This window comes from Acidobacteriota bacterium, from assembly GCA_035471785.1.
GTDB lineage: Bacteria > Acidobacteriota > UBA6911 > RPQK01 > DATIPO01 > JANQFM01.
In genome coordinates this window covers 1-41894 of the sequence record DATIPQ010000127.1, presented here as the reverse complement: position 1 = coordinate 41894, position 41894 = coordinate 1, and the positions used below count along the sequence as shown (strand labels likewise).

Below are 41894 nucleotides of genomic sequence, written 5' to 3'. Positions count from 1 at the left end.
GTAGAGGTGCTGCTCGAAGAGGCAGGTATCGCTGTCGGCGGGCATGAATCCGCGCGGCGTCCACTTCGAGGCGAACTCGCAGGCCTCGTCGATGCTCCAGTCGTTGCTGTGCAGGTGCAGGCCGGCGATGGCGCGGGCGGCCCGCTGGGCCATCATGATCCACACCATCTCGCGGCTGCGCGGGTCTCCTTCCAGCAGTCCGGCGTGCATGAACCACTCCTCCACTCCCGTGGCCAGACCTTCCGATCGCCCGTCGAAGATGTTGTAGAGCAGCGGCTGGCGGCGGACGGGATTGGGATGCGGGTCGTTGTCCATCTTGGCCAACTCGATCCAGTGGTGCATGTGAGGCCGGAAGGCCAGCGGCGAACGGTGGATGACGTGGCTGAAGAAGCCGCGCTCTTCTTCGGGCTGGAAGCTCCCCAGGCGGGCCCGCAGAGCAGGATCCATGTCGTCGCGGATGGTGATGATTTCCTGCTCCCTCAGAAAGGTCATGTACCGGTCGACCGACCGGTTGCTTCGGCGGTCATACTCCTGGGCGCTGGATATGACTTTGATGGGCGGCAGGTTGCGGTTGCGGTGCTCCTCCAGGCGCAAAGAGGCGTGGGAACGGGCCAGCGCCCGCCGCATCAGGGTGACTTCCTCTTGCCAGGTGTAGGGGACCAGATGGACCTTCTGCAGGTACCAGGTGTAGTTGTCCTTGCCTACGCCCGAAGGGCCTCGCTTGTGGGGCAACTGCTCCTGCAGCCAGGACGTAAAATCGTCCACCGCTTGGCTGGCGGCCTGCACCGCTTCCGCCAACTGGGGGTGATCGGCCACCCGCTGGGCGTAGGCCTGCATTCCCCGGCTCTGTCCGGCCATGGTGCGGATGCCGCCCATCCACAGGTCGCGGCCGTCTCCAGTAAGATTGCCCCGCGCCTGCTCCAGCAGCGCCGGAATCGAGCGGAAGCGGCCCTCCAGTTGGGCAGCCTCCTCATCGCTCAGAGGATAGTCGTACATCCAGACTTCGATGGGCGGATAAGCCACCGGTCCCTCATGGGCGGGAACGTCGCTTCGGGAGGCATGAAAGAGCGTGTAAAAGGCCGGATTGCGCTCCCAGGGACGGCGCACCCGGTGATCGAAGTCCATGCCGTTCATCTCGGCTTCCACCAGCTTGTAGTCGACCTGCTGAGGGACCGTCCAGGAGGCGGGATCGATGGCCTCCAGCCGGGCGCGGTAATCGGCAAGCTGCCGCTGCTGCTCGGCCATGGCTTGGGAGGTGTAGTCGGGGACTCCGCCCACCATCTCGGGTTTTTGAAACTCCCTCCAGTCCCGGAACAGGTCGACCAGATCCTGGTATTCGGTGCTGGAGGCCGCCGGTTGCTCTCCTGAAGCCGGCTGGCCGGGCGAGCAGGCGCCGGCCCACAGCAGGACGGCCAGACAAGCCAAGCAACCGAGAATTCTTGCTTGAGACATTCCCTCTCTCCTTAAACAGGTTTTGGAATCAATGACGTGTGGCGAAAGTATGAGGAGGCGGCGGCGGGGTGTCAAGGCAGGTGGGATTTGTCCGATACCGGGGGGCAGACGCAGTGTTTTCTCTCACGCTTTCAGAGGGTGTTGCAAAAGTCTTCAACATGACACTTCGAAGGCTCGTTATTCCACCCCTTCAGGGTTTCTTTAGAGGCGCTTCCACCACCCAGGGTGCCGCTCGCGCGCTTCGCGCCCTCGCTCTACCCTGGGCTGGCGAATCGCTCGCCTTCAGCGAGCCCGGACTTGACCTCTAACACAGTCGCTGGGCGGGCGAATCGCACCCCTTCGCGAACCGCGCGCCTTCAGCGAGCCCGGACTCGCCTTTCAGCAGGGTCGCTGCCTTGGTCGAACTTGGAAGTTGGTTCTAGTTGGTTCTTGGAAATTGGAAGTTGCGCCGACAGGCGCCGACGGTGCCCTCAAGCCAGGACTTGCAGGAGGCGCCGCAGGAGGGTGGTTTCTTGGCCGGGCTGAAGGAGGGAGGCGTCGATTCGCAGGGTCTGGTTGCGGCAGAAGGCCAGAACAGGCGAGTCTCCCTCCAACAGGCGGGAGCGGATCTGGCTGTCGGAAAGCCGCGGGGCGTGCAGCCGGACTTGCACCTCGTGACCCGTGCGGCGGACGGAGACATCGGCCAAGCCGGACAGGCCCTTGTGCAAGGTCCGGGCCCGGGCGGAGGCGGCCTCGGCTTCCTCCTTTTCGTTGGCCAGAAGATGCCTGACGGCGGCGTAGATGCCGGCCATGGCTTCTTTGCTGACCTTCATGGAGCGGCCGAAGCGGTCGTTGGGGTTGCCAAGGAAGGTACAGTCCCCGATGATCTTGCGGCTGCCCAGCACCAGTCCCGTGTTCTGGGGACCGCGCAAGCGTTTCCCGCCGCTGACGACCAGAGCGTCGGCTCCGCAATCGCGGGTATACCTCCAGAAATGAGAAGAGGGCGGGACGCAGTCGGCTCCGTCGACGATCACAGGCACCCGGCGAGGGCGCGCGGCTTCCACCACCTGAGCGACTTCGACCACATTGTCGCCTTCCCAATCGAGGGTCACCACGGCGGCGGTGTCGCTGTCGATGGCCGCCGACAGTTGATCGGCGGTGACGCCCGAGGGACTGCCGGCCAGACGGATCTCGGCCCCGGTGTTGCGGACGGCGGTATCGGCCTCGGTTCCCTGCTGCGAGGCCTGCATCACGACATTGAAGCGCCGGCCCCGGCAGGGCAGTCGGGAAGCCGCCTCCTCGTCGCTGCCCACCATACAGGCGGCCACCGCCAACTGCACTCCCGAGGTGGCTCCGCAGGAAATGTAGCAGGCCTCGTTGCGGGTCATGGAGGCGATGGCGCGTCCGGCCGCCTCCTGCAGCTCGTAGAGGTTGACCGAATGGCGGGCGGCCTCGGTCATGGCCTCCACCACGGGAGGCGCCATGATGGCCCCGCCGTAGCGGGTGTGAGTGGCGACGGCGTTGATGAACGGCTTGACCCCGATTTCCTGGAAGATTCCCACCCTTACTCCTCGACTTCCACCTCCACTCTGCAGCCGGCTCGGATCTCGTTGATCAGGCGGTCCAGGTCTTGGCGGCTGTCGGCCACGCACCCGAAATAGCCGTGCCGGGTATGAGAGCTTCGGACCAGACGCATATGATCGCCGGGCGAGTAGGGGAATTGAAAGACCTTGACCCCCTCTTTCTTGGACATTTCCTCGAAACCCTCGGCCCGCTTCAGCGTGCCCGAGGGAAACCCGAAGAACTGCGAGGTCACATGACATCGGGCGCGGCTCAAGGGCATCTTCATGGGCAGTCCGGTCAGCCCTTTAAGGGTCTCGGTCGTCATGACGAAATCATAGGCCTCATCGACGAGCTGTTCAATCCCGTCCCCTCCCGGCCGGATGTGGGACTCGATGATCCTGGGTCCAGTGGCGGTCAGCATGACTTCGGTGTGGGTAGGCCCCAGGTCGAGTTCCAGGGCTTCCAGAAGCTGCAGCACGACGCCCACGATCTGGTCCCTTTCCTGCTCGCTCAGGGCTGCCGGGACGATATGCCCCGTCTCCACGAAGTTGGGAGCGCCGGTGGTGAATTTCTCGGTGATGGCCACCACGTGGTGCCGCCCGTCCCGAGTGAAGCTTTCCACCGAGTACTCGCGCCCTTCCAGGAACTCCTCTACCAGCAGCGGCGCTTCGAAGGGATATTCATCGAGATAATCCTCCAGTTCCTCCCTTGTGTTGCACTTGCGGACCAGGATGCTGCCCGAACTGTTGTGAGGCTTGCAGATCAAAGGCAATCCGATGGCCTCCACCAGTGCTGACACGTCCTTGACCGGTTGGGGTACGACCTGGAAGCGGACGGACCCGATGCCGCGCGAGTTGAGCAGCTTCCTGAGGCGTGCCTTGGAATCGACGGTGGCCACGGCCTCGCCGCTGACGCCCGCGATTCCCAGTTCCCGGCAGATCTGGGCAGCGGGCAGCGCCGGTTCGTCGCGAAGAGCGAAAACGGCATCGAGAGGCGCTTCGGCGTGCAGTTGGCGGCCCAAGGCGACCAGACCTTCCGAGTCCATATGATCGACGATGTGTACGTTTCTGGTGTAGCTGGTGTCGACCCGGTCTTTGGCGGCCTCGCTCTTGACCACTAACGTGATGTCGAAGAGGTCCTCCTGCTGAAGCTTGGAGAAGGCGAAACGTTCACAATGGAACAACAAGACTCTGGGTTTCTTCTTCTGATTCATGTTGCGTCATCCTAGCGAGCGATAGAAGCAGGGAATCGGACGGGCCGCCGCCACGCTCACAGGCCACGGCCACCCTTGGGGCTTAGCCAGTCTCGATCAGCGCCCCCCTTCAGTTCTTTGGCGCCGTTGGGCTACGATCCGCAGCTCGCTGGTGTAGCTGGTATCGTGGCCGTCCCGCAGCCAGGTCTCGTCGACCTGAGGTTTCATTTCCACCACCTTGACGGTTTGGCCGTCTTCCATGAGTTTGACGAATCTGGCGAAGATCTCCACATAGGCGGGACTGTCGAAGTCGAGATAGCAAGGCTTGGGCTCGGCCGGCGTCTTGAAGAAGACCCAGCGCGGCATGCCGTGTCGCTGCGCCCAGGCGCGAACGGCGGCGAACTGCCGATCGCGTTCGTTTTCTTCCAGGAAAGGCATGTCCTCCGTGGTCAAGTCCCAGCGTTCGCGCACGATGGTCAGTCGTCCCAAAGTGGCGCGACGGGTATGGCGGCTATGGGGACGGATGTTGCTGAGAATCTCGTTGATGGGGGGCAGCAGCCAGTCGCTGAACACTTCCAGGGCGTCGCATTCGAAGGACCCGTCTCGGGCCTGAAAAAGGATATCCCCGCCCGGCCCTTGGGGAGTGGCCAGCAGCATTCCGGCGGGCAGGGGGCGGCATCCCGGCAGGCTGCCCATGTCCTCTCCGGTTTCGTATCGCCAATGGGATGGGTGCACCAGCATCAGGTTGGCCCGCGCCAGCCAGCCGCGCCGGGGCACCTGCCTGAGGACGCAGGTCTCGCCCGCGGTATCTTCGCCCAAGGCGTCCAGCAATTCGTCCAGGTTGGGATGTTGGGCGGCCAGGGCCGACCAGGTCAGGGTGTTTCCGCAGTGCAGTTCGCCCAGGAAGAACTCGAAATCGCCCTCTTGCAGCCCCCGGGGGCCGTCGGCGCTGACCATCACATCGGGACTCAGTTGGCGGGCCACCGTCCAAACGGGGTCGGGATCGCCGAAGACCCGCTGGGCCCGACGGGCCGTTTCTCGCAGGTCGTAAACCATGCGATGGCCGTTCTCCTGGCTGGGATCTCCCAGCACTTCTTCCCAGGCGCTTTGGAAGCGCTCTTGAAGCTCGTCCAGCAGAGGCTTGACCACGTCCTTGAGCCAGTAGTCGGATTTTGCGTGGTTGAGAAAACGCTCGGCATCGATTTCTTCTTCGCTCACCTGATCGCGCAGGTCGGCGTAGCAGCGGCGCAGGCATCCCCTCAGTTCGCGGGCCGCTTCGCCCAGCAGCCAATGGGCTCCGTCCAGCACGATGGAGAGAGGCGGCCCCAGTTCCCGCAGAAGTCCTTGTCCGAAGGTCACTTGACCGGCCCGGAGGCAGTCTTCGTACATCAGGTTGCGGCCTGCGTACATGATTCCGGGCCTTCGGGTGGGGGCCAGCCCGGTCAGGCGGCTGAAGGTCTCGTCGGCCTGACGCAGCGCTTCTCCCAACTTCTCGGGCTGGCCGGCGCAAGCGGCCACCTGGTCGCGGGCTTCCACAATCTGGCCTAGGGCGTCGTTGTAGCGCCGATGCAGGTCGCTGTCACCGATGCGGTCGACCACGACCTGAAACTCGCGGTCGGGGTGGAGTTGAGGAGCCACTTCGAAACGCCATACCACCAGTTTGCTTTCCTGCAGGCTCTCCAGGATCTGGAAGACCTCCTGCTCGTTCTCGATGCGTCCCTCTTCCAGCAGACGCCGGGCGATGGCATCGGCGCTGCGGGAGCCGTCGCAGAGTTCGGCAACGGTGCGTTCCTTCGAGGACATCTCCACACGCCCATGCACGGGGACGTAAAAGCCGTCCGGCCCGCGCCAGGCGCCGGTCGCCAGCCGGGGAGCCGCCCAACGCCGGGCGTCCTCTTGCTGGTTGAGGAGGTCGGCCAAGGCGTCGATGGTCCAGCCCTCGAAGTAGACGTTGCGTCGGGTAATCAGTTGAGGAGAGGTGTCCATGCGAAGGTAGGCCTCCTGGCGGTCATCCAAGCGGGCCCATCCGCAAGGGCCGAAGAAACCGCAGGTGTCGTTCTTGACGGCGTAGCGCTGAACAAGCAGGGCGATGAACTCGATAGCCTCCCGCTGCTTTTGGTTGGCGGCACGCCCCAACGACTTGCGGACGTACTCGAGGGCCCGTCCGGTCTGCCAAACGGCGGCCTCCTGAAAGCGCGGGTCGGCCGCGATGTCGGCGAGACGGCCGATCAGTTGCTGGGCGTCCTCCTCATGAGCCGACTGAAAGGCCCGCAGCGCATTCTCTTCTTCCTCGATGGCTGCGGCCAGGGCCCGCTGATCGGGTTGACGGCATTGCAGGTCGACCTTTCCGCGCCGCAGACGGCGGCGAAGCCGACGCAGGGCGCGGATGCGGGAGCGATCCTCACGCGCTTGGGCGCTCATTTCCCTCACCTCCTCCAGGACCTCTTCCAGACGCTTGGCCCTCTCCCTTCGGGCCTTTGAATAGCGGTCCGCCGCCGCTGCCGTTTCGGGGGCGGCCAATTGCAGGACCAAGGAGGCGGAAAAGCCGGCTCCCCGCAGGGCCAGCGTCCGCCACAGGCGCCAGCCCCCCGCGGGAAGATAGACGGCATGCTCGGCGGGGCAGGCGCCGGTCTCGGATTGAGGGTGGGTTGAAGTTCTTTCCAGGTTGGGAGAATAGGCCATAAAGCGGTTGGTCTCCTGATTGGGTCGGACGGCTCAGGAAGTGCTGAGCATGTAATCGCTGAGCCGATGGGCGGGCAGATCAGCCACCAACGAAGTCAATTCCTGAAACTGCTCCGCCAGGCGCTTGACCTGGCCGGAGGTAAAGAGGCCGGGTTTGGACCACAGGCGGCAAGAGAGGGTCTCCCCGGCGTCCTGCACGAAGAGGCTGAGATCGGCCAAGCCCGGCGGACGATTGCCGACGTCGAGGATCTCGGCCCGCAAGTCCGGTAGCTCGAGGGCAATGGCGGGGGCACGGTTCATGTAGTTGAAGACGAAACGGTAGGGCGACTCTGCCGCTTGCCCTTCCTGCCGCTGGCTGAGGAAGTGCCAGTAGGGCAGTTCCTGCTGGCCGTAGGCCTGCTGCAGGGACGTCCGCAGCCGCTTCAACAAGCTGAGGAAGTCGGGATCGCCGCTCATATCGGCCCGCACCACCATGACGTTGGTGAAGAGTCCGATCAGGTCCTCGAACTCGCGACGGCGCCGGTCTGAGAGAGGAAGCCCCACCAGGAGGTCGCGAGGGCCGCCGATCTTGTGGAGAAAGAGGCAGTAGAGGCTGAAGAGGCCGATGGCCGGCGTGACCGCCTGATGGCGGCTCAAATCCTTGAGGGCAGCGGTGCGCTGCTCGCTCAGGGCAAAGCGGCAAGAGGCAACCTCCTGAGCGGACGCCTCAAGGCGTTGATCGCCGAGGCCCGCCGCATCGGCCCCCGCCAGGCGCGATTTCCAGGCCCGGGTCAGACGGGCCAGAGCGGCCTGGTCCAGGCGCTGACGCTGCCAGCGGGCGTAGTCGGGATACTGGGCCGGAGGATCCTCCAGCGCCTGCTGCTCATCCCCTTTGAAGTGGGCGTAGAGAGCCGATAGCTCGCGGGCAAGGACCTGCCGCGACCTTCCATCGAAGACGATGTGATGGACGGTGACGGCCAAAATGTGAGCATCGGAATCGACGCGCAGCAGGAGCGCCCGCCAGAGGGGACCCTGCTGCAAATCGAAGGCGGCGCTCACGTGCTCGTCCAGCAGCCGCTCGGTGCGGCGCGACCGTTCGGCGCGGGCCGCCGAAGTCAAGTCATGGCGCGGGAGGCGGACGCCGGAGTGGGGCTCGATCACCCGGACCGGGCCTCCCTCGCCCTCGGGAAAGCGGCATCTGAGAACCGAGTGGCGGCGGACGATTTCGTCCAGACTCTTTCTCAGCGCCCGCTCATCGAGACGACCCCGCAGGCGGACCACCAGGGAAAGATGGAGCGGGCACTCGATGAAGACCGGCATCTTGATGCGGTTTTGCCCGCTCAGCCAGAGCAACTCTTCGCTGTAGGAGAGCCGGCCTGGCGGGAAGCCTTCTTCGTCTTTGGATGCGATTGCCAGGCGCGAAACGCCCTTCTCACACATGTCGGCGGCCTTTCTTCATGAGGACTCGAGAAGATGCTTCAGATCATCGATGAAGTGATGCAGGTTTTCCTCGTCGATGAAGCGGATGTGGGACCGCTTGGGAATGGCCACCCGCCGGACGTCCAGGGGACGGCTGGTGTAGCGCCGCCAGCGCAGGACATCCTGGTTGTCCTGGCTGGCATAGAGGACGATGGTGCCGGGATACCTGGTGTTGGGGCGATGCCGCAGAGAAAGCCAGTAGTTCTTGGCCCACACCTTCTGCGCCTTGACCATCACCAGCGCGTCGTCGGCAGGGCCGCGGCGGATCAGATGCTCCCACTGCGAGCTCGAGAGCAAGGGACCGAAGTGATCGAGGACCACGTCGCACAGCTCCCTCAGAGAGAGGGCCTGCAAATCATGCCTGCTGGCGAAATCGGGCAAGGTCACTTGAATCACCCAGCGCACTTCGTCTTCCCGCAAAGGTCCGGTGGTGAGGCAATCGAAAACCCGTCCCATAATGGAGTCATAGCCGAAGGCGTCCATGATGCGTGTGCCGGTCGCCCCCATGCGGCAGAGCAGGCGCCGGACGGGAGTCAGAAGGCGTTCCGGCCTGGTCAGCCGGGTCCAAAGGCTTTCCGGCCCGGCGGTATCGATCATGACCAGATGCTCCACCTGCTGCCCGTCCGCCACCAGTCGGTTGGCGATCTCGAAGGCCAGGTTCCCTCCGAATGAAAATCCGGCCAGGGAGTAGGGTCCGCGCCGCTGCAGGCGGCGGATCTCGGTCAAGTAGTGCTCGGTCATTCCCTCCATGGAGAGCACGTCCCGCTCCCAGTCCAGGTCGGGAGCGCGCAGGGCGTAGAGAGGACGTTTGAAGCGGGCCGCCTCGGCCAGATCCCGATAGGCCCAGGGATTCCCGCTGGTGGGATGAGGCCAGTAGATGGGCCTCTCCCCTTCCCGGCCGCGGTTGAGGGCCACCAGGCTGGAGCCGCCCAGCATTTCCCGCGACTCGCCGGAGGATTTGACGGCTTCGGCCAGAGCCCGCGGCGTCGGGTGGGTGAACATCGCGTCCGGCGAGAGCTCGGCTCCCACCTCCTCGCGCAACCGGGTGAGAAGGCGCGTGGCTTGCAGCGAGTCCCCTCCCAGCACGAAGAAATTATCGTCGACAGCGATGTCTTCGCGCGAAAAACAGCGTCGGAAGAGATCAACAATCTTGCGTTCCAGTCCGGCGCGAGCGGGTTCCGACATGCCTTCCAGGTTCATCTGCCTCATTCTTGGCCGGGCTCAGGAACGCTTGAAGGCGCTGGGTTGGCCCGTATCCGGGTCGGCCTCAAGAGAGCGGCCGACGTGGTCGTTTAAAAGAAGAGATCGGCTTCAGGCTGCGGCCGGCCGTGGGCGCCGGTTCGGGCCTCGATGGCCGACGCGCAGTCGGCCAGTACCGGTTGTTCAAAAATGGTCTGCAAGGGCAGGTCCACTTGCAGATCGCGGTAGACGCGCGAGATCACCTGCATGGCCGAGAAGGAATGTCCTCCCAGGCCGAAGAAGTTGTCGTGGATGCCGATCTGATCCTGTCCCAAAACTTCCGACCAGATGGCCGCCAGGGCCGACTCGGCCTGAGTGCGGGGAGCCGCGAAGGACTGCTGGCGGGCGGCCTCGGGAGCGGGCAGCGCGGCCCGGTTGACTTTTCCGTTGGGGGTCAGGGGCAGTTCCTCCAGCCACATCATGATGGCGGGGATCATGTAGTCGGGGAGTCGCTCTTTGAGAGCCTCGGCCACACTTGCGGCCACCAGTTCCTGTCGGCGCGGAGAGAGATCACGCCGTCCTACCAGGTAGGCCACCAGTCCGTCCTCGCCGGGACCCCGGGAAGGGGCCGTGACCACGGCGGCCGCCACTTCCTCGTGGTCGGTCAAGGCGCTTTCGATTTCGCCCAGTTCGATGCGGAAACCGCGCACCTTGACCTGGTGGTCCCTGCGTCCGATGAAGTCCAGGTTGCCGTCCAAGCGCAGCCGCACCAGGTCTCCTGTCCGGTACATGCGCCGTCCCGGCGAGGACGCGTAGGGGTCGGGCACAAAGGCCGCCGCCGTCAGGGCGGGCCGTTTCAAATAGCCCAGGGCCACGCCTTCTCCGCCGATCGCCAATTCTCCTGCCACACCCATGGGCGTCCGCCGCAGATTGGGGTCGAGGACGAAGATCTCGGTGTTGGCCAGAGGCCGTCCGATGGGCACCGAGGCCTGTGGGCCGTTCAGTTGGTGGGCCGTCGACCAGATGGTGGTTTCGGTGGGGCCGTAGAGGTTCCAGGACTCGGCGCTGCGCTCCAGCAACCGACGGGCCAGGGAGGGAGGCAGCGCCTCTCCACCCGAGAGGGCGGTGATGGACTCTCCGCCTTTCCAGCCCAACTCCAGCAGCGCCCGCCATCCTGACGGAGTGGCCTGCACCAGGTCGGGGTCGCATCGGCTCATCTCTTCCACCACGCTTTGCCCTGCGCTGAGCGGACGGGAAGCCAGGCAGCACTTGGCCCCCACGATCAGAGGCAGGAAAAGCTCCAGGGCGGCGATGTCGAAGGTCAGGTTGGTGAGGGCGAAGATCCGTTCCCCCTCGCGGGTGGCGAAGAGAGTCCGCAGGGAGGCCAGCAGGTTGATCAGGTTGCGATGGGTGACCATGACTCCCTTGGGACGTCCGGTGGAGCCGGAGGTGTAGATGAGGTAGGCGGGATCGTCGAGGCCGGCTTCCGCTCCTCGGCGGACCTGTCCATCTCGCGTCTCTTCCAGCAGTTCCTCCACCCTGACGACGGGCACGCCGCAATCTTCCACCGAGGGGGGCGAGGTCGAATCGGCCAGCAGCAACGAAGCGCCGGCGTCCCTGAGGATGGAACGCAGGCGGGCTTTGGGATGGTCGGCGTCGAGGGGCAGGTACGCGCCTCCCGCCTTCATCACGGCCAGCAGTCCCAGCGGCAGAAGAATCGAGCGTCCCAGGCACGCCGCCACCACCGAGCCTGGCCCGGCCCCGAGCCGGCTCAGGCCCCCGGCCAGGCGTCCGCTGCAGCGGTCGAGGGCGGCGTAGGTCAGCGACTGGCCCGCCGATTCGAGCGCCAGGCCGTCGGGAATTCGCCGGGCCGTCTGGGCCGCCAGGTGGTGGACGCAAGCCTGCGGATAGGGGCTGCGGGTCTGGTTCCAGCGCCTCATCTGGCGCCGCTCCTCCCGGCTCACCAGGTCAAGCTCGGAGAGGCGCTCGTCCGGCTGCTCCAGCAGGGCCTGGAGGAGGCGGCGATAGCGCTCGAAGAAGCGTTCGATGGTAGGGCGTTCGAAGAGGTCGGTGTTGTATTCCCAGACGACGGTCAGCCCTCCCTGCGACTCGTGGCGGCGTCCGCGGGGGATGACGATCAGATTCATGTCGAACTTGGAAGAGCCATTGTCGAGCACCTCTTCGACCTCTACCTCGAGGGGCGGCCAACCGAGGCCGGGAAGCGGCGAGTCATGAAAATTGAAGGCGGCCTGAAAGAGCGGGTTGAGGCTCAGATCGCGCCGGGGCTGAAGGGCTTCCACCAGCGAGTTGAAGGGGAAGTCCTGATGGGCATAAGCCTCCAGGGTGATGCGGCGCACCTGGCGCAGCAGTTGGCGCAGGGTGGGATCGCCCGGCAGCTCGAGGCGCAGCACCAGGGTGTTGATGATCATGCCGATGAGGGACTCCGCCTCGCGGCGGCGGCGATTGGCGATGCCGGTGCCCAGGCTGATGTCGTTCTGGCCCGTCAACCGCCTCAGCAGGGCGAAGAAGGCCGCCAGCATGAACATGAACAGGGTGGCGTTCTCGCGCCTCGCTGCCTGACGCAACCGCTCGGCCAGATCTGAGGGGATGCGGAAGCGCAGCATCGCGCCCCTGAAGCTCTGGGAACCGGGCCGGGGCCGGTCCAGGGGCAGGTCGAGAACCGGCTTGGCGCCGGCCACCCGCTCCTTCCAGTAATTCAGTTGCCTGCGGGCCTCTCCGCTCTTCAGCCAAGCCCGCTGCCATCGGCAGAAGTCGGCGAACTGGACGGGCAGCTTCTGCAGAGGCGAGGGCTGTCCGCGCTGGAAGGCAGTATAGAGGTCGCGCAGTTCGCGCACGAAGACGGTGAAGGACCAGCCGTCGGTGAGGAGGTGATGCTCGAGATGCACCAGGGCATGGCGTCGCGACCCCAGCTTGACCAGCGTCCAGCGCACCAGCGGCAGCTTGCCCACGTCGACAGCGCTGCGGCCCTGGCTCTTCAGGAAGTCCTCGAATCCGGCTTGGGCCTGTTCGCCGTCGCCGCTGAGATCGAGCAGAGGCAACTCGACTTGCCAGGGCGGATGCACGACCTGGCGGGGGCGCCCTTCGATGGAAGTGAAGGTGGTGCGGTAGATCTCATGGCGGCGAACGATTTCAGTCAGTGCCTTTTGCAGTGCGGCGGCCTGCAGCGGACCCCGAAAGCGGATCACCGACAGGGCCAGGTAGGCGACATTAGCCGGAGCCAGCCTCTGCAGGAAGAAGATCCCCTCCTGGGCCGCGGAAACGGGATCGTGAGGACGCCTCGGATGCGCCTCGACAGGGGGCCAAAGGGGTCCGGCGGCGGACTCGGGAGCTTGCTCCATCCAGCCCGCCAGTTGAGACACGGTTTCCCTCTCGAAGAGCACGTCCAGCGGCACTTCGCGGCCCATGACGTCACGTATGCGCGCCGCCGCCTGGCCGAGAAGCAGCGAATGTCCTCCCAGTTGAAAAAAGCTGTCATCGATCCCCACCTCAGACCGACCCAGCACCTCGCTCCAAACGGCGGCCAGGGTCTCTTCCAGGGGCGTCCGCGGCGGCCGGAAGGGCCGCTTTGAGGTTTCGGGGAAGGGCAGGGCCTCTCGGTCGAGCTTGCCGTTTGGGGTCAGCGGCAGTTCCTCGATCCACATCAGGGCCGAGGGCATCATGTAGTCGGGCAAGCGCTCGCGCAAGAGCCGGCGCAGGCGGTCGAGATCGGCTGGGGTCCCCTGCGGCACCAGATAGGCCACCAGGCACTTCTGCCTCTGCTGGCCGCTGCGCAGCAGCACCGCCGCCTGGCGCACTCCCGGCAGTTCCTGGGCAGCCGCCCTGATCTCTCCCAGCTCAATGCGTACTCCCCTCAGTTTGACCTGTTCGTCGCGCCTGCCCAGAAACTCCAGCTCGCCCTGGGGGCCCTGCCTGGCCCAGTCTCCGCTGGCATAGAGTCGCGAACCCGGCACCTCGGCCGAGGGATCGGGAAGGAAGCGCTGGGCGGTCAGTGCCGGCCGCCGCAGGTATCCGCGCGCCACTCCGGCGCCGGCGATGCAGATCTCGCCCTCGGCTCCGGGCGTGACCGGCCGTAGCGAGTCGTCCAGGAGGTCGATGCGGGTGGCGGCCACGGCCTTGCCGATGCTGGGGCGGGCGGGCCCGCCGTCGATTCGGCACACCGAAGCGTCCACGGTGCACTCGGTGGGGCCATAGAGGTTGTAGCTGGGGCATCCCCGGAGGCCGAGGAGGCGCGACCACAGGTCGGCCTGGATCGCTTCGCCGGCCACCAGCAGGGTTCCCCTCCAACCAGCGCCCGCCTCAAGGCAGCCCTGGGAAAGCCAGGCGGCCAGTTGTGTAGGCGTGCAGTCGAGGACGTCCGGCGCCGAATCGGCGAGGAAGTCGGCCAGCCGTCGGGGATCCTGGCGGGCCTCTTCGGGGAGGACGTGAAGCGTATGTCCCCGGCACAGTTGGATGAGTTGCTTGACCGAGGTGTCGAAGGCCAGCGGACCGTTGAGTCCGATGCGCAGTTGCCGGCGCGGGCCGTAGACGGCTTCCTGCAAGGCCCGCAGCAGGTTCATCACCGAACGGTGCTCGACCATGACCCCCTTGGGTGGGCCGGTGGAACCCGAGGTGCAGATGACGTAGGCCAGGTTGCGGTCGTCGGCAGGCGTTTGCGGGTTGCGAGCGGGCCAGCGTCCGGGGTCTTCTTCAAGGGTTTCCAGCCGGCAGCAAAGGTCGGACGGATAGCCGCACTTCAAAGCCCATGCTTCTCGGGTCACAAGCTTGGCCATCCCCGTTTCGCGGGCCACCGCCTGCAAGCGGGCCTTGGGCCAGGCCACGTCGAGAGGAAGATAGGCGGCTCCGGCTTTGAGAATGCCCAGTACGGCCCAGATCCAGTCGGCCGAGCGTTCCAGCAGGATGCCCACCCGGTCGTCGGGTCCTACGCCTTGAGAGCGCAAGTGATGGGCCAGGCGGTTGGCATGCCGGTTCAATTGCCGATAGCTGAGCGAGGCGCCGGCGAAAGACACAGCTATCCGGTCAGGAGTGCGGGCGGCCCGGATCTCGAAGGCCTGGTGAAGCAGAGATGGTCTTTCGTCGGACATGCTTAGCAAAAGGTGGCGCTCAGGTCGCCGGCGGCTCCGGTGGGGATCGCGGCAAGGATGTGCATCCCACCAGGCCTCCGCCATTCACGCCGTTTCCACCGCAGGTAGAGGCGGACTACCCGGCCTCAGGCCGTGCGGCGTTGGCGCTCGATCATTTCGAAATAGGCTCCACCTTTGGCCAGCAGCACCTCGGGCGAACCCATCTCGGTGATCTTGCCCTCATCCAGCACGATCACGGTGTCGGCGTAGGTGACCGTGCTGAGGCGATGGGCGATGATGAAGGTGGTGCGTTCCTTGAGCAGTTCTTTGAGAGCCGCCTGGATGGCCTGCTCGTTCTCGGTGTCGAGGTTGCTGGTGGCCTCGTCGAGGATGAGAATCTTGGGATCGGCCAAAAAGGCGCGGGCGATGCTGATGCGCTGGCGCTGTCCTCCCGACAGCTTCACGCCCCTCTCTCCGATGAGGGTGTCGTAGCCCTGGGGCAACTGATCCACGAATTCGTGCGCGTTGGCGTGGCGGGCTGCCGCGATGATGTCTTCCATGTCGGCGCTGGGGCGGGCGTAGGCGATATTGTCGCGTACGCTGCCGTCGAAGAGGAAGACGTCTTGTTGCACCATGCCCAGCAAGCCGCGGTAGCTCTTCAGCTTGATGTCCCGAAGCTCGATGCCGTTCAGGTAGATGGCGCCCTCCTGGGGATCGTAGAAGCGTGAAATCAGGTCGGTCAGGGTGCTCTTGCCGGCTCCGCTCTTGCCCACCAGGGCCACCGTCTGTCCGCGCTTGACCTCGAAGGAAACGCCGTCCACTGCCTTGCGGGTGGCCCCGGGGTAGCTGAAGCTGAGATTCTCGATCCTGAGGCTTCGCACCACCCTGGGCGCCTCCACGGCATCGGCGCGGTCAAGCTTGTCGCGCTTGATGTTGAGGATCTCGAAGATGCGGTCCATGGCGGCCAGGTAAGAGTGGAGCTGGTCATAAGATCCCACCACCTGGGAGATGGGCCCCATGATGCGGTTGGAATACATGATGATGGCCAGGATGTCGCCCACCGTGCCTTCATCGTGGATGATCAGGTAGACGCCCAGAATCACGATGATGATCTGAATGAGACCGAAGCCGATGTGCCAGAAGCTGTCGATGCCCACCTGCTTCTTGGCGGCGGCCAGCGACTGGCGGATCATGCGGTGGTAGATCTTGAGATAGGCATTGCGTTCGGCCATCTCGCGCCGGTAGATGCGCGAGACCCGTACGCCTCCGAACATCTCGGTGCTGCGGGCGCTCAGCTCGCTGCCCATCTTGCTGAGTTCCACGAAGAGAGGCCGCAGGCGCTTGGCGTAGAGGTGGGTGGCGATGCCCATGGGAACGATGATGGCCAAAGCCGCCAGAGACATCTTCCAGTTGAGGAAGAAGACCATGAACAGCGCCACCGCAGCCTGAATCAGCGAAATGCCGGGCAGCACCAGCGCCCGGTTGACGGTCTGGCTGACGGTCTGGGTGTCCTGGTTGAGCCGGGCCACGGCGCCGCCCGTCTTCATCTGGGTGAGGACGTTGAGCGGCAGATGAAGCATGTGGCGGAGCAGCCGGTAGCGGAGGCGGGCGGTGATCTTGTTGCCCAGGACGGCGGACCGGTACTGGTAGAGGTATTGGGCCAGGAAAGAGAGAAAAATCAGGACCAGCAAGAGGATTCCGGCGTAGCTGAGCCGGGTCATCTTGGCGGCCGCGTCCAGAGCCTGGTTGAGGGCGATCTCGTCGACGATGAAGTGAAAGATGTAGGGTTGGGCCAGGCTGACCCCCGCCGAGAAGGAGCAGAAAAGGAAGATCATCAGGATCGACCATTTAAAGGGCGCCAATACCTTCCAGTAGCGGTTAAACTCTTTTTTCTTCATGCGTCTCTCCTCCGGCATCGTTTCGTTTCATCATTTGGCCGATCAGCCGGCTCATTTTGTGCAGGGACGAATTCATCACCAGCTTGGGAATCGACATCTGCAAGGCGAAGCGGGACTGAATCTTCAATTGCAGCCGCAGCAGGGTGAGGGAGTCCCCTCCCAGCTCGAAAAAGTCGCTCTCGGGACCGATTTCCGCGACTCCCTCCAACACCTCGCTCCACAGGTCGAGGACCCTTTTCTCCACCTCGTCGCGGGGGCTGTAGGGACGGGCCGGGCTCTGCACGGAGGCCTCGGGAGGCGGCAGGGCGGCGTAGTGGATCTTGCCGTTGCGGGTCATGGGAATGGAGTCGACGGGCACGATGTGAGCGGGCACCATGTAAGGAGGCAGTTCGGAACCCGCGAACTGACGCAGGGCCTTGACGTCCACCTCCCCGCCCCCCAGGACGTGGACGCACAGGCGCTTCTCGCCGCTGGACCGGCGCAGCGAAACCACCGCGTCCTCTACCGAGGGATGGCGCATGAAGGCGTGGCGCACCTCCTCCAGTTCGATGCGGTAGCCCCTCACCTTGACCTGGCTGTCGGCGCGGCCCAGGAACCAGATATCGCCTTGCTGGTCGCGACAGGCCAGGTCCCCCGTCTTGAAGACCCTCACACCGCGCGCCCGGGGATGGGGACGGAAGCGCTCGGCCGTCAAGCGCGGCGAAGCGTGGTATCCGCGGGCTACGTTGACCGAGTCGATGTAGATCTCGCCGATGCCGCCCCTCAGACAGGGACGCAGCCAGGAATCGAGGATGAGAACGGCGGTGTCGTCGACTTCCCTTCCGATGGACGGGCTGGTGCCGTTGTCTCCCCGGCCCGGCTCCACCCGGCCCGCCGTCACCACGTGCGACTCGGTGGGGCCGTAGTGGTTGTAGAGCCGTCCGCCCCGCTGCATGAAGCGCCTCAGTCCCTCGTCCACCACCAGGGCTTCTCCGGCGTGAATGATGGTACGCAAAGCCGGCAGTTGCAGGCCGTTTGAATGGGCAGCCGCGAGCAGGGCTTTGAGGGCCGTGTCGGGAGCGAACAGGCATTCCACCTGCTCTCGGGCGAGCAGCCCGGAGAGGCGGATGAAGTCGCGCCGCGTCTGGCCGGGCGCCATGACCAGGGTGTTGGCTCCCATCACCGCCGTGAAGATCTCCTGAACCGAAACGTCGAATCCGGTGGAGGCGAACTGCACGATGCGCCGGCCCCGGATGGGCGTGTCGGCCTGCTGCCAGCTCATCAGGTTGGCGATTCCGCGGTGGTGCATGGCCACGCCCTTGGGCCGTCCCGTGCTTCCCGAGGTGTAGATGAGGTAGCTGAGATGGTCGGGGAGCAGCGGGCGAACCGGCCCGCGAGGCTGAGATCGCGGCCCGTCCCCATGCTGGACGGTGATGACCTTGAGTCCGGGCAGGGAGAGCAGCGCGGCGGACTCGGCATCGCTCACCACGACCTGGGCGGCGGCGTTCTCGATCATGTAGTTGATGCGCTCGGCGGGATCGGCCGGGTCCAGCGGGAGATAGGCGCCGCCCGCCTCCACGGCGGCCAGAGCCGCCATCGTCCACTCCAGCGACTTGCCCAGAAGAACCGCAACCGGGACGTCCGGCCCCACGCCCAATCGCCCCAGGCTGGCGGCCAGCCGGTCCACGCCTTGCCACAAGCGCCTGTAGGAAACGTGACGTTCTCCGTCGACCACCGCGACGCGGTCGGCGCAGGAGGACTCGCGGGCCCTTTGCATCAACTGGCGCAGGTCGCTCCAGGCGGGTTGGCAGGGCGTCCTGGCGGAGAGGCTCCGGGCAAGCGCCTCCGGCGACTGCAAGGGATAGAGGCAGATGGCCGCCGAGGGGTCCTCCACCATCCACTGAAAGCAGCGCAGATAGCAGTCGGCGATGGCCTCGATCTGCTGCGGCTGGAAACGACGGCGGCTGTAGGAGAGGGTCAGGTCCAACTGTTCGGTCCTGGCCAGCATGCTGAAGTCGGTGAAGAGCTCGAAGTCGGTCTCTTCGTGGACGCGAGTCTCCAGAATCTTGAGGGGGGCGTCTTCGACCAGCTTCTCGTAGACGTGAAAGTTGGTGTAGTTGAAGGCCGTCTGCAGGTCGGCCTTGCCCCCCTCGGGATCGCGCATGGCGGCCAGCGGGTAGCGGCGGAAGGGCAGGATGCGCCTTTCCTCCCGGTAAGTCTGCTGCAGCCATTCCTTCCAGGTGACGTTGCGGTGCTTCATGCGCAAGGGCAGGGTGTTGAGGAAGAGTCCCAGCCCGGCCTCGCCGCCTTCCATCTCGGGACGCCCGTGCGCGATCAGTCCCGTCATGGTGTCACGGCTGTTGGTGATGAATCCCAGCACCGCCGAATGGGCCGCCAGCAGGACGCTCTTGAGTGGGACCTTGACTTCGCGGGCCAGAGACCTGAGGGCCTGGGTCAGCTCGTCGTCCAGCGGGAACCGCTTCTTGCCCACCGCCGAACCCGTCGCCGTCTCTTGCTCATTGGCGCCCACGTTGAGGGGCAGGCGCAGACGGGCGTAGTCGCTCAGGTAATCGCTCCAGAACTGGGCTTGACGGGGACTTTCCAGAGCCTCCCGCTCCAGCAGGACGTAGCGGCGAAAGACATTGTCGGCCGGCGAGTAGGCGTCCTGCGGCGGACTTCCGCCGCCCTCCCGCAGATAGCGCTGAAAGAGCTCGGTGAGCAGGCTGGCCACGCTCCACCCGTCGAGGATGGAGTGGTGCTCGGTCAGCCCCAGGTAGAAGAGTTCATCCGAGCAAACCATGATCTTGAAGCGGATCAGCGGCGCCCGCGCGTAATCGAAGTGATTGCTCTTCTCGCGCTCCATCCAGTCCTCGACCGCCTTCTCCTGCTGGGAAGCCGGCATCTGGGGCAAGCGCTCCACGGTCACCGGCGGCTCCACCCGGTCGTAGACCAGTTGCATGGGAAGGCCGTAGGCTTCCATCTCGAAGCCGGTGCGCAGGACGGGATGAGCCGACAGGAGTCCCTCCACGGCCTGGCGAAAGCGTGCTTCCTGAAAACGCCCCTCGATCTTGAAGAGGCTGACGTTGTGGTAGGGCTTGACGTCGAGGCGGCTTTCGGCGGCGTGGAAGAGCATTCCGAGCTGCAGGTGGGTGAGGGGATAGGCGTCTACCGCCTGCTCGGGAAGCGTGGGCGGGGAGCCCTTCCAGAGAGCCTCCGCCGGCAGGGCGTCTTCGGCGTCCTGCTGCTTCTGGCTGCTGACCAGACGGCTCAAGGCGCTGATGGTCGGAAACTCGAAGAGGTCCTCGATGGCGATGTCCAGCCCCAGCGACTTGAGGCGTGCGCTGACCCGCAGCGCCTTGATGGAGTCGCCGCCCAGGTTGAAGAAGTTGTCGTTGATGCCCACCGACTTGAGCGCCAGCAAATCGCTCCACACATCGGCCATCACCTCCTGCTCCCAGGTTTGAGGAGGCACGAAGCCATCGCGCTTTTGCCGATCGCGGTCAGGAGCCGCGGGCAAAGCCTTGTAGTCGATTTTGCCGTTGGGCGTGAGCGGGAACTCGTCCATGACCTCGATGAAGGAGGGCAGCATGTGTTCGGGCAGTTCCTGACGCAGGGAGTCCCACAGTTCGTCGAGCGCCAGCTCCGGGCCGGAGGGGATGATGTAGGCGGCCAGAACCTTGTCCCCGGCCTGATCTTCGACGGCCCTGACCACCGCTTCCCGTACGCCCGGCTGGCCCAGCAGGCAAAAGCGGACTTCTCCCGGTTCGATGCGGAACCCCCTGATCTTGACCTGGGTGTCGCCTCGCCCCAGGTATTCCAGCTCGCCCCCGGGCAAGGCGCGCCCCAGGTCGCCGGAGCGGTAAAGCCGCTTGCCGAGATCGCCCCCAAACGGGCTGGGCAGGAAGCGCTGGGCGGTAAGAGAGGGAGACTGGAAGTAGCCCAGGGCCACCCCCTCTCCGGCCACGTAAATCTCGCCCGCCACTTGGGCGGGTACGGGATTCATGTGGGCGTCCAGAAGGTGGACGCGCAGGTGAGGCAGGGCGGGGCCGATCAGGCTGCGGTTCTCTTCGGCGTCCTTCTCGTCCATCAGCCGATGAGTTACGTGGACGGTGGTCTCGGTGATGCCGTACATGTTGAGCAGTCGGGTGCCGGCTTCCCGCAGGGCCGGGCAGAACTCGAGCAGCGGCTGCATGTAGAGGGCCTCGCCTCCGAAGACCACCCAACGCAACGCCAGGTCGGAGGGACGGTCCTGGGTGAGCCGTCCCAGAGTCACCAGCCGCCGGAAGGCCGAAGGCGTCTGGCTGAGTACGGTGACGCCTTCGCGCCTGATGAGGCGGGCCAGCTCATCGGGGGTCCGGGCGTCCCAATGGGACACCACCACCAACCGTCCGCCGGTAAGCAGCGGTCCGAAGATCTCCCATACCGAGAAATCGAAGGCGATGGAGTGAAAGAAGGTCCAAACGCCTTGGCGCTGAAAGTCGTAGAGGCTGAAGGCGGCCTGGAAGAGACGGGTCACGTTGCCGTGGCTGACAAGCGTTCCCTTGGGCTTGCCCGAAGAGCCCGAGGTGTACATGAGATAGGCAGGCTGGTTGAGCGGGACCTGCAACCGGGGATTGGCGGCCCGGCCTTTGAAGATACGCGGCTCTTCTTCGTCGAGATCGATCACTCGCGCCTCGAGTCCCGTCAGCCGATGGGCCGAGGACTGGTCGCTGAGAATGAAACGGGCCTTCTCGCCCGTCAGCGCCACCCGCTTGGCGGGAAAGTGGGAGTCGATGGGCAGGTAGGAGGCTCCCGCTTTGAGGACGGCCAGCAGCGAGACGATCAGTGCCGGAGTGCGCTCCAGGAAGAGGGCCACCAGGTCGCCCGGCTGCAATCCCCGGTCTTGCAGATGGCGCGCCAGTTGGTTGGCCCGCCGGTTGAGGACTCCATAGCTGACCGACCGATCCCCGCATACCACTGCCACCGCGTCGGGATGGCGGGCGGCCCGGCTCTCGAAGATGCGGTGAATGGGCCGTCCCCAGTCCGCGGCGGGACCGGCCTGCCCATTCTTGAGGGCGGTGGCGCCTTCACTTCGTTGCAGCGTTCTCTCCATCAGCCTTCCTGTCCTACAGAATCTTGGTTTTTCCGCAGATGCCTCCGCCGCATCCACCGCCTGGCCACGGTGAGGCCGTGGATGACGAAGGGAGGAGTGAATTTGACCGCCACCGCCGAGGGACTGAAAAGGAAGTCCTTGACCACGGGAGGAAGGATCATCTGCGAGAGCGGCTTGCTGGGCCGCATGGAAAGGTTGTCTTTGTCGTACCAGCCGTCGTTGGACGTCAGCTCGTACTTCATCAACTCCTCCTCCGGGATCAAGGCGGTGAAGTACCAGAGCGCGAAGGACAGCCTGGAACGGTCGGGCGGGCAGTTGAGCGGTTCGGGGTTGCCGTGCAGGGCGTCGGCCGTCACGGTCGAAACCACCATGCGGTTGATGAAGGGATAGTAATAGACGCTGTTCTCGAGGTTGGTGTCGCACAGCTCCAGATAACCGCCGTACTCCTCCTTCCAGTCCTCGTTGAGGTAGAGAATGATGTTGACCCTGCGGAACAGATCGAGGTCTATGTGGCGGAAAAAATCCCGGTGGATCTTGAGAAATCCGCCCCTCTCCATCTGGTGAAATCCGGAGTTGTAGTAATGGGGGTCGAGCAGCAGGCCCTTGATCCCGGTTAACGTCTCCAGCCCCCGTATGAAGCGCGAGGAGGTGCAGATGGACAGTAAGTCAGCAGTATTCTGAGCGCCGCGGCTGAGCTCTTCCACGGAGATAATGCGCTTTTTCTTGGCGCGGTCCTTGTGCTCGAAGTCGCTCCATCCGGCGTTAGACTGAGCCTGACGAACTTCTTCGATTACCCCTCTCAAGAGGTCGGGGGGGAAAAGGTCGTCGATGCAGCAATGGGGATAGGGCTCGGCCCTTGAGTACTGCTCGCGCATTTGCTCGGTCAGTTGCTCGAACTTGTCGAGAGTGCCGTCGATCAAGGTTGGACTGCGTCTTCCGCTAGCGGTCTGAGATGGGCCGGCTGGGGGCATGTCGGCGCTCCTTTTCTTTAGTGCGACCAGGACGCGGCGCAGCGTCCGATGGGATCCGTCTGCGAGCGCGTCATCCAAAGAAGGGTCTCTTCAAGGTGTTTGAGGATCTGTCCAACGGCGGTGGAATCGAAACGGGAGGGATGGTAGACAGCCTTGATGCTCAGTTGCCTGCCCTGGGCGCCCACTACGATGGTGAGAGGATAGTTGGTCTGCTCGACCGACCTGGGGGCGTCGATTCGCAGTTCGTCCTCCAGCGCCTCGACATCGAAGCTCATGGGATAGTTTTCAAACACAAGGATCGTTTCGAACAGCCTCTCCTTCTCGGGCAGATTGGCCAATTGCTGGATTTCCACAAGGGGCAGGAAGTCGTGCTCCAGCACGCCCTGCAGGAGGCTGCTGACCTGAGCCAGGTAGTCGGCCGACGGGGTGGCGGGATTGATCCGCACCCGCATGGGCAGCGTATTGATGAAGAGTCCCACCCGCTCTTCGACCTCGGCCAGTTCGGGGGGACGTCCCGAGACGGTGATTCCGAAGGTGACATCGTCAGAGCCCGCGTAGCGTCCCAGAACCAAAGCCCAGGCCGCCTGGACCACGGCGTTGGGCGTCACCCGCCGCTGCGATGCCATGTGCAGCAGATCTTCGACGTCTTCAGACTTCAGCTCCAGCATGGCTTCGCGGTGGGCCTGGAGTTCATCCCCGCCGGGCGGACTCGGCAAGGCCAGCTCGGTGGGACCGGAAAGGCCCTCCAGAGCCTCCTGCCAGAAACTCCGCCCTTCTTGAGGCGACTTGGACAGCAGCCATTCGATGTACTCGCGGTAAGGCCGGGCCGGCTGCCGGGCCAACGGCTCTCCCCGGGACAAGACCCGGTAGCCGGCCAGAACCTCCCTGAGCACATTGCTGGTCGACCATCCGTCGACCAGGATGTGGTGGTGGGTCCAGAGGAAGAAGAATGTATCTGGCGCGCTGCGGACCAGCGTCAAGCGGTGCAGCGGAGCCCGGCTCAAATCGAGTCCCTGAAGGCGCTGCTCCCGCAGCAGGTCCTGGAGCCGCTGCTGCACGTCTACCGAGCCGCGCCAGTCCAGCTCTTCCATTGGCAGGGGCGGATCGGCGTGGACGACCTGAAGGGGCCGGGAAAGGTCCTCCCACAGGAAGGAGGTGCGCAAGGCGCTATGACGCGCCATCACCCGCTTCCAGCTCTGGCCGAAGGCCTCCCGGTCGAGCTTGCCTCTCAGCCTGACGCAGAACTGCACCAGGTAGGGACTCGACTGCGACGCCGCAAGCGAGTGGAAGAGCATTCCCGTCTGGGTGTGGGAAAGCGGATAGATGTCCCGCACGCCGGGATGCTCGGCCAGGATGGCGTCGATCTGGTGCTGCTTCAGGCCGGCCAGCGGAAAGTCGGAGGGAGTGAAAGCCGGCGCTTCCAGGCCAGTGCAGTGCCCGGCGATTTTCTCAAGATGCTCGACGATCGACTCGGCCAGACTCTCCACCGAGGCGCGGCGGTGAGCCTTGCCGGCGTAGGTGATGTTGACATTCAGGCGTCCCTGGCTGTGAAAGATCCCGACTTCAAGCAGGTGCTGGCGCGGATTGCGGGGCGAACGGTTGGCGGCGGGCGAGGAGCGCAGCCATTGAAAAGGCGACTCGGGTCCCACCGCCCGGTCGACTTCTCCCAGGTAATTGAAGACGGAGTCGGGCGGCTCCATTCCGGCGCAGCGGCGGCGCACGTCCTCGTCGGGCGACAGGTAGCGCAGCAAACCGTAGCCCAGTCCGTTGCCGGGGACCTGTCTGAGCTGCTCTTTGACCTCCTTGATGGAGCGTTCCACGTCGGCCGGACGGGTGAGAGAAAGCAGGATCGGGTAGAGCGAGGTAAACCACCCCACGGTGCGCGAAACATCGGGCCCTGCCGGGAGAGGATGGCGGCCGTGACTCTCCAGCTCCAGCGCCAGCGTTTGAGATCCGCTCCAGCGGGCGTAGGCCATGGCATAGGCGGTCAAAAGCAGGTCCAGAGTGCGGGTGCCGTAAGCCGCATTGGCGCCGCGCAGCAGTTCGCTGCGGCGGCGGTTTAAGGTGAGCGAGATGTGCTCTTCGTTCTCGACGGTGTTCAATTCCCTGCCCTGGGGATGGTCGAGGATCAGCGGAACCGCCCGGCGCCAGCGCTCCGACAGCCAATATTCCTTCTCCTGGGCCAGGTCGCCTTGGGCGCGCTTCTCCAGGTACTCCGTCATCGAGCGGTAGGACCCGGTCTTGGCGGGCAGTTGGACTGATTCCCCTGAACGGGCCTGTTGCAAAGCCGCCTGCAGATCGTCCAGCAGGATGCTCCAGGAGAGGTGATCGATGACCAGGTGATGGGCCACGAGATAGACGAGCAGCGGATCTTGCCGTCCCTGCTCGAAGACGATCACTCTCAGCAGGGGAGGCCGGCTCAGATCGAAGGAGCGCTGGGCCTCTTCGGCTTTGCTGGCCACCAGGTGCTGACGCTGCGGATCGGGCGTGGAGCTGGCGTCCACCCAGGTCAGCACCTGGGCCTGAGCCGCGGCGGCGCAGTGTTGCCGGTAGCCGTCCTCCCCCTTTTGGAAGTAGAGCCGCAGGGCGTCATGATGCTCGATGACGGCTCTCAGGGCCTGACTGAAGTGCTGCTGCGTCCAACGCCCGTCCAGGGAGAGCAGCAACGACTGATTGTAGTGGTGAGCCTCGGGCAAGTCCCATTCGAAGAAGCGGCGCTGCAGGGGGGAGAGGGGCACTTCTCCGGACATCTCCCGAGATGGCGGCTGCTGAGCCGCAACATCGGCGTCCTGAGAGGCGATGCGGGCCAGTTGGCGGATGGTGGGATGATCCTGCATGTCCTTGGGACGCAGGCGCAATCCCTGCTGGTTGGCGCGGGCCAGCACTTGAATGCTGAGAATGGAATCGCCCCCCAACTGGAAGAAGTTGTCGTCGATGCCGATCTGCTCGCGTCCCAGCACTTGCTGCCACAGGCCATGCAGGATCTTTTCCGACTCGGAGCTGGGAGCCGCCGTCGGCTTCTCGGCCTCGGCCGCCTCGGCGACGGCATCTTGCAAGGCTGGCAAGTCGACCTTGCCGTGCCGGGTGACCGGCAGCGTCCTCACGGGATGGATGGCGCCGGGGATCATGTATTGGGGCAACGTCGAGGAGAGGCTGCGGCGCACGACTTCGGGCTCCACCCGCCGGCCTTGGCGGGCCACCACAAAGGCCGCCAGAGCGGGATGGGACTCCTGGCGTTCCACCAGCGTCACGACGCAGTCTGCAACGTCGGGGTGGGAGCGGAGCGCCAAGTCGATCTCAGCCAGTTCGATGCGGTAGCCCCTGATCTTGACCTGGGAGTCGCGGCGGCCCAGGTATAGCATCTGGCCGCTGCCCAGCCAGCGTCCCACGTCCCCGCTGCGGTAGAGGCGCCCGCCTCGGCTGCCGCCCAAGGCCGCATCGGGCAGAAAGGACTGTGCGGTCAGGGCAGGGTTGGCCAAATAGCCGCGGGCCAAGCCGCGTCCGCCGATGAAAATCTCCGCTTCTCTCCAGGTTTCGGCTGCCTCTCCCCCGGGCCTGAGCAGGCGCAGGCGCGTATTGGCAAGCGGACGTCCGATGGGTAGCGGGCCTTGGACGGCTTGTCGGTGGCCCACCCGGTAAACGCTGGAACCCACCACGCACTCGGTGGGGCCGTATTCGTTGACGACGTCGGCCCGCAGGGATCGGGCCAGGGTCCACAGGTCGCGGTTCCCGATCAGGGCCTCGCCTCCCAGAATCATGCAGTCCACCCGGCAAGGCGCCTGGCGGACCTGCAAGAGGCGCCGCAAGGGACCGACGGTGGTGGGCGTCAGCTTGATGAGGCTGGCCCCTCCTAGAAGCGTTAACTGGTCGGCCAGCGACTCGACGGGCGTGTCGCTGAAGCAGGGGTAAACCGTTCCTCCCGCCGCCAAAGGGGCCAGCAGACAGGTAAGGGTGAAATCGAAGGTGAGCGGTGAATGCACCAGCGCTTTTCGTCCCGGGCCCAAGCCATAGTAAGAGGCGCTCCAGGACAGGTAGTTGGAGAGGCCTGCCTGGGTGATCATGGCTCCCTTGGGGCGTCCCGAGGTTCCCGAAGTGTAGAGGACGTAGGCCAGGTGGCCGGGTTGAAGGCGGGTCGTGGGGTTAGCCGATGAGCCCTCTTCGGCCAGGCGCTCCAGATCGATGCGGATGCGAGGCGTCGCCCCCGCGTCCAGGTCATCCGCTTCACTGGTCAGGACTACGACCGCACGGCTTTCCTCAAGCACGGCTTGCGTCCGCTTGGCGGGCCATTGCGGGTCGAGAGGAACGAAGGCCGAACCGGTCTTGAGGACGGCCAGGATAGCGACTTGGGCCTCGATCGAGGTCCCCAGATGCAGGGCCACCGTGGCCTCCGGTCCCACATCAGCCGCCTGCTCGAGCTGGCGGGCCAGGCGGTTGGCCAGTTGATTGAGACAGCGGTAGCTCAATGAACGCTGGCCGTCGGCCGCCGCGACGGTGTCGGGGGTCCGTCCTGCCTGCCTCTCGAAAAGTTCATGGAAACAGCCGCTGAAGGGGCTTTCGGGGCCTTGCGAGAGGGCGTCCAGGTCTACCCGCTCCGACGGGGACAGAGCGCTTGCCTCCAAGACCCTCGCTTGGGGCTCGTCTTCCATCAAGGCCAGCAGGGCATTGATCTGCTGGCCCAGGCGCCGCATGGAGGCACGCGAGTAGAGCGCCGCGTTGTAGTGGATTTGAGAATGGACGCCTCCGTCCCCGATCGAACACGCCAGCTTGACGTCGTAACGGTCCGACGCTGTCAGCAAAAGCTCTGGCCGCCAATGGCCGCTTTTCGACGACCGCGGCTGCCAGCGGACCTGCAGGCAGAGAGGAAAACCGGGCAGTTGCGAGGCCGGGCTGTCATCCCCGTCTCCCAGCGCCAGGTCGAACCATTCCTGCCAATCCGACAGTTCGCCCAGGTCGCGTCCCAGTTCTTCTGCGAGACGGCGGAAGGTGGTCGCCGCTTCCACACGGGCCGTCAGGGGGACGCACTTTTCGTAGGGTCCGATGGCTTCTTCCAGTTCCTGGTAGGGGCGTCCGCTGAGAGCGACTCCCAGGTAGACCTGTTGGCGGGAACCCATAAGCGACAGCCAGGCGCATCCGGCGGCCCCGAGTTGCCGGCTCAACCACTCCTCTCCCGAGGAACTCATGGCCTTGCGGGCCACTGAGGGGGGCAGAACCCAGTCCAGCGCCGCGGGCCGGAAGACGGGGCTTTCAGGGGCGGCTGACCTGTCGACGGGCAGCTCCAGCTCCCAGGGCACCGGCGCCAGGTGCCGGCGCCAGAAAGCCTCAGCCGAAGCGGCGAGTCCGTCTTGTGCCGATTCGTTGAGCCAGGCGGCCACGTCGCGATACTGGGCCACCAGCCGGTCCTCTTGCGCCGCCGGTCCCGAACGGTAGGCGGCTTGAAGCTGACGGAGGAAGTGCAGGACGCTGATGGCGTCCGCCTGCAAGGAGGGAATCCGTCCGGCCAGAAGAAAACGGTCAGCCTCGATCTCTTCGAGGATCAGCCTGATGCCTTCGGGTTGGCCGCCTTCCGCCTCGTCTTGCAGCTCGGCCAGCAGCCGGGAGACACAGTCCTGGAAGTCCTCCGCGGGTTCCACAGCGCGTCGCTCTTGGAACGCAAAGGCGCAAGCGGCCGGGGAAGCGCCTTCTAGGCTCTCCACGGGCCGGCAACTGAGGATGTCGTGACGCGCCACCACCTCCCGCGCCGCCTCTTCAAGCCGCACCGCATCTAATTCCTCGCCGATATGGCAGGCGAAGAAGCCGCAGAGCTGCAAACCGAATTTTCGGCGCAGCGTCCAAAGCCGCTTCTCGGTGGACGAGAGGGCCAGGGCCTGGCTGGGGGATACGGGATTGGTGCTCATACTCGACGGGGCGGTCAGGCGGAGGTGTTGGAGACGCGCCGGTTGCGCGACTGCAAGAAGTTACGGAGATCGCGGCGACGGCCTTCCCTGGCCACTTCCAGGTGGCGCCGCGACCTCTCGGCATCGGCGGCCGTGACCTGGTTGGCCAAGGCTTGCAATGAAGCTTCTACGTCCGCCGCTGCGTTCTGGCAAAGCTGGCGGAAGTGGGTGATCATGCGGGCTACGGCGGGCTCGTCGAAGACAGCCCCGCTGTACTCGAACTTTCCGGTCAAACCGTCGTCCCGCTCCTCAACGTTGAGCAGCAGGTCGAACTTGCCCATGCGCGGCTTGACCTCGATGAAGCTGGTTTCAATGCCCCCGATGGCGATGTCGGGAATGGAATGATGAAAGACGAACTTGGCCCTGAAGAGAGAGTCGCGCCTGCTCTCTGAGGAGCGCAGCTCACGGACCAGCGCATCGTAAGGGACATCTTTATGGGCAAAGGCTTCCTCCACGCAGTCGCGGGTGCTCTGGCAAAGCTGGCGGAAGCTGAAGTGCTCCTGGGCGGTCAGGCGAATCACCAACTGATTGACGAAGAACCCGATCAACTCGGCGTGGGCCTTGGAATCGCGGTTGGCCACGTCGGTCCCGATAGCGATGTCGCGGGAGCCGGTGTGGATGTAGAGCAGCAGGTAGTAGACGCTGGTCAGAAACATGAAGGGCGTGATCTGCAGCTCGGCACAGATCTTGGCGATACGCTCCTGCAATCCGTCCGGCAGTTCGAAATCGATCTCGCCGTCGGGTCCGGGCCCGCTCTGACTCAGCCGCGACCGCTTGAATTCGAGCGGAGGCATTCCGCCCAGCTTGCCGCGCCAGTAGGTCAGTTGGCGATCCAGTTCCTTGGCGTCCAGCCGCTCTTTTTCCTTGGCTGCGTAGTGGCGGTACTGGGTCGAGAGAGGACTCATCCGGCTGGGCAGGCCGTGGGAAAAACTGCGGAAGAAGCTGTTCAGTTCCTTGACCAGAATGCCCACCGACCAGCCGTCGATGACGATGTGGTGAGCGTCGAAAATCAGGCGGGCCCGCGTATCGTCGTACTTGACCAGAATCATGCGGATGAGCGGCCCCTTTTCCAGGTCGAAAGGACTCAGAAGCACCTCTTCCTCCAGTCGGCGGAAGGTCTCCTCGGCGGACTCCGCCGAGAGTCCTGAAAGGTCGACGTGGTCGACCGAGACGCTTTCGCTGGGAAGGACTTTCTGGACGAGCTTGCCGGAGACGTAGCCGAAGCAGGTCCTGAGCGCTTCGTGACGGTGTGCGACCGCGCACAGCCCCTGGCTGACCGCCGCCACGTTGAGGCGGCCCTCCATGTTGAGCACCTTGACGATCTTGTACTCGAGTCCGCCCTCGCTGACCTGGGAGATGTACCAAAGCCGGCGCTGGGCGTTGGAAAGCGGAATGCCTTCCGCGGGGACCTCCCGCGAGACTTCCTCGGAATCGCCTCCGGGACGCGGCAGTTGGTCGAGGTAGGCGCTCAGCTTTGAAAGCGTGCGGTGCTTGAAGATGGTGTTGAGAGGCACCTGCAGCCCCAAGGCCTGCTCGATCTCCATAATCACCTGGGTGGCCAGCAGCGAGTGTCCGCCCAGTTGAAAGAAGTTGTCGTCGGCGTTGACCTGGGGACGGTGGAGCACCTTCTTCCAGATCTCGGCCATGCGCCTTTCGGTGACGGTGGAAGGGGCGGCCACTTTGGAATGCTCGGCAGGCAAAGGCCCCCCGTCCATTTTCAGCAGGGCCTGGCGGTCGATCTTGCCGTTGGCGGTGCGGGGCAGGCGCTCCAACTCGACGAACTCGGAGGGCAGCATGTGGTCGGGCACCCGCGCCTCCAGAAAGTCCCTGACCTCTTCGGGCGAGAGCCGACCCTGGGGAACGTAGAAAAGGGCCAACGATTTCTCCGATTTGGCTTGGGAGGCGCGCCAGTCGCTCAACTTCTGGTTCAGCTTCGAGCGCTGGTCGGGGGAAAGGGACTGAATTCTGCGAAGGTATTGTTGCATGAGTGAATGTCCGGAAAGCTACTTGTAGGCTCGCACCACGGCCATCGAGTCGGCCCACCAGTTCTGGGAATCGGCGGGCGGCTCGAGTCCTTCCACAACGTTGACTCTCAGCGACGAGAAATACTGGAAGAGCGCCCGCTGGTGGCGGCGGCTGAGCGAATCGATTTCGTTGCTGTAATAGGTAAAGACGCCGCCGGCCCTGAGACAGCCGGCCGCGAAAGGAAAGAAGTGCTGGGCGAAAGTGACGTCGCTGATGACGTGGCGGCGGAACTCCTCTTCGGTCATCGGATAGGTGTCGAAGAGCACGCCGTCCACCGGGTCGAGTTCTTCGATGACGTCCTGCCACTTGGCCTGCACGATCTGGATCTGGCGGTCGGGATAACGCCGCCGCCAGATCCGGGCGGCATCGGCCACTTTGCGGTTGGCTTCGATGATGATGTGCCGCCGCACCCCTTGCTCCTGGATGTAGCCGGCGGAAAGGCCCATTCCGAAGCCGATTTCCAGCACGTCGCCATGATGCTCCGCGACAGCCGCGGCCAGTTCGCGCATCAGGGGCTTCTGCCAATCCTGCATGATCTGCTGGCCCTCGATTACCAGCTCGGAATCGTTCAAGCGGGCTTCCGAATCGCTTAAATCTCCCTGGATCTCGATCCGCTCGCCGCCGGCCACGAAGCGCCGGGTCAGCGAGTCCAGTTGGCGCAGGTCCTGAGCGCATTCTTCCAAGGTGCGGTCGATGACCCAGTTGCGCTGCGAGCCGCGGGGAGTCTTGAGGAAGTCCTCGCTTGTGAGGCGCAACGACAATTCGAAGTGGGGAAAGCGTTTGCTGATGACGGGCGTCTCGACCTGTCCGTCCTCAGGCCCAGGAGCGGGACTCGCGGGGGGGCTTTGGCGCTCCAGAGCCTCGATCTCGTCCAACGCTTGACCCAAAAAGGCCTCGGGGAGCCCTTGCACAAGGGCCATCCAGGCGGCCTGATCGTCTCCGCTTGGGCCCCCGTTGCCGGCGGGTTGGAAGCCGTTGCCCTGGCGCACTACTACGGCGCCCTCCACGATCTTGCTGTTTTCGAGCAGCACCGACTCGATCAGTCCCGGCGTCACGCGGACGCCCCTGATCTTGACTTCGTCGTCCTGGCGCTGCAGGAACTCGAAGGCGCCGTCCGGCCTGAGGCGCACCCGGTCGCCGCTGCGATAGGCCCTGCCGCCGGGAGTTTCCTCTTGCCCGCTCGGGGAAGCCGGCTGGAAGTGGAGGGCGGTCAGCCGGGGGCTCTTCAGGTATCCCTGTGCCAGCATCGGTCCCGCCAGGTAAAGCTCTCCCGAGGCCCCCGGGGGAAGCGGCAGACCCTGCCGGTCGGCGACATAGGCCCGGCGCCCCTGCAGCGAACGTCCGATGGGCGCCGAAGAGCCGGCCTCCAGGCCCTGAGGATCGCTGACTTCCTGCAAGGTGGCGGTAATGATGGCCTCGGTGGGTCCGTAGGCGTTGACCAGCCGGACTTCTTGCGCGCTCATCTGCCACCAGAGACGGGCGCTTGCCGCCAGCATGGCCTCGCCTCCGGCGATCATGCAGCGCAAAGCGCCGCCCTCGATGCGGAGTCCCGAGGCGGCGCCTACCTTGACCACCTGATTCCAGTAGGTCGTGGGCGGGTTGGCCACAGTGACCTGTTCCTGCTGCAAGAAATCGACGAACTCGCGTACGCCCCAGACCTGGTCGCCGCGGGGAAGCAAAGCCGCTCCCACCGACCAGGCCGAGAAGACCTGCTCCAGCGAAACGTCGAAGGTGAGCGCGGAAAACTGCAACACACGGTCTCCCTCGCTGAAGGAAAGGGCATCGACGAAACAACCCATGTGACGGGCCGCCGCTCCATGGGCCACCGCCACCCCCTTGCTTTCCCCGCTGCTGCCCGAGGTGAAGCAGACATAGGCCGTCATCCGGGGAGACAACGGCAGGTCCAGGTTGCCCGCCGGCTCTGAACCGGCCTGGCGGCGGACGCTCTCCGCGTCGAGAATCTCCAGCGGCAAACCTGCCAGCGCTTGGCCCCAGGAGGCAGCCTCTCCCGCAGGTGCCAGGATGTGGCTGACATCGGCGGTTTCGGCCATCTTGGCCAGGTAGGCAGCAGGGTGCTTGGGGTCCATGGGCACGTAGACGGCCCCGCACTTGAGGACGGCCAGGAGGCCCAGGTAGGCGTCCACCCCGCGCGGCAGGAGCAGGCCCACGGCGCTTTGCAGCCCCACCCCGTTGCGCCTGAGGTGGCGGGCGATCTGGTTGGCGCGGCGGTTGACCGAGCGGTAGCTGAGGTGGACTCCATCCACGATCAGCGCGGTCCGGTCGGGAACCCGCTCAGCCTGACGTTCGAAGAGCCCGCTCAGGCATCGCCCGTCCGCCGCCTGCGCGGCCTGCCGGCGCGGGGACGGGCGCTCGAGCGAGGCCTGCAAGACCGCTCCCAGCGGCTGTTGAGGCGCTTTGAGCAGGCGCGACAGCAAGTCGCAGTAATGACGGGTCATTCCTTCGATCATGGCGCCGGAATAGCGGGCGGCGTTGTATTCGATGTAGCCCCGGCACTCCTGCGGACCCTCGAAGATGGAAAGCGAGAACTCCGACTTGGCGATGGGCACGTTGACGTCCAGGAAGGAGACCTTGAGACCTCCCAGTTGCCAATCGGAGCGTGTCGTCCTCTGGTAGCCGAAGCCCACCTCACCCAGCCGGGTCATCCCTTGCTGGCGGGCGGGCGAGAGGGCTTCCACCAGTTTGTCGAAGGGATAAGCCTTATCCCCGATGGCCTCCAAGTAGGTGTCGTTGAGGACTTTTAGCGTTTCCTGGAAGCTCAGGTGCCGCAGCACGCGCAGTTTGACGACTACGAAGTTGATGAAGAATCCGATGGCGTTCTCAAGATCGGGATCGTTGCGTTCGGAATGAGGGACGCACACCAGCACGTCGTCGGCATCGGTGTAGCGCTGCAAGAGCAAATGAAAGCCCGCCAGCCACACGCAGAATGCCGAAACACCCGCTTGCCGGCTCACCCGATTGACCTCGCGGGCCACCTCGGAAGGAATCTCGAAGGGACAATAGGCGGGTTGAAAGCGCGCCTGGGAAAGGCCGTTTCGGTCGCCGGGGACTTCCGTCACCGCCATCTCCTCGCCGCTTCCCAGCCAGCGCTTCCAGTACTGCAGTGCGGCTGCGCTGCGCTCGGCCTCGAAGTTCTGCTGCTGCCAGTGGGAGTAGTCGAGGTAGTGTACCCGCAGCTCGGGCAGATCGCAGGGCAGGCCTTGCAGGAAATCCCCGTAGAGCCGATTGAATTCATCGAACAGGACCTGGCTGGAGAGAAAGTCGAAGATGATGTGGTGGAGCGCGATGAGCACCACGGTGACCCCGGGCACCACCCGCACCAGCGTGAAGTCGAAGAGCGGACCGCTGTCCAGGCGAAAAGCCGTCCTCTGCTTGCGGCTGACGATTTCGTCCAGCAGGCGGGACGGGTCGGCGAGCCCGGTCAAATCGACGCAGCCGAGTTGAGCCGCCAGCCAGGGACGCACGATCTGATGGGGCTTGCCCTCCACAACCCTGAAGCAGGTGCGCAGAGCTTCGTGGCGGTCGACGATCACTTGCAAAGCCTGAGCCGCCGCCGGAAAGGCCAGCCGGCCCTCGATCTTGAGCGCCAGGAGGACGTTGTAGACCGTGCTCTCCTGGTCCAGCATCTGGTTGAGCCAGAGGCGCCTCTGAGCGAAGGAAGCTTCTCCTTCACGCGGCCCGGGGCGCTTCTCGATGCGGTCGGTCCTGGCCAGGACCAAGCCCTGGCGTTCCAGTTCTTGGCGAAAGAGTTCTTCTTTAGTAGGTTTCATCATTCTTGGAGTTTCATACCTCGGGCTGCAGCCGGACCACCCGGCGGCCCCAAAGATCAATCGCTTCCTCGATCAGCCTCTCCTGCTCGGAGGCGTCCTGTCCCTGGATCAGTTCTCCCAAGGTCAGATGTCCGTCGGCCCGCGCCAGCATGGAGGCCATGGCCGACGAGATCTCGGCCTTGCGGTGGTCGTGGGTATTGCCCAGGCAGAATTCCAGATCCCGGTCGGCGGGATAGAGGTTGCGGAAGAGTTCTTTGAAGAAGGGTTCGCCGTTGTTGGAGGCGGCCACCGTGAGCGGCCCCCTGATGTCCCGGCGGTGGATCTGAACGAAGCTGGGCAAGCTGAGATGCAGGTTGGCGTAGCTGGCAAGCTCGGGTTGCTTCTTGCGGATGACGAAGTCGCCGATCACCAGGCCGTTGAGTCCGGTGGTGATGTAGCAGGACACGGCCTCGCGGACGGTATTGACGATGGGCTCGGCGTTGTTGTTGAAGGATGTGTTGAGAACGATGGGAATGCCGGTTCTGCGCCGGAAGGCATCGATCAGGGCCCAATACTTGGGATTGCTGTCGCGGCTGACCGTTTGGATGCGGGCGCTGCCGTTGACGTGGGTGATGGCTCCCAGCAGATCGCGGTAAGGCTCGCGCACCTTGACCACGAAGACCATGTAGGGAAAGGCCTTCTGGTGGGGCGGCAGGTCGAAGTAGACGTCGGCTTCTTCCTCCAGCACCGAGGGGGCGAAGGGCCTGAAGGCCTCCCGCTTCTTGATCATGGCGTTGATGATGTCTTTGTTCTCGGCGGGACGCGGATCGGCGATGATGCTCCGATTGCCCAAGGCGCGGGGCCCGAATTCAGAGCGCCCCTGCACCCACCCCAGGATGATCCCCTGGGAGATCAATTCGGCTGCGCTTTCGGCGATGTCGTCGGACTTCTCATACTCCAGGTAGTCGGTCCATAGATCCAGTTCGCGCTCGATGGCATCGTTGTCGCCGCAGTCCGGTCCCAGCAGGGCATGAGTCATGACGTGGCGCTTGGGGGTGCTGTTGGAGCCGTCGCAGTAGTAGCCGTGCATGGCCGCCCCCAGCGACAGCCCCCCGTCATGGGATGCGGGCTGGACGAAGGCCTCGTCGAAGAGTCCGCGGCTGAGCAGCTTGCCGTTCATGGCGCAGTTGTGGGCCACCCCCCCGGCCAGGCAGAGGCGTCTCGATCCGGTCTCCTTTTGAAAATGCTCGAGGACGTGAAAACAGAGCAGTTCCAGCGTTTCCTGAAGGGCCGCCGCTACGTCCTGGTGCGCCTGCCGTACCGGCTCGTCCTTCCTGCGGGCGGGACCCAGCTCCTGCTTGAGCAAGTCGAGCTTGGAGAGATAGATTTCGTAGTCCCCCTCCTCGCCCAGCGAGTAGAACTGCTGGAAGAGCGACCGGAAGCGGCTGGGGTCGCCATAGGGGGCCAGTCCCATGACCTTGTATTCGTCGAAGTGCTTGAAGCCCAGGTAGCCGGTGACGGCGGCATAGAAGTGGCCCAAAGACTGGGTTGTGGCATGGGCGCGTCCCTTGTAGTTGCGGATGTGGCGGAGTTCGTTTCCCTTCCCCATCCAGACGCTGCCCGACAGGCCGGCTCCCACCCCGTCCAGCGTGACCACCAGGCTCTCCTCGAATCCCGAGGGATAGAAGGCGCTGACGGCGTGCGCGTAGTGGTGGTCGATGAATTCCATGCGGCGGGTGTCGAAGGTGAAGCCGAATTCACGCCTGAGAATACGCTGAATGAACTGCCTGGCAGTCCAGTAACCGCCCAGCACTTTTTGCTTGTAGGCGATCTCCAGCGACTCGTCGATGTCCTTTTCCAGGACGTTGAAGACCACCTTGTCGAGTTGGCTGAGGTCGATTCCGGCGGCCTGCAGGCAATACCTGATGGATTCCAGAGGCAACTTGCCGGAGTGCTTGTAACGGATAAAGCGCTCTTCCTCGATGGCGGCCACGATCTCTCCGTCTTTGATCAGCGAGACGGAGGAGTCGTGGACGCCGGAGTTGGTCAGGACGACCTCGTCGACCCGGTCAAAGCTTCCCGTGATTCCCATTACGTACATGGTCAGGACTCACTCCTCGTGATTGAAAATCGGGCCATTACTCGATGCGGTTCCAGATGGAAGCGACCCGTTCGAAATCGATCCCCTTCTCCTCCCCGCTGCGTTTGAGCATCAGGGCGTGGTCGGCGATGGTGGGCTGCTGGTAGAACTGCTTGAGGGGGAGCTTGACGCCGAAGACCTTCTCGGTCCTCAGCACCACCTGGTTGGCCAGCAAGGAATCGCCGCCGATCTCGAAGAAGCTCTGGTTGACGTTGACTTGCGCCAGAGACAAGGCCTCGCTCCAGAGTCCCGCCAGCGTGCGCTCCAACTCGCTGGAGGGAGGCCGCAACCCCTGCTGGGAGGCCGCTTGGCGGCTTTCCTCGACGCTGGGCAAGCGGCTGCGGTCGAGCTTGTTGTTGGCCAGCCGCGGCAGCGCTTCGACCTGAAAGACGTCGTCGGGCAAGGTGTAGGCGGGCAGCGTTTGTCCCAGCTTGGCCTTGACCTCGCCGATGGAGGGCGGATTGCGCCTGAGTTCAGAGGCCTGGTCGGGGACGACGTAGTAAAGGGCGATGCGCTTTTGACCCGGCTTCTCCTCGCGCACTCCGGCCATGGCTTCGCGCACTGGAAAGCATTCATAGAAGACCCGCTCGATTTCCTCCGGCTCGATCCTGAATCCGCGCACCTTGAGTTGAGCGTCGCAGCGGCCCAGGAACTGAAGCTGCCCGTCGCTGTAGAAGCGCACCAGGTCGCCCGTGCGGTAGAGCAGGCTATCCTCTTGCGCCAAGGCGTGAGGATTGGGCAGGAAGCGCTCGGCGGTCAGGCGGGGGGCATTGTGGTACCCGCGGGCCAAAGCAGGCCCGGCGATGAAGAGTTCGCCGGCGGCTCCCATCGCAGACGGACGCATGCCCCGGTCGAGCACCAAAGTGGCGACGTGATCGAGGGACCCGCCGATGGAGACACCGCTTTCATTCTCCTCCAGCCGGCGTGAGGCGACGTCGGCGGCGTTGCTCCAGACGGCGGCTTCGCTGGGGCCGTACTCGTTGACCAATGGAATGCCGGGCAGACGCTCGCGGTGAGCTTGCAGCAAGTCGGCCGTCAACTCCTCGCCGGCCACGATCACCGTGTCCAATGCGCAATCGTCCGCCGAAGGCAGCTCGGGGAGCAGCACCCGGTAGAGGGAGGGGATGGCCAGAAAGTGAGTGATCTGCCGGTTGGCGATGAGCTCGGCCGCTCCTCCTACGTCGAGATGACGGTCGTCGTGCAGGACGTGGAGGGTGCCGCCGCCGCACAGCGTCCCCCAGATCCCCGCGAAAGAGCTGTCGAAAGTGAGCCGGGAGAGAAGCAGGAAGCGGCGGTAGCGGCGGGGATAGAATTCGAGCCGGGTACGGGTAGAGCGGTAAAGGGCCGCGTTGCTGATCATCACCCCCTTGGGCCGGCCCGTGGAGCCCGAGGTGAAGACGATGTAGGCCAGTTCGCCGCCGCCTGTCGGCCTGCGGAGGGGGACGGTTTTCGCGGTCGAAGCGGGGTCGGGCATGGGCACGATCCGGCAGGGCCAGCTCTCCCAGCGCGAAGCCGTCTTGCGGTCGCCGATGACGGCCACCGGATCGATCTGCTCCAGCACCTCGCGCAGGCGGGTCTCGGGCCACTGGGCGTCCAGCACCACGAAGCAGCCCTGGGCCCGGTTGACGGCCAGCATGGCGGCAATGGCCTCCGAAGTCCGCTCCAGGCAGATGCCGACGGTGCGCTCCGGACCCACGCCTTCTTCCATCAGCCTGGCGGCCAGCAGGTTGCTGCGGCGGCGCAGGGCTCCGTAGCTGATCTGATCGCCCCGGCAGTCTATGGCCAGAGCGTCCGGCCGGCGGCGGGCCTGTTTCTCGAAGAGATCGAAGACGGTTTGAGGCGGCTCCTCCAAGGGCTTGATGGAGGTCTGGAGGGCGGTAGTCTCAGCCTGTGTCACCAGCGGGCAGGCCAGGGCCCGCGACTGAGGCTGCTCGGCGATCTCGTTGAGGGCGATGCGGGCGTACTCGGCGACGTTCTGAACCTGCTGGCTGCTGAAGTGGTCGACGTGAAAGTGTATATCGAGGTAGATCTCCGCTGTCAGCGGATGAAGGCTGAAGGCCACCGTCAGGGGGATCTCGGTCTCTTCGAATCCGGCGCTGTCGATGAACTTGAGTTCTTCTGAAGTGCGGAAGTCCCTGAAGACGTGAAAGTTGGTGTAGTAGAAGATGGAATCGAAAGGCCGTTCCCAGCCCAGGTCCTTCTTGATCTTGACCATGGGATAGCGCTGGTAGGGAAAGACGGTCCGCTCTTCTTCGAAAACCCTCCCGATCAGCTCCGTCCAGTTCCAGGACTCTTCCATCTGCAGGTGGAAGGGGATGGTGTTGATGAAGAGTCCGATGGCTTTGTCGGCATCGGTGGTCTCGGGCCGCCCGTGGCTGACGACTCCGGTCACCAGGCGGGTGGATCCGGTGACCTGCGCCAGCATCCGCAGATGGGCCGACAGCAGCACGCTCTTAAGCGGCGTATGAGCCCGGCGGGCCACTTCCTTAAGGCGGGCGCTCAGTTCGGGAGTGATGGGGACATTGCGGGTGGTGATGGAAGAATGAGCGCAGTCGCGGGCCGGCTTCCCGCCTCCCCATGGACGGATGGGGTGATAAGGCGCGTCGGTCAGGCGCTCCCTCCAGAAGGCCTCGAAATCGGGGGAATGGATGGCCTGCTGCTCCAGGGCCACATATTCCCGATAGGTGGTCTCGAGGGGAAGGCGAAACGGAGGCGTCTGATCCTTGAGCAAGGCGAAGTAGTTCTTGACGATCTCGGCGATTAAAGTAGCGGCGCTCCAGCCGTCGAGAATCGAGTGGTGCTTGCTGAGGGTGAACTGCATACGTCCGCGTCCGCGGTCGTGGATGAAGAAGCGCAACAGAGGCGGACGGGTCCAGTCGAAGGCGTTGCGCGATTCCTTTTCGATGAAGTTGTCGACATAGTCGTCCTGCTCCTGCTCGGAGAGGTGGGAGATGTCGACCACCTCAAGGGGGATTTCGGCTTCGCCGTAGACCAGTTGCAGCGGCTTGGAATAGTTCACGTAGTCGTAGCAGGTGCGCAGGATGGGATGACGGCCGCTCACCAGAGCCACGGCGCGCTTGAAGGTCTCGACCTCGAGAGGACACTCGATGTGGTAGCTGTTGACGTTGTGGTAGGTCCCCGAGCCGACCCGTTGGTCGCTCTCGAAGATGGTGCCGGCCTGCAGCATGGCCAGGGGATAGGCGTCCACCACCTCGGCGGGCATCTTCTCGCGGTCTTTGGCGTCCAGCAGGGAGAAAGGAGCCGGCCTCGCGCTCATCGAGGGTTGGCGGGCCGCACCCGACTGATCCACCACTTCCGCCAGGCGGCGGATGGTCTGATGCTCGAAGAGGTCGCGGGTAGTCAGCGTCAGCCCGTGCTTCTTGGCCTCGTAGATGAACTGGATGCTCTTCATCGAGTTGCCGTCGAGAGCGAAGAAGCTGTCGTCGATTCCGATCTCCTCCACGCCCAGCACCACCTGCCACAGGGAGGCCAGCAAGTCCTCGGTGGGATTGCGGGGAGGCAGAAAGGTGTCGCGGACGCGCTGGTAGCTGTGGCGTTGGCCCAGAAGGCGCTCGTAGTCGACCTTTCCGCTCAGCGCCAGGGGCAGCCGCGGGACCAGGAAGAACTCGCCCGGAACCACCGCCTGGTGAACGCGGTCCTTGAGGAAGTCGGTCAGCGAAGACACCTCGGCATCGTCGGTTTCAGGGTCGTCGACGGCCAGGAAGGCGATCAGCGACTCTTCCTGACCGGCTTCGCGGACGCCGGCCACGGCGGCTTCGTTGACTCCCGGGTAGGCGGCCAGCGCGGCCTCGATTTCGCCCAACTCGACGCGCACTCCGCTGATCTTCTTCTGACGGTCCTTTCGGCCCACGAAGAGCAACGTTCCCCGCTCGTCGAGGCGGCGCACCCAGTCTCCGCTGGCGTACATGCGCTGTCCGGCCCGCCGCGGGTCGGGAAGAAATCTCCCGGCCGTCAGCGCCGGCGCGTCCAGGTAGCCGCGGGCCAAGCCGGGCCCGGCGATGAACAACTCGCCTTCTTCCCTCTCTTGCAGGCTGCCGGAAGAAGGTTGCAAGACACGCAAGGCGAAACCTTCAATGGCCCGTCCGATGGGCAGAGGATCGCCGGGAGCGGCACCGCCGGAGAACACCCGGGTCACGCAGCATCCCACCGTGGTCTCGGTGGGGCCGTACTCGTTGTAGATCCGGGTGGCAGCGCTGCGTTCCTCCCAGAACTTGACCTGCTGGGCCGTCAACTGCTCGCCGCCCAGGATGAGCACTCCGCAGTCCCATCGGGGTCGGCGGGACCCGACCTCTTCAGCCATCAGCCGTAAGTGAGAAGGCGTCAGCTTGAGAAGGGAAACCGGCTGGTTCCCCTCGTCGAGCAGGCGGATGACTCCCCGGAAGCCTTCGTCCTCGGGCACCATCACGATCTGCATGCCGCACAGCAAGGGACAGAAGAGCGAGGTCAGAGTGAGATCGAAGCCGATTGAACTGTGCAGCAGAGCAACGCCCCGCGGGTCGAACCGGTAGTAATCGAGGGCCCAGCGCACATAACTGTAGAAAGCCTCCTGGCTGACCGCCACGCCTTTGGGTTTGCCGGTGGAACCCGACGTGTAGATCAGGTAAGCCAAGGCCGAGGACTCGACCCGGCGGGAACCGGCCGGCGGACTCGGGGAGGGCATCTGGCCCGGCTGGATGCGCAAGACCTCGGCGCCGCAGGAATCGAAGATGCCGGCTTGGCGGGGACGGGCCATCATGGCCTTGGCCCCCGACTGCCGGACCAGGGCCTTGGCCCGTTCTTCGGGAAACTCGGGATCGAGAGGCAGGAACGCCGCTCCGCATTTCATCACCGCCAGCAGGGCCGCCGCCAGTTCGATGGAGCGCTCCATCGACACCGCCACGATCGTTTCCGGCCCGCAGCCATGTTGACGCAACCGTCCTGCATAGGCGTCCGCCAGTTGGTTGAGCCGGCGATAGCTGAAGGCGTCGTCGCCAACGCTGACGGCGCAGCGCTCGGGCCACTGAGCGAGGGCGCTTTCGAAATGGTCGATGTAGCTGCTGAAAACGGGCCTGTCGTCGACTTCGGCGACGAGGCCGGAAGCCCCGGCAGGGGCGCCGCCGGCATAAGGCGCCGCTTCCACCCTTGAAGAGGATTTAGTGCTCATGAAATCTTATGGCCAGTCGTATGTTGAATGAATGTTGCTGGGCAAAATCCCGTTCAGGTCAGCTCCACCAGTGCGGGATTCAGCGTGTAGACCAGATTCTTGAGATAGACGCGGTGGATGTTTCGGTCGGCGCTGCGGATGGCGTCGTCCTCGAAAGAGAGCTTGGCGCCGCAGTTCTCCACGTACTGAAACCAGGCCTTGATGTCGGGGCTCTGCCAGGCCTCTGCGAAGGGCAGGCCCGTCAAGTACTGGAAGCGCTTGAAGTTGATTCCGTCCTCCGTCATCAAGGCGGCGCCGAAAAGGGGGAAGAACATCTCGGGCCTCTTCAGGCTGAACGGC

At 64.5% G+C, this 41894-nt stretch carries 16 protein-coding genes; all 16 read right to left on the bottom strand.

What is annotated here, in order from left to right; translation table 11 throughout:
* Positions 1-1452, bottom strand: a 1452-nt coding sequence (locus VLU25_18190) for a DUF885 family protein (GenBank protein ID HSR69864.1), incomplete at its 3' end; no start/stop codon positions are given.
* 470 nt (positions 1453-1922) lie between these two features.
* On the bottom strand, positions 1923-2993 hold the full coding sequence (locus tag VLU25_18185) for an aminotransferase class V-fold PLP-dependent enzyme (protein HSR69863.1): 1071 nt from the start codon (positions 2991-2993) through the stop codon (positions 1923-1925).
* Between the two features lie 2 nt (positions 2994-2995).
* Positions 2996-4207 (bottom strand): ATP-grasp domain-containing protein, encoded by a 1212-nt coding sequence (locus VLU25_18180; protein HSR69862.1) that lies wholly within the window; start codon positions 4205-4207, stop codon positions 2996-2998.
* A 96-nt stretch (positions 4208-4303) separates the two neighbouring features.
* Positions 4304-6868 carry a hypothetical protein gene (locus VLU25_18175; protein HSR69861.1) on the bottom strand — a complete coding sequence of 855 codons (2565 nt, stop codon included), beginning with the start codon at positions 6866-6868 and terminating at the stop codon, positions 4304-4306.
* Positions 6869-6901: 33 nt separating this feature from the next.
* The gene (locus VLU25_18170; protein ID HSR69860.1) at positions 6902-8287 is read right to left on the bottom strand and encodes a condensation domain-containing protein; all 1386 of its coding nucleotides are present in this window, start codon (positions 8285-8287) and stop codon (positions 6902-6904) included.
* Positions 8288-8302: 15 nt separating this feature from the next.
* Positions 8303-9526: a thioesterase domain-containing protein gene (locus tag VLU25_18165; GenBank protein HSR69859.1), complete on the bottom strand. Its 1224-nt coding sequence runs from the start codon at positions 9524-9526 to the stop codon at positions 8303-8305.
* Between the two features lie 92 nt (positions 9527-9618).
* Positions 9619-14607 (bottom strand): amino acid adenylation domain-containing protein, encoded by a 4989-nt coding sequence (locus VLU25_18160; protein ID HSR69858.1) that lies wholly within the window; start codon positions 14605-14607, stop codon positions 9619-9621.
* A gap of 125 nt (positions 14608-14732) precedes the next feature.
* Positions 14733-16484 (bottom strand): ABC transporter ATP-binding protein, encoded by a 1752-nt coding sequence (locus VLU25_18155; protein HSR69857.1) that lies wholly within the window; start codon positions 16482-16484, stop codon positions 14733-14735.
* Complete coding sequence (locus tag VLU25_18150; protein HSR69856.1) at positions 16465-21555, bottom strand: amino acid adenylation domain-containing protein; 5091 nt, start codon at positions 21553-21555, stop codon at positions 16465-16467. Before VLU25_18150 ends, VLU25_18155 begins: the two co-directional genes overlap by 20 nt.
* A complete protein-coding gene (locus VLU25_18145; GenBank protein ID HSR69855.1) occupies positions 21555-22475 on the bottom strand; it encodes a 2OG-Fe(II) oxygenase in 921 nt (306 codons plus the stop codon). Before VLU25_18145 ends, VLU25_18150 begins: the two co-directional genes overlap by 1 nt.
* Positions 22476-22543: 68 nt before the next feature.
* Positions 22544-28420: an amino acid adenylation domain-containing protein gene (locus tag VLU25_18140; protein ID HSR69854.1), complete on the bottom strand. Its 5877-nt coding sequence runs from the start codon at positions 28418-28420 to the stop codon at positions 22544-22546.
* A gap of 14 nt (positions 28421-28434) precedes the next feature.
* Entirely contained in the window at positions 28435-30444 is a 2010-nt protein-coding gene (locus tag VLU25_18135; GenBank protein ID HSR69853.1) for a condensation domain-containing protein, read from the bottom strand.
* Between the two features lie 18 nt (positions 30445-30462).
* The gene (locus tag VLU25_18130) at positions 30463-34275 is read right to left on the bottom strand and encodes an amino acid adenylation domain-containing protein (GenBank protein ID HSR69852.1); all 3813 of its coding nucleotides are present in this window, start codon (positions 34273-34275) and stop codon (positions 30463-30465) included.
* Positions 34276-34285: 10 nt separating this feature from the next.
* Positions 34286-36352, bottom strand: a complete 2067-nt coding sequence (locus VLU25_18125) for a carbamoyltransferase C-terminal domain-containing protein (protein HSR69851.1) — start codon at positions 36350-36352, stop codon at positions 34286-34288.
* A 37-nt stretch (positions 36353-36389) separates the two neighbouring features.
* Positions 36390-41555 carry an amino acid adenylation domain-containing protein gene (locus VLU25_18120; GenBank protein HSR69850.1) on the bottom strand — a complete coding sequence of 1722 codons (5166 nt, stop codon included), beginning with the start codon at positions 41553-41555 and terminating at the stop codon, positions 36390-36392.
* Positions 41556-41608: 53 nt separating this feature from the next.
* Positions 41609-41894, bottom strand: a 286-nt coding sequence (locus VLU25_18115) for a hypothetical protein (protein ID HSR69849.1), incomplete at its 5' end; no start/stop codon positions are given.

Bases quoted from the DNA above. Each gene is read 5' to 3' on its own strand.
- VLU25_18180 (HSR69862.1), bottom strand. From the start codon at position 4,207: ATGAATCAGAAGAAGAAACCCAGAGTCTTGTTGTTCCATTGTGAACGT.
- VLU25_18175 (HSR69861.1), bottom strand. From the start codon at position 6,868: ATGGCCTATTCTCCCAACCTGGAAAGAACTTCAACCCACCCTCAATCC.
- VLU25_18170 (HSR69860.1), bottom strand. From the start codon at position 8,287: ATGTGTGAGAAGGGCGTTTCGCGCCTGGCAATCGCATCCAAAGACGAA.
- VLU25_18165 (HSR69859.1), bottom strand. From the start codon at position 9,526: ATGAACCTGGAAGGCATGTCGGAACCCGCTCGCGCCGGACTGGAACGC.
- VLU25_18160 (HSR69858.1), bottom strand. From the start codon at position 14,607: ATGTCCGACGAAAGACCATCTCTGCTTCACCAGGCCTTCGAGATCCGG.
- VLU25_18155 (HSR69857.1), bottom strand. From the start codon at position 16,484: ATGAAGAAAAAAGAGTTTAACCGCTACTGGAAGGTATTGGCGCCCTTT.
- VLU25_18150 (HSR69856.1), bottom strand. From the start codon at position 21,555: ATGGAGAGAACGCTGCAACGAAGTGAAGGCGCCACCGCCCTCAAGAAT.
- VLU25_18140 (HSR69854.1), bottom strand. From the start codon at position 28,420: ATGAGCACCAATCCCGTATCCCCCAGCCAGGCCCTGGCCCTCTCGTCC.
- VLU25_18135 (HSR69853.1), bottom strand. From the start codon at position 30,444: ATGCAACAATACCTTCGCAGAATTCAGTCCCTTTCCCCCGACCAGCGC.
- VLU25_18130 (HSR69852.1), bottom strand. From the start codon at position 34,275: ATGATGAAACCTACTAAAGAAGAACTCTTTCGCCAAGAACTGGAACGC.
- VLU25_18125 (HSR69851.1), bottom strand. From the start codon at position 36,352: ATGTACGTAATGGGAATCACGGGAAGCTTTGACCGGGTCGACGAGGTC.
- VLU25_18120 (HSR69850.1), bottom strand. From the start codon at position 41,555: ATGAGCACTAAATCCTCTTCAAGGGTGGAAGCGGCGCCTTATGCCGGC.